The organism is Shewanella sp. P1-14-1 (assembly GCF_001401775.1).
GTDB classification, from domain to species: domain Bacteria; phylum Pseudomonadota; class Gammaproteobacteria; order Enterobacterales; family Shewanellaceae; genus Shewanella; species Shewanella japonica.
This window is the reverse complement of record NZ_LKTL01000032.1, coordinates 1-44,942: the sequence shown is the minus strand read 5'-3', so window position 1 is coordinate 44,942 and position 44,942 is coordinate 1. Positions and strand designations below refer to the sequence as shown.

Sequence of the window (44,942 nt, the reverse complement as noted above, 5' to 3'; positions counted from 1 at the left end):
TTACCAAACATCAAGTTTGTTGATACCCAAGTTGCTGGTCTACCAAACATCAAGTTTGTAGATACACAAGTTGCTGGTTTACCAAACATCAAGTTTGTTGATACCCAAGTTGCTGGTTTACCAAATATCAAGTTTGTTGATACACAAGTTGCTGGTCTACCAAACATCAAGTTTGTAGATACCCAAGTTGCTGGTTTACCAAACATCAAGTTTGTTGATACTCAAGTTGCTGGTCTACCAAACATCAAGTTTGTAGATACACAAGTCGCTGGCCTGCCAAACATCAAGTTTGTTGATACCCAAGTTGCTGGTCTACCAAACATCAAGTTTGTAGACACACAAGTCGCTGGCCTGCCAAACATCAAGTTTGTAGACACACAAGTCGCAGGCCTGCCAAACATCAAGTTTGTAGACACACAAGTCGCAGGCCTACCAAACATCAAGTTTACTGAAACACAAGTCGCTGGTCTGCCAAACATCAAGTTTACAGAGACTCAAGTCGCTGGTCTGCCAAACATCAAGTTTGTAGACACACAAGTCGCAGGCCTACCGAACATCAAGTTTGTAGACACACAAGTCGCAGGCCTACCGAACATCAAGTTTGTAGACACACAAGTCGCAGGCCTACCAAATATCAAGTTTACTGAAACACAAGTCGCTGGCCTGCCAAACATTAAGTTCAGCAACTCAAGCATCGCTTAGGAGATTCATTATGTTTAATTCTTTAAAGAAAGTACTTGGCATTGCGAAACCACAACGTAAAAGAGTTAAGTTGCCAGAAGGGCTAGAGCACTTAGAAGTGATTCCAGCAAAAGCTTGGTGGAGCTAATACTGCATTTAGCCACTTCATACAGACAATAAAAAAGGGAGCTTACGCTCCCTTTTTTTAGATCTACATCTATTTAAAATGAACGTTTATGTTCATTTGGGTTAGATATCTTCTTGGTTAATAAATACTTATGACTATTGAATAATGGATAAGCAAGCGGCCCCATAAGCATTCCAGCTACAGACCATCTTTTAACAGCCATCCCATTGACAAAAGCTTGATTACCCAGAAAATATCCTGATAAACACGAAATCAACAAGAGTAGAAATATCACTGAAACCTCAATAATTTATTCAGTTAACAACATTCCATTTTTTTTAATTCTTTATCAGCTATCTCACCCTGCCAATAACGGCGATATTATAACCAAGAACTAAGCTGTTAGCTATAAGAGTAGCAAATAAGACTATTATACTGGAAAGTAAAAAATAGACATATAGGCTATTTATTAGGCTAAAACATGCCACTTTAGAATGAAAAAGCGGCAATTTGTTGCCGCTTTGTTAATTTTAATCAACCATAAAGTATGACTTACTGCTAATAGAAAGTGCTGCCTGACTCAGCCATGTTGACCAACCTTTCACAAGGTTCGAATCTATCGCCATGTTGTTGTTGATACTGACGTAATTTTGACACTAAGTTAGCGATTCCCATACTGTCCATGTATTTAAATGGACCGCCTAAGAAAGGTGGGAACCCAATCCCGAAGATTGCGCCAATATCACCATCACGAGCACTGGCAATAATACCCTCATCTAAACAGCGAACGGCCTCATTGAGCATTTGGACCACGCAGCGCATGGCAATATCACTACCCGAACCAGTAGATTGATTATTGACACCAAGTACCTGATAAACGGACTCATCAACCAATTTAGCTTTAGACTTCTTATTACCATATTGATAAAAGCCCTTGCCATTTTTACGACCTTTTCGATCGTCTGCTAACAACTTGTCAAACGCATCTGGGGCTTTGAACCTTTCACCTAACTCTTGGGTTAAGATCGGCGCAATTTTAGCTCCAACATCTATTCCGACTTCATCTAATAATGTAATGGGTCCCACAGGGAAACCAAATTTTACGAGGGCTTTATCTAAACTTTCTACTTTTTCGCCAGACAATAAAACTTGAGCGGCTTCATTCATGTATAAAGCAAGAATACGGTTCACATAAAAACCTGCACCGTCTTGAACAACAATCGGGGTTTTGCCTTGCTTACGCGCAAATGCAACCGTAGTTGCAATCGTCTCTGGTGATGTCGTTTTATGGGCAATCACCTCGACCAGCGGCATTTTTTCAACAGGTGAAAAATAATGAAGACCAATCACGTTTTCAGGACGGGAAGCTGCCTCTGCAATCTGTCCAATCGGTAACGAAGACGTATTTGAAGCGAAAATAGTATTTTCATGACATTCACGCTCAACATCTTTTACCATTTGATGCTTAAGAGCTAAATCTTCAAAGACGGCTTCAACGACAATATCGGCATCCTTAACACCTTTATATTCAGTCGTTGTCGTCATCAATGCCATTAAATTATCTCTAACAGCTGGAGTCATATGACGACGCTTAACGCCTTTAGCCAATAATTTATAAGCATAAGCTAACGCGTTACTTAACCCTTTTTCATTAATGTCTTTCACACGTGCAGGGATTTTAGCTTTAGTCGTTGTCACAGAAGCAATACCGCCTCCCATCAAACCACCACCGATAACTAAGGCTTTATTAACCTTACGCGGCTCAGCTCCATCGGCACCTGTTTCTTTTTTCATTTCTGTCGTAGCAAAGAAAATGCTGCGAAGTGCTTCTGACTCTGATGACATGACTAATTCGGCAAAATGACTGGCTTCAACTTCAAGCCCTTTAATCATGCCTTTATTCATGCCTTGTTTAACACAGTCAATAATTTTGGCTGGCGCTGGGTAATTACCTTGGGTCTTTTTAAGGACTTGTTTTGCAGCTTGATCAAAAATGATATCGCGAGTTGCGCTTGTTGATTCAAGCACCTTATTTAATGCGCTTTTCTTAGCGACTTTTGCTGCTGACTTACCTTTTTTGGCCATTGCAATAGCAGTTTCTAATAAAATAGACTCAGGTACTACGTCATCAACCAATGCCATTTTAAGTGCTTGTTTAGGGCGAATTTGTTTGCCTGTTAGCATCATATCAAGTGCAGTGGTAATACCGACTTTTCTCGGTAAACGTTGTGTTCCCCCACCACCAGGCAGTAAACCAAGTTGCACTTCCGGCACACCCATGATGGTTTTTTTGTCATCAGTACAAACACGTAAATGACACGCTAACGCTAATTCTAAGCCGCCACCTAGACATGCACCATTGATAGCTGCTACGACAGGAATCGATAAATTTTCAAGCTCATTGAATACAACATGCCCTTGCTGAGACAGCTCTTTAGCAGCTGCAACGCTAGTGCATGCATCTAACATGCTGATATCTGCACCAGCAACAAATGAGTCAGCTTTACCCGAGATAACCACAAGCCCTTTCACACTGGCATCATGTTTGATTTCAGCTAGTATTTCACTGATTTCTGGACCAAATTCTGCTTTTAAGGTGTTCATGGTTTCACCAGGAACATCCATTGTTAACACTGCTATTCCGTCTTCGCGGCGAGATAAATTAAATGTCTTTTCCATCAGAATTACTCCACTTCTACAATCATTGCTGCGCCAAGACCACCAGCAGCACATGCTGTAGCCAAACCAGTACCACCGCCACGACGTTTAAGTTCACGACATACTTGGGTAATTAAACGTGTTCCAGTTGCTGCAAATGGATGTCCATAAGCAAGAGAACCACCTAATACATTAAACTTGCTCATATCAATCTCACCAATGGCGCGATTTCTACCTAGCTTTTCTTCCGCAAATTTCTTAGAACCAAACATTTGCATATTGGCTAATGTTTGTGCTGCAAATGCTTCATGCATTTCAATTAATGTTAAATCTTCTAACTCCATGCCAGCACGCTTTAGTGCTAATGGTGTTGCGTATGAAGGTCCCATCAACATGTCTTGCCACACATCAATTGCAGTAAATGCATAACTTTTAATATAACCGATAGGCTCGTAACCCAATGCTTTAGCACGGCCTTCGCTCATTAGAATAACGGCAGAAGCGCCGTCGGTTAATGGTGTACTGTTTGCAGCTGTTACAGAGCCGTATTTACGGTCAAAGGCTGGACGTAATTTGGCATAAGACTCTAATACTGAGTTTTCACGAATATTATTATCACGATCAATAAACTGCTTGTAAGGAGGAACATGGGCTGTCATTACCTCATCAGCAAGATTACCTGAATTCCATGTTTCAGTTGCAAGCGTATGAGAACGGTGTGCTAGCGCATCTTGATCAGCTCGGCTAATACCGTATGTTTTTGCCATTTGTTCAGCTGTTTGGCCCATTGATAACCCAGTTGAGTACTCAGCAACCGCCGGAGGTACTGGCATTAAGTCTTTTAAACCGAGTCGACGTGCAATGGCAAACTTTTGTTTAAAGGTACGTGCTTTATTTAAATCAACTAAGGCATGTGCCAGTTTTTTTGAAACGCCAATAGGTAAAACTGACGAGGAGTCTGCACCACCAGCAATACCGATTTCAACATTACCAGTCATAATCGATTCAGCAACATTGACCGCTGATTGAAAACTTGTGGCACAAGCTCTAGTCACACTGTACGCATCTGTTGAGACATCCATACCCGTTCCCAGTACAATCTCACGTGCAATATTTGGCGCTGCAGGCATTTGAACAACCTGACCATATACCAGTTGCTCAATTGTTTTAGGGTCAAGTTCTGAGCGAGACAGCAATTCATTAACCACCATTTTGCCCATATCCAGTGCTGATACACCGTGAAAAGCAGTTGCTTGCTTTGCAAACGGGGTTCGAAGACCCGCCACAATAGCGATACGCTCCCCACGAGCGTTGGTTACTTGTTGTCTATCACTCATTGTTCACCCTCTTTTAATTGTTTAGCCTTATCTGGCTTGTCAGTGAATACTTAAATTATGTCAGACAGATCTGGTCTGACCATAAAAGTGTGATCTGATTCTAACTTTTAATTGCGAAGTTTTAAACATCCGTATGAAAAATAGCAGTAATTATCATCAAAAGCACTGACTGAACCAATAAATAATCATTAATAATCATACGATTAAAATATAGAGCATTAACTTTAAAATATTCCAAAGTTCGCTTTATTTGCTCTTTCCCAATGAATAAATTCACAAAATATCACTCAGAATTAATTAAAAATGAAAATCTGTTAATGCTACTAGCCAAAGGCTAATGAAATTCATTAACATAGGTTTAATTAGATAAATTTCTGAAATTAATTGAGTATCATCATGCCTTTGAGTCGATTTCATTCTTTACGTGCCTATTTAGACAACGTCATTTTGGGACAACCTGTATTAACTGAAAACCTACTGATTGCATTGATTGCAGATGGACACTTATTAGTTGAGGGCCCGCCAGGTCTTGCAAAAACACGTGCAGTGAAAGCATTATGTGATGGCGTTGAAGGTGATTTCCACCGTATTCAGTTTACTCCGGACTTATTACCTGCAGATTTAACCGGTACCGATATTTACCGTGCGCAAACAGCCACATTTGAATTTGAAGCAGGGCCTATATTCCATAACCTCATTTTGGCTGACGAAATTAACCGTGCGCCAGCAAAAGTGCAATCGGCGTTACTTGAGGCAATGGCAGAAGGCCAAGTTACGGTGGGTAAAAACAGTTACCCCCTACCAAATTTGTTTTTAGTCATGGCAACGCAAAACCCACTTGAAAACGAAGGGACTTACCCACTTCCTGAAGCACAACTTGATCGCTTCTTGATGCATTTAAATCTGGATTATCCAAGTGCCGATACTGAGCGTGAAATTTTAAGACAATCGCGCAAAGAAGCGATTACTCAAACATTACCGACTATTGAGCCTGTCGCCCAGTCAGATGTATTTGCCGCACGCGATCAAGCCATGGAGCTTTATCTAGCAGAGCCGCTAGAAAGTTACATTGTTGAGATAATTATGGCGACACGCCAACCTGAGCGCTACAGTCCAGAGTTAGCTAAATGGTTAGAATATGGCGTCAGCCCTCGTGCTTCAATATCATTAGAGCGATGTGCTCGAGCTAGAGCGTGGCTACAAGAACGTGATTATGTCTCACCTGAGGATATCCAAGCAGTTGCTCCGAATGTGCTAAGACACCGTTTATTATTAAGTTATCAAGCACAAGCTGAAGGAATTAATGCAGATCATGTCATTAGCCATATTTTAAGCCAAGTGGCTGTACCTTAAACCCGGACTGCAAAGATGCCATTTGAACAAGCACAAGTTTCCCCGTTACCGTTATTCAGTAATGGGGTCAATTTGACCGAGCAAGAGCTATTCAGCTGTCAAAGCACAGCTCGTGCAATGCCCGATAAACGCAGCCGTGCTAAAGCAAGTCAAGCAGGACACAGAAGTAGCTTGATAAAAGGTCGCGGAATGGAGTTTGCTGAAGTTCGTCATTATCAAAATGGCGATGACGTCAGAACCATTGACTGGCGAGTAACGGCAAGGACAGGAAAAGCGCACACAAAACTTTTTGTAGAAGAACGTGAACGCCCTATTATTCTCTTCATTGACCTTAGTCATAGCTTGTTTTTTGGTTCACGCCTATTAATGCAATCAGTACAAGCTGCACATGTGGCAGCAACACTAGGTTGGAATGCGATTAATCATGGCGATCGACTAGGTGCATTCATAGCAAGTGAAACTGAACATCTCGAGCTCAAGCCTCGAAGCCGTCGACAAGGTATATTGCAGTTAACATCAGCCTTAATGAAGGTACATGGTAATCAGTTAAATCATTTTGATGAGCTACCCCATGATCCTCAACACATACTCCGTGCTTGCCAACGCTTGCAACGTATCGCTAAACCAGGCTCATTAGTATGGATTATTACCGATGGCCAACATTTTACTCAAGAATGTTTAGCCGCATTAACTGAACTCAAACGCCATTGCGATGTCGGAGCATTTGTCATTAGTGATCCATTAAGACAAGGCACGCTAGCACTTCCAAAGCGCTTTTCATTGCCAGTACGTGATGGAAAGCAGCAACTAACATTAACTCGTCATAGTTATGAGACTTGGCTTGAAAACCAACTTAAAAATCAACAACAATTTATTGATTTAATGAAGATGATTAAAGTACCCACACGATTTATTGACGCAGGGAAACGATTAAGTGACCAATTGGAAGTACTACGCTAAATGAATTCAGCTCAAGCAAATCCAGCTTTAATGCAATTAGAAGATATCGTGCTGCCTCAGCAAATTTCTCAATGGCCAATGGCGCCAGGTTATTGGATACTTGCCGCACTCGTCATCGGTATCACCATAGCAATGGTGGTTAAGCTTAAACGAGATAAACAGTACCATGCTCCAAGAAAAGCGGCTTTAGATGTATTAAACCAATTAGATATTGCCAGCCCACAGTATGCAACTGAAGTGAATAGCCTACTTAAACGAACAGCGATGAGTTATTTCCCACGACAAGATTTTGCCAAACTTGACGGCAACCACTGGTTTGCTTGGCTAGAACTACGCTTACCAAAACAGCATCACGGTCAAATTGGATTATTGCTCAATAAACGATACCAATCGCAAGGCTTATCCCAAGCAGAAACGAAGCAATTGCAACAGCTTGCTCATGTTTTTCTTGCCAAATCAGCCCGCTTAACAGCGTTTAACCCTAACGAATTACCGCCATCTATGGTAGCAAAGCAAAATGACAAGGAGGACTCATGTTCTCAATAACATGGCCTTGGTTGTTATTGCTTTTACCATTACCGTTTTTTATTAAATCTAAACAAGTTAGCAAGAATACTGGTGGTCATTTACAACTTCCAGGCATCAGTGAAGCTCAAATATCGGTATCTAGCACGCCTAAAAAACCTAATAGAAAAGCCTATTGGTTCATGTGGTTATGTTTAATTTGCGCATTAATTAGACCACAATGGCTCGGTGAGCCAATCGAGCTACCCTCTGAGGGGCGAGATGTCATGCTGGCAGTGGACTTATCTGGCAGTATGCAAATTGAAGATATGGTGATTAATGGTAAAACAGTCGATCGACTCACCTTAATTAAACATGTTATTGGTGACTTTATTGAACGCCGTAATGGCGATCGACTCGGTCTCATCCTGTTTGCCGATCATGCATACTTACAAGCGCCGCTGACTCAAGATAGACGCTCTGTTGCACAATTTCTCGCTGACAGCGAAATTGGCCTCGTGGGCAAACAAACTGCCATTGGCGAATCAATTGCTTTAGCTGTAAGACGTTTTGATATGGTCAACGATAGTAACCGTGTGTTAATTCTCCTCACCGATGGTTCAAATAATGCTGGCAACATCGAACCTGAAGTCGCAGCAAGAATAGCGGCAAAACGAAACGTTACCATCTATACCGTCGGTGTCGGTGCTGAAGTATTAGAGCGTCGCAGCATTTTTGGTACCGAACGAGTTAATCCTTCACTTGATTTAGATGAAGAACAACTACAAAACTTAGCTGACATGACCAACGGCCACTACTTCCGCGCAAGAAATAGTGAAGAGCTGGCTCAGATTTATCAAAAAATTGATGAACTAGAACCCGTAAGCCGCGATCAACTCACCTATCGCCCTAAAAGTGAATTATTTTATTGGCCATTACTATTCGCTATTTTAATGAGTGTCGTAATAAGTATTCGCAGCCAATTCTCATTTAGCAAAATATCATCACGAGGGGGCAAATAATGGAATTACACTTCATTCGTCCTGAGTGGTTACTATTACTTATCCCATTATTAGTGCTTGGGCTGCTCCTATGGCGTAGCCAAAAACAAAACCTAGCTTGGCAGCAATATATTGCGCCGCATTTGGCCAAAACACTGATTACAGAGGGTGCTCAGGTTAAAAAGCAGCCTAAGTGGGGATTAATTATCTGTTGGATAATTGCAGTCGTAGCACTTTCGGGGCCAGCTGTGAACAAACAGAGTTTACCTGTTTATAGTAATGAACAAGGCCGGGTATTAATCATGGATATGTCTTTATCCATGTATGCCACAGATCAAAAACCTAACCGTTTATCTCAAGCCAAATACCGTGCAACGGACTTTATCGGTAGTTTAACTGAAGGTGAAACAGGCTTAATCGCATTTGCTGGCGACGCATTTACCATTAGCCCGTTAACTCGTGATAATGCAACTTTACTCAATCTGCTTCCAACACTTTCTCCAGATATCATGCCAGTGAGAGGCTCAGATTTATCTTCTGCACTCGCGCTAGCACAGCAATTGCTAGCCCAGGGTGGGCATATCAGTGGCGATATTATTGTAATGACAGATGGGGTGAATCCTAGGCAATATGCCGATGCAGCTAATGCACTAGAAGGCAGTCGATATCGAGTTTCTGTGATGGCATTTGGTACTGCACAAGGTGCGGCTATTCAATTACCTGATGGTCAACTTTTACGAAATAATAGCGGTGACGTGGTTATCGACAAAACTGACTTTTCATTACTGGAAAAACTCGCTAAACCTAGTGGTGGGATTATGATCCCGGCGACTGCAGATGGACGTTCGTTAACTCAGTTGCAAGATTGGTTAGCTAATGACGGCGATGCCAAAGCCACTGAGTTAGAAGGTGAAGCTTGGCAAGATTTAGGACCTTATATTGCATTATTGTTGCTTATCCCTGTGTTATTAAGCTTTAGGTTTACCCTATTACCCATTATGTCGTTTTTCACATTAGGTATGATGCTGCAACCGGCGCCAGCACAAGCTAATACTTGGGATAATTTATGGAAAACCTCTGATCAACAAGCTAGCGAGCAATTTATGCAAGCGCAATCTGCAGAAGATTTTGCCCAAGCCGCTAAAAAGTTTAATCAGCCTCAATGGCAAGCCAGTGCCCAATATAAAGCTGGGGATTATGAAAACGCCCTCGCAGGGTTTGAGCAAGATAGCACAGCACAGGGGCTATATAATCAAGGCAATAGCCTGATGCAACTCAATCAACTAGATGAAGCTATTGCGCGCTATCAAAAAGCATTGACACAACAACCGGACTTCCCACAAGCGCAGAAAAACCTGCAAATTGCTGAGCAAATGAAACAGCAGCAAGAGCAGCAAAATAGTAATAATGAAAATAATGATGACAGCCAGTCTGACAATAAATCAGATGGTTCTGATGCTAATAATCAACAGAATCAATCCAAAGATTCTGAACAAAATCAGAGCGATGATAGTCAATCAAATGACCAATCACAGCAGAACTCAGACGACAGCGCATCAAAAGACCAGTCTTCACAAAAGCAGTCCCAAAATGAGCAAGATGGCCAAGATGCCAATTCATCTGAATCAGATCAGGCTCAATCAGACAACGCCCAAGAACAAGAAGATGCACAAAGCAATGCTACTGAGGATCCCAAACAGTCTGCGAATAATGATGCAAAAATGGAGGCTAAATCGCCATCAGAGCCAGAACCGACTTCAGAAGATGCGTCAAATGAATCCACAAATAACGCTTCACAGCAAACGTCAACCACAACAGAACCTGAGCCTACTGATGATTCACCTAGTCAAGCTCAATCTGTTGCAGCCAGTGAGCTTACAGAAGAACCGTTACCAGCAGATTTAGAGAGAGCATTGCGTGCCGTTAGTGAAGATCCGCAAGTGCTTATCAGAAATAAAATGCTATTAGAATATCAAAAGCGTCGCCAAAGCGGCCAATTGCCTAAGGATACACAACAGTGGTAAACAGAATCGTTTTCGCCCTTCTTACTATTCTTTTTACGGGGCAAGTTTTTGCAGTCAGTCAAATTCAAGCAACAGTTGATAGAAACCCTGTCATGCAGGGTGAATATTTTGTTTTAAATGTCACTGCTGATGCTGATTTAAACGCAGGGTCATTAGATACGTCTGTGTTACTAAAAGACTTTGTTGTCGGCCGAACAAGCGTTGGCCGCAGTACAAAGATGGTTAATTTTGACACAACAAAAGAAACCCGCTGGCAAGTGTTATTGTCGGCTAAAAATGCAGGCACTGTGACCATTCCGCCATTTACAATGGAAGGTGTAAAATCTAATCCCATTACGTTAACCGTCGCCAAAGCGGGCAGCCAACCGCAACAAATGCGTAATTTGTTTATTGAAGGCGAATTAAGTACACAAGAAGCCTATGTTGGTCAACTTGTGACATACCAAGTAAAACTATTTTTAGCCGCTGAACTTCAACGAGGCGTCATCAGCTCACCTGAAATATCTGGCGCTGAAATAAAACAAATCGGTGAAGATAAAGATTCAGTTGAAATTGTTGATGGACGTCGATTTCGAGTTATCGAACGTACTTACTCAATCATTGCTGACACACCTGGTACTTTGGCTATAAAAGGTGCAGGGTTTTCAGGAGATATTTTAGTTGAAGCTCCAAGGCGTGGCGGGATGTTTGGTTTTAATGAAAGCCGCCCAATGCAAGCGAGTGCAGAAAACACTCAAATTGTCATTAACCCTATTCCTCAGCAATATCAAGGTGACTGGTTAGTCAGTGATTTATTAATTGCTAAAGAAGTATGGCCAGAAGAAAATGATAATAATGCGTTTGAAATTGGAACTCCAATCACCAGAACCATTAATATTGTCGCCTCTAATGCTGACAGTAACAGCTTACCAGATATAAAAATTACGATGCCTGAAGGCTTGAAAGCCTACCCAGAAAAACCAGTCAGACAAACCATTGTGCGTGAGAATCAAGTCATAGCTCAATACAGTTTAACCACTGCAATAGTGCCAACCCAACCTGGTACTTTTACCTTGCCTGAAATTTCAGTGCCGTGGTGGAATCCACACTTACGTCAGCAGCAGTATGCCACTATCCCCGCAAGAACTGTCACCATCACAGGTTCAGCCCCTATCAACCCTGTTCAACCTACAGTGGCAGAACAGCCACAAACGACCTCCTCAACAGCAGGATTATGGCCTTGGTTAACCTTGTTATTTGCGACACTATGGCTAATAACCTTGGCGCTTTGGTTAACAGCCAGACGTCAAAAGCCGTCCCAAATAGCCGATATCACCTCAGCACAAAGCGCTGTAAAAGCGGCAATTAGTTTACAAGATATAGAAGATGCTTGTGATAATAATGATGTATCGAAAGTGATTGCTTTACTACAAAAATGGTATGGTTCTCAGTTCAATAAACCGATAAATTTATCTGCTATAGCAAAATTATCGCCTGAGTTATCAGCGGCAATTGAACAATTGCAACAAGCCAAATATAGCCAAAACAGTGTCGTGATAGATAAACAGAAACTGATTAATGCGATAAAGCAAACTCAGTTAAATCAAACACAAAGCGATGTTTCACCTTTAAGTAGCTTGAACCCATAGCAGTAAATAAGCTTGCTATTCACAGCCAACCTTTTAAGCTATCGAACATAATATTTAACAATAAGTCATAAAATGTTCGATAGCTTGCGAAATAAAAAGTCCGAACCCACGGTCTTATCTGACATGCTAACTAAACAGCGACGATACGACAGCCTCGTCAGGGCACTTCATACTGATATCTACCGATATGCCTATTGGTTAATCGGCGATAAACATGTAGCTGAAGACGTCACTCAAGAAACGTTTCTACGCGCTTGGCGTGCTTTAGACTCTTTAAAGGATGATAAGGCGGCTAAAGCTTGGCTCATTACGATTTTACGCCGTGAAAATGCTCGCCGCTTTGAACGCAAGCAGTTTGATTACAGTGACGTAGAACAAGAGTTGCTAGAAGATGAAAAGTCTTCCACAACCGAAGAGCAGACCGAACAATATTGGTTACGCAAGCAAATAGGTCAATTAGAGGTTGAGTATCGAGAGCCACTATTACTGCAACTTATCGGTGGATTTAGTGGTGAAGAGATTGCTGATTTATTAGAGCTCAATAGAAACACTGTTATGACGCGATTATTTCGCGCCCGGAATCAATTAAAAGACGCCTTAGAGTCTCCTGAAGTTAGAGGTCAATCAAATGGATGATCTAAAATTTCGTCGCCATGCCTATGGTGACCCAAATAGCCAAGATGAAGAATTTTTGGCCCAGATTGAAGCGTCTGAGTCTGATGCCAAACTCGTCAACGACTTGAAAGCATTAGACAGTAAGCTTACCAGCGCACTGAACATCGATGTGCCTGATGATCTGGCAGAGAAACTGATTTTACGCCAACAATTGGGTAAACATCAGCAACAGAAAAAGCAAACACGTTATTTAATGGCGATGGCAGCATCCGTTGCGCTCGTCATTGGCTTAAGTGTTAGCATGCTTAGATTTACGCCTGTTGCCTTAGCGGAACATGCATTAGAGCATGTATACCATGAGCCTAAAGCATTATCAGTAGATCAAAATGTCGGCTTTGAAGACGTTAATTTTAAACTGGCAGGTATTAGCGGTTTAGAGAATGCGAAATTTATCCAACAACCAGGTAAAGTGTATTACACCTCTTACTGTGACTTCCAAGGCGTTAAAAGCTTACATTTAGTCATGGAAGGCGAACAAGGTAAGGTGACACTTTTCATTGTCCCCGCTGAAAATCGTATGGTTACGGAAGAATCGTTCGCTGACAAAAACTATCAAGGTTTAGGTTTTCAAACTGCAGACACCTTCATGTTACTCGTTGGTGAACAGGATGCTGACTTGCAATTTGTGAAAAATGAAATCGAGCAAACTTTCATTTAATATTCACTCTTTTAAGTAACAAAACGGCTAGTGAATTTTCACTAGCCGGTCAATAACTCTTCACACTTCCTTTCAAAATTGTGCACTAGGTCAAACATCTGTTAGCATGTCGCACAATAATCAGAACAATACGGAAGTAGCATGGCAATTGAAGCTCCAATCCTCATTACCTTTATTGGTTATCTCGCCCTTATGATGGGCATAGGCTATTGGGCCTACCGCAAAACAGACACCGTTGACGATTATATTCTGGGCGGCCGAAAAATGGGTCCAGCAGTGACAGCATTAAGTGTCGGTGCATCAGATATGTCAGGCTGGTTGTTATTAGGTTTACCTGGAGCTGTTTATTTAGGTGGCTTAGGTGAAGCCTGGATTGGCATTGGTTTAGTTTTCGGTGCTTGGTTAAATTGGCTATTCGTCGCTCGACGTCTTCGTATCTATACTCAAGCAGCTGATAATGCACTTACCCTACCCGACTTTTTTGAAAAACGCTTTGAAGATAAAAAAGGCATTTTGAAATTAGTCTCTGCGTTTACTATCTTAATATTTTTCACCTTCTATACATCTTCAGGCATGGTCGGTGGTGCCATTTTATTTGAACAAATATTTGGCCTTGATTACACCATCGCCTTAATGATTGGTTCGATTATTATCGTGGCCTACACGTTTGTTGGTGGTTTTTTTGCTGTAAGTTGGACTGATTTTTTCCAGGGTTGTTTAATGTTACTTGCATTATTAATTGTCCCTGTCGCCATTTTCAGCAAACCAGATACACAAGTCGCATTAGAAACCTTAGACCCTAAAATGCTGTCGCTGCTACACAGCAACATGACCACTATAGGTTTAGTGTCATTGCTTGCGTGGGGCTTAGGTTACTTTGGTCAGCCACATATTCTGTCACGCTTTATGGCCATTGGTAGCCCTGATGACATTCCTTTGTCACGCCGAATCGCCATGAGTTGGATGCTAGTAGCATTAGTTGGTGCGTTAGCGACTGGTATTGCTGGCACTATCTATTTTGCTGATGCCCCTTTAGCTAATTCAGAAACCGTATTTATCCATTTAGCACAAGTGGCATTCAACCCTTGGATTGGTGGTATTTTAATTGCGGCAATTCTGTCAGCCATTATGAGTACTATCGATTCTCAATTACTTGTATGCTCAAGTGTTATTACAGAAGACTTCTATCGCAAATGGTTACGCCCCGAAGCATCGGATAAGGAGCTCATGTTAGTTGGTCGTTTTGGCGTTCTTGCCATTGCAATAATTGCTATCGTCATCGCCTTAAATCCTGACAGTAAAGTTCTCGATTTAGTCAGTTATGCTTGGGCTGGTTTCGGTGCGGCATTTGGACCGGTCGTATTGCTAGCATTATTCTGGAAAGGCTATAGCCGAAATGGTGCAATTGCGACAATCGTAGTCGGTGCGTTAACTGTTGTGATATGGAAGCAACTGTCAGGCGGATTGTTCGATTTATATGAAATTCTACCTGGATTCTTATTTGCTAGCATCGCTGGCTTTGTATTCAGTAAGTTGTCGCCTCCAACCGACAACATTAAGACTCAATTCGATAATTTCAAAGCTTCTCTTTAATCTTCAATAGACTCAATTATTGTGAGTTTTCAATAATTGGGTCTTTCAGCGTACATCTGTACCATTTTTTTAAAAATAATCTTGCTGCCCACTTGTTGCAAAATTAACCAGCTAGCAACATTTTAATTTATCAATAAAATCATAGAACCCATACAGTTCAGGCGCTATAGAGTATTTACTCAAATTCTATGAAATACTCGACTATGCACAATTAACCTAAAGTTAACAATAACTAGCAACTGGTCGGAGTTGCAGGGATGACAACTGTTACCTAATATGCCCGCATTATTAAAGTTGGTGTTAATTGGGGACTTAAACGGCAGCGTTTAGGAAATTAATAAACTGACGTACAACGATGAGAAAAAATGATGACTAAATTCAACAAGACCTTGCTTGCGATGGCAGTGACATTAGCTAGCACACAAACCATGGCAGCTGGATTCCAACTTAATAGCCAATCAGCTACAGGTATTGGCCGTGCAATGGCTGGTGATGCAATCATTGCAGATAATGCATCAGTTTTAGCACGTAACCCGGCAGCAATGGCATTGTTTGATGAAACAGCAATTTCTGTAGGCATGACCTATGCTGACATCAATGTTGAAGTTAGCGACGTTCAATATGACACTATACTCGGTGGCACGAACCACTTAGGTAGCTTAGATAATGCTGCTGAAAATAAAGTTATCCCTAACTTTTACTACATCAATCCAGTAAATGACAAAATCGCTTTCGGTTTTGCCGCATTCAGCAACTACGGTACAGGCACGGATCTTGGTGAGTTAAATAATAACCAAGACTTCAACACCCCTATTGATTTGTTAGGTAACACCGAAGTTGTCACTATCAACTTAAATGCAAGCATGTCATACCGTATCAACGATTCTTTAAGCTTAGGTTTAGGTTTAGATATCATCCAAGGTTCTGGTACGTTAACCCGTTCAGGTGATTTAACTCTGGCTCCAGGAATGGATCCTATTGCTTTAAACCTTGTTGATGTAGATGCTGATGGCTGGGCTGTAGGTGGCATCATTGGTTTAGCTTACGAAATTAATGAAAACCACAGATTTGGCTTTAGCTACCGTTTCAGCCCTGAGATGAAAGCTTCTGGTGACATCTCTTACAATGCGAACCCACTAACACCTGCTGAAAATTTTGATGAAATTGAAATCCCAATGGCTGACATTGCTCAGTTCGCTGGTTTCCATCAGTTAACTGAAAAATTTGCTGTTCACTATACAGCGCAATGGACTCAATGGAGCACATTCGACCACATCGGTTTAGTCGATGGTGATGCAGGCTCAAGTGAAGCAATCTTAAAAGAATACAATTGGAAAGACTCGTGGTTCTTAAGCTTTGGTGCAACTTACGATATCAATGAGAATTGGACAGTAAGAGCGGGTATCGCAAATGACCAAGGGGTAGTGGGCGAAGTATCATCATTATCAATTCCTGATTCAGATCGTATCTGGTATTCAGCTGGTTTTACTTACAACATCAACCAAAACTCTAGCCTAGACTTTGGTTACACCTTAGTTGACGGTGAGAAAGTTCATGTTCTTGAGCAAAGTGCATTAGTTGGACAGGTCAGTGCTTATACTGAATCAGGTGCTAACTACTTCTCTTTGCAATACAACTACAACTTCTAAATTTAACGATTCAATCGTTCACATGAATGCGATGAAAACGCCTAAGTTTACTTAGGCGTTTTTTTTACGTTTAATTTGTAACATTGATACCTTCCATTAGATTTTTCTCATAAAGTAATTGCCACAGCATAAAAAGTCCATTAGAATTTTCTTATGGATAATTATTAACGGTGTCATCATGCTTTTAAAATGGGTTTTATTTATTGGGCTATTTATAGGTAACGCTTCACTGTCCCCAGCGCAAGCGAGCGACGATATCCGTTCAGAGCGCCATCCTAATCAATCCAGCATGCAGACATTAACAATAAGAACTGTTGAACAGGCTCAGCAGCTCTATTTTGATGGTCAAATTGAAGCGGTAAAAGCCGCAACAGTATCAGCTCAAACGGCGGGACGAATACTTGCGCTTCATTACGATATTAACGATTTAGTGCCTGCGGGTTCACCATTATTAGAAATCACCAGTAAAGAACAAGGCGCGAGTTTTGCTGCTGCTGAAGCTGAATTAGCAAGAGCGGAAGCTAAAAACATTGAAGCACAAGCCCAGTTCACTCGTTATCAGGCCCTTTTCCCCAAAGGAGCCATATCTAAAGGCGCAATGGATGAAGCCACCGCCAATGCTACTGCCAGCTTTCAAGCAGTTTCCGCAGCAAAAGCTCAATTAATTACCGCCAAAGAAACCTTAAATTACACCACTGTGAGCGCGCCATTTAGTGGACGAGTAACACAACGCTTTGTCGAGCAAGGCGAAACCGTTACTGTTGGTCAGCCACTTTATGCAGGCTACGCTATCGACGATATGCGCGCAGTATTTCAGCTTCCGCAGCAATATCAATCATATGTCACAACTGATACTAAGGTTACTATCGAGCTAGCTTCAGGCGTTATCATTCAATCAAGTGATATTATTCCATTCTCATTTTTGCAGTCGCCAAGTCAAACCTACCAGATCAGAGTAAATTTACCTGTTAGAGAAACAGAATACACAGCGGGTGAATGGGTAAAAATCGCGATTTCAGGCAAAAAGCAACCACACATTGTCGTTCCAGAATCGGCCATCTTTAGACGGGGTGACTACACTGCAGTCTTTATAAAGCAAGCTGACAACTTTGTGCAGACTCAAGTCAGGGTCAGAACTATGGCTAATAGTAGCGATAACCCAAGCGTAATTATTGATGCTGGATTGATGGATGGCGATATTATTCTTGCTCAAGCAAGCCAGTTCATACTCCAGTCTACCAACAACGATAAATAAGCCAGGAAGTAGTTATGACCAAATCACAGACTCTTGGTATTTCTGGAAAAATCGCTCAGGCTTTTCAGTCAAGCGCGATGACCCCATTAATTGCATTACTGGCAATATTACTGGGCTTATTCGCTATTGTTGTCACACCAAAAGAAGAAGAACCGCAGATTGATGTGACCTTTGCTGATGTCTACATTCCTTACCAAGGTGCCACTCCAGATGAAGTAGCAAGGCAAGTCACCTTACCGGCTGAAAAAATCATCTCTGAATTAAAAGGCATCGATACCCTTTACTCTTTTTCAATGAATGATGGCGCATTAATTATCGCTGTATTTGATGTCGGAGTACCTAGAGATCACGCTATTGTCAATTTATACAACCAGCTCCAATCAAACCAAGATAAGTTCAATCAAGCGGCAGGAATTGGTTCACCATTGATTAAACCGCGTGGAATCGATGATGTTCCGATTGTCGGATTAACGTTATGGTCGAAAGATGAAAATGTAACACCAGAATCTCTTACCATTGTGGCAACTGAGCTTGAAAATGAATTTAAGCGCATTAAAGGCACACGCGAAATTTACTCAATGGGCCGCCAAGAGCTAGCAGTCAATGTCAGGCTTGATCCCATTAAAATGAATCATTATGGCATTAGTTTTTCCCAGTTAAGGCAAGTTATTACCAGCAATAATTATATTTCATCGCCAAGTGACTTAACCCAAAATAATCAACTTATTAAAGTACAAACGGGGCAGTTTTTACAAAGTGCTGATGATGTTAGAAATTTAGTCATTAAGGTGGCTAATCAAGAAGAGCATCAAAGCCCAGTGTATTTATCTGACATTGCCGAGGTTAACTTAGCAACTGATATTGCAACTCAACATGTCCTGCATCTAGATAAGTCAGGTGTTTACCCTGCAGTAACTATCGCTATCGGTAAACAAACTGGCGAGAATGCCGTCGATATAACCGCTCAAGTTCTTGAACGTTTGAATAAAGTCGACAACCTGCTGATACCAAATAATGTCGAAGTCACGGTTTCAAGAAATTACGGAGAAACTGCAGGTAATAAAGCCAATACTCTGATACTGAAGTTAGTCTTTGCTACCTTAGCGGTTGTCATATTGGTGCTGATAACAATGGGAAGGCGTGAAGCAATGGTTGTCGGCATTGCTATTATTATCACCTTAGCCATGACCTTATTTGCTTCTTGGGCATGGGGGTTCACCCTCAATCGAATCTCGCTTTTTGCTTTAATTTTTTCTATCGGAATATTGGTCGATGACGCCATTGTCGTTGTTGAAAATATTCACCGTCATATGGCGTTAGGCAATAAAGACTTCAAAAACCTTATCCCTTTAGCTGTCGATGAGGTTGGCGGTCCGACGATTCTAGCAACGTTTACCGTAATAGCGGCACTTATGCCAATGGCATTTGTTTCTGGCCTTATGGGGCCTTATATGAGCCCTATTCCGATAAATTCCAGTATGGGGATGCTTATTTCGTTAGTCGTTGCATTTGTTGTAACCCCTTGGCTGAGTTTAAAGCTATTGAGGCATGGAGCAAACCATCGCCAAAATCTGAGTGAAAACCTTAGCCCAAATAACAGTCATTCAGAGCCGAATAACCTTATTTCAGAACAGCCTGTGGCGAACAAGTTTGCAGACCAGCAGCCGTTATCCACTAAAGGTAGTCAATTACAGCGTCTATTTACCTGGCTGATGACACCGTTTTTAATCGGCGAAAAAGCAAGGTTAGCCCGCTTAGGACTCACTGGTGCCATCATCTTTTTAATTGCTATAGCGGTTGCATTACCTGTTGGACAAGCAGTCATTTTGAAAATGCTGCCATTTGATAATAAATCAGAGTTTCAAGTCTTAGTCGATATGCCTGAAGGGACGCCTGTGGAACAAACACAGCGAGTACTAAAAGCATTGGGTGATCACTTGCTCACAGTTGATGAAGTCGACCACCTTCAGCTTTACGCTGGTACGCATGCACCAATTAACTTTAACGGCCTTGTAAGGCATTACTTTATGCGCCAAAGCCAAGAGTTAGGTGATATTCAAGTCAACTTGGTCGATAAAGCTCATCGAACCCGAGATAGCCACCAAATTGCCACAGCCGTTCGCAGCCAATTACAACACATTGGTGCCCCTTACCAAGCCAATATCAAAATTGTTGAAGTCCCTCCAGGTCCACCAGTTTGGTCACCAATACTGGCTGAGGTTTACGCCCCCACAACCGCACTGCGTGAACAAACAGCCAACAAGCTTAAACAGCGATTTGAACAAACTGAGCATGTGGTCGATGTGGATATTTACCTTCCTGCTCAAGCATCTCAATGGCGAGTGTATATTGACAGAAGTAAGGCGCAATTAATGGGATTACAGTATCAAGATATTGTAACCACCCTTACGAGTGCAATAGAAGGTGAACATGTTAGTTACATTCGAAACCAAGACTTTCAGGTGCCCGTTCCCATTAAGCTGCAAGCTTCTGAGCAAGCTAAAATTAATTTACAACAGCTTCTTCAATTAACACTTAACAATAGTCACGGAGAACCTGTTCGCCTTAATGACGTAGTTAAGGTCGAGCACGGTAATATCAATACCCCTATTATCCATAAAAACATGCTGCCAATGATCATGGTCGTGGCTGATATGGCAGGCCCAACAGACAGCCCGCTATATGGCATGTTCTCTATGTATGCCGATATTGAAAAAGACAATCTAAGTGGCGTGAATCCTTTCCCTGTACAGCAACATTTGATCAATCAACCAGATGGATTAGACACCATAGCCATTTTGTGGGATGGCGAGTGGAAGATTACCTATGAAACCTTCAGAGACATGGGAATTGCCTATGCCATTGGCATGATTGCAATCTATTTGCTTGTTGTAGGACATTTTAAATCTTACTTAGTGCCTTTGGTCATCATGGCACCTATTCCACTAACCATCATAGGTGTTATGCCAGGGCATGCGCTGCTTGGTGCTCACTTCACAGCCCCATCGATGATAGGCATGATTGCACTTGCAGGCATTATTGTCCGTAACTCAATCCTATTGGTGGACTTTATCAAACTAGAAACGGCTAAAGGTGTACCACTTGAGCAAGCGGTTATTCAATCTGGTGCGGTCAGAGCAAAACCGATTATGCTCACCGCTTTTGCTGCGATGATTGGGGCTTTATTCATTATTGATGACCCCATTTTTAATGGATTAGCTATTAGCTTAATTTTTGGCATTTTTATATCCAGTTTGCTCACCCTGATTGTTATTCCGATTTTGTATTACAGCGTAATGAAAAATCGACCATCAAACTAAGGAGATAAGCATGTCTTTGGAACGCATAATTATGGCTTTTGCAGGCTTTATGGTATTGCTATCAATGGCGTTAACAGCTTGGGTAAATCATAATTTTATCTGGCTAACGGTATTTGTAGGCGCTAATCTATTACAAAGTGCTTTTACTGGTTTTTGCCCTGCAGCAATATTATTTAAAAAACTCGGCGCTAAGCCTGCTGCAGAGTTGGCAATGACCGACAAACCATAGAGGATTCATTGTGCAACAACACCCTACACGCTTTTTAAATCAAGTCGCTTTACTCCTATTCGCTGGCTTAGCACTGGTGCTGTCGACAGTATCTATTGCTGATGAAATGCCTCCAGCGGTCGCTTGGGATAAAATTAATAATGGCGCCATGATCATTGACGTGCGTACAGAGCAAGAGTTTGCAGCTGGTCATTTAGATGGAGCGATTAACATTCCTTTTGAATTGGTACTAAAGCAATTAACCAAACAAAAGCTTGATAAAGATACGGCGATTGTATTGTATTGCAGAAGTGGAAGAAGAAGCGGTATTGCCAATAACGACCTTGTGGAAGCAGGTTTTACCCAAACCTATAATGGCGGGGGCTTTGAACAGCTTATCGCACATCAGTAAAATAATAATATGGCCACAACAAAAAAGCCTCACTAAGAGGCTTTTTTTGTTTTGGGTTAATGATGAGTATACAGGCTGCTTCATAAGACAGTTTCATCACAGCGCTTCATCACAAGAGCGCTTTCGTCATAGGTAAGCAAGTTAATTCAATGCCTCTAGGCGAGTAAAAAATAGCCTCTCGCTGTCCTTCAAAACCGCAAGCACGATAAAAGTCGACAGCGTTGAGTGACGCATCCAAAGATAATTTTTTGCATTGTGCTTTGCGTGCTTGTAATTCAAGGTACTGAATCATCTGTTTTCCAAACCCTTGACCAATATACTCTGGCCGCACAAACATAGCATCGACCATACCTGTGGTCAGGTTTATCATCCCCACACCCACAATATTGTCATTCATAATGGATACATAGCCATTAGCGGCAAAGTCTGTCACAAAGTGTGCGGGAAGACTGCCTTCGGTCCACTTTTGCAAAGTCTCATCCTCATAGTGGCCTTTACATTGAGCTAAAATCGCAAGATTACGAATTTCAAATGCAACGGCAGCATCATCCTTGGTCGCTTTTCTAATGTGCATAAATCATTTATTTAGAGGGCTTTATAATACGATATTATTTTTGCTCATTAAAAACAATACGTTGCTGATTAACTGGCAAGTTTAACTTTTTCAATGCTATCGAATATTTCCATAAAGCTTGGGTTTTGATTTACATCGATAGGAAGCTTGAGCTTTCTGACAATGTCATTTGCAGAAATAAGCCCTCTAATCACATTCAACTTATTATCAACCACCAAACAATGTTGATGTTGAGAGCGTTTCAGCGTCTCGATCACATCACTGATCCTCGCATTAAGAAGATCTTCATAATGGATAGCTTTAAGCGCACTTTTGGGCAACATAAAGTCAGAAAGTAATAATTGCTCGCGTGGGAAGCCTTGAGCCACATGTTTTTGCATTTCTTGACTGTGGAGCATTTGTAAACTTACTAAGCCCATAAAGTACCCTCTTTCATCGATAACAATTTTAAGCCTCACATGGGACTGCTTCATTAAGTGTTCAACATCTACTGCAGCAGTGTTTAACTTAATAACCAATGGTTTGAGTAATTTAAAATCGGTAAATACAGAGGTTGCTGCGGAAAATAAATTAATATGTTCTGAGACTTCTGGTTGGGCAAGAAGATCGATTTTATCGACCCCATGTAATGATAACGTCTTCATCGTCACTTCCTTAATAGACTGAACTAATACAAATTCCAATTCGTTATCGAGTCTTTTAGGTTGTTTCAATGTAAGTTGCCCTGAATCAGGTGATATAGATATGGTTGCAATATGCCTTTAATCAGTTAGTTAACGCTATCACAGTTATCATTAAACAATCACTTACTTCGATTGGTAGGCCATCGATTAATAATCCGAACTAACCTAGATTAAGATAAATCTAGGTTATTATTAAATCGGTGCTCGTCGTTTTACAAAGACTTGGTAACCTACAAATTATAGTCCAAATTTGCTGCGATATTATTTAAGCCGTTGTGGCAGGATCATCAGACTATTACTGTCATCAGATAGCCAAATTTCGCCATCACTGATACTGACTTGTAACTTCATATTGCGATTGACAAAAACTGCCATCGCTTTAACGGCTTCTTCGTCAATATTAAACACTGACAGATTTTTATAACGTTGTAATGCTTGCTCATTTTGCTGCCACCAAATCGGTACGCTGCGGCCAGCATAAGTAATTAACTGAACCTGTTTTGAGCGGCCACAAGCTTTACGCAGCCACTTTTCATCAGCCTGGCCAAACTCAATCCACAGGTTAATTTCATCAGATAAACTTTTTTCCCATAACTCAGGTTCATCATCAACACACAAACCTTTACTGAATTGAAGCGAGTCCGACGCATTCATAATAAAAGCCAAAATACGTACCATCATTCTGCTTTCAGTTTCAGAAGGGTGTTGTGCAATCGTCAACTGGTGGTCAGCATAATAATGTCTGTCCATATCAGCAATTTGAAGAGCGGCTTTATAAACGGTAGCTTTGGGCGCCATGGGGATTCCAATAAAATAAAAAAACCGAGTTTATACTGTTTAACTTCAGTATGAAACTCGGCTTGAACTTATCTCTGACTCGATCACCTAGCGTATTAACATGGTCAGTTATCATCAGCGCTAAATAATTGGCAAGTTGTGATTAAAGAGCGCCTGGTTGCAGGTGTTTTGCCATAGGAAAATGTGCCTTTAATTTGTTTAACATACTGTCGTCGACCACCAGTAATACTTTATCACCATGATTATACTGTTCAGCTAATTGGCTTAAACTGGGAATGATTTCTCGACTTGCGTCTCGACGAACAAGCTCGTTAATTGTATTTGTCGACTCGTCTCGCTCTGCTTCGGTATAAAAAATGTCAATTTTTTGCAGTAATGGCATGGCCGCTATAGGCAGCAAATTGGCATCATCATGTTTATTGAACAGTAGAATTTCACCTTGATGAGATATTTGAGAAAACGCTTCTTGATAGTGACTTTCGGTGACGGTGTCATACCTGTCATTATTTTGCTGAAAAAAACGTTCCCAAAACAAGCGCCTCTCTTTACCTGATGTAATTCGCTGCTGTACTTCTACCCGCTTTGAGGCAACAAAATCAAATAAAGGGTTCAATGATTGCGGCAACATAGTTTCAAGGCGAGAGCGAATGGTACGAGCAAATACAGGAGCAGCCCCAGCAGTACTAATAGCAACGACTAATCGGCCTCTGTCGACAATCGATGGGGTGATAAAACGGCAATAGCTTGGATTATCAACAACATTTACCCAAATGCCTTTTTCACGGGCAATAACGGCATAATCCATATTCAGCTGCGCATTAGCTGTAGCCATGTAAAGTAAATCATAACCTGTCATATCATCCGTATTGACACTTCGCTGAAATAATGAAATTCGACCTCGCTTTTGATAGGCCTTGACCTCATCAGCAATTTCAGGGGCAATAACGTCAATATGGGCTTCGGTGCGTGAGAGTAAATCTAATTTACGAGTAGCGACTTCACCAGCGCCAACCACTAACACTTTTAATTCTTTTGTATCCACAAACAATGGAAAGTATTGCATTTATCACTCTCAAAGAAATCACAATGACTGAAAACAGTCGTGAACAATATCACTCACTATCCCATTAACTGACTCGGTTGTCCTAGTCAATTTTGCTATCAAGAATAATGATTGATTATAGATTAATTATGAGGAGTACTTTGTGGGGAGCTGCATTGCCAGCATAATTCAAAACTGCCCTCATTCATTTCATGGCATTGTAAGCATTGCCATTGTGGACGTTCCATATCATGGGACTCTAATAAGTTACGGGCTTTTTCAACTTGATGCTGATTCACCCATAAATCGACAGTTTGCATTTCAGTTGGTAACTCACCAACACCACCGACAAGCGCTTCACCCGTGAGTTCAACCATAATGCCATGGGTCTCGAGTAAGCCTTTCCACGTATGGGCTTGAAGTAAGTTTCCACCGGTGAGTAATACTTTTCTATCTTCCATTATTATTCCTACAGCTATTGCTCTGCTGGCAAATTTTTAATCATCCTACTTGTAAATGGTTCTTAATGTCGAGCATTGATTAAACTTTATACTCAATATATGCTCAACAAGGTACTTAAAGGAGTGCACTCAAAGGAGATTGGTATGACACTTCATATATCAGGCATTTTTCAAATAACTAGTTGGGATGAAACCACTGATATTCAGCACCCAGATGGAGCAAAGCAAACATCAGCCAGTATAACCCAAATGTATTCTGGTGATCTTGAGGGCGTCAGTCAGCCCAAGTACATTATGTGTTATACAACCGATGCCCAAGCGGTATTTTGTGGCTATGAAAATGTCGAAGTCACTATCAACGGCAAGTCTGGTAGTTTCGTGTTGCAGCATAACGGTAAGTTTAAGCAAGGCGTCGCAATCAGTAGTTTTATCATCGTGCCGAATTCAGGACAAGGAGAGCTAGCGAATATTGACGGCAAAGGCAGCTTTACCTCTGGTGAAAAGGGGCAAGCTAACTACCAAATGGAAATAACCTCACTGTGATACCTTTCAATATCAGTCGATTGCACACAGTAGCCGGAATTGTGCAATTAAACGGACATTGGGTGCCAAACTCAGATTACGAACAAAAGACTGCCTTACACATAAATCGTTTATCACAACTTTCAACAGACGGTTGGGTAGAACTTGATATCAACCACAACGGCAACATAAAATTCATTCAACAGCTACAGCCGTTTGTCGTGCAGCACTTAGTAGCGCAACAGCAGTGCTAATTGAGCGCTAGTTACAGAACATAATGGCAAACAGCAACACACTTTAGCCATCAAAAACCTTAATTTATATACAAAAAAGCCACTCAATAGAGTGGCTTTTTTAGATTAATACCGTTTACGGCATCATTGAAGGTTGGTCAGCACCTTCTTTTTCAATCTCAACAGGCATCATGTGCTCACGACAGATACCCAGTTTAATTGCAAGGTAACTTGCCACATAGATTGAAGAATATGTACCAACGAAAATACCGCATAATAACGCTGTCGCAAATCCGTGGATCATACTACCGCCCTTTAGGAACAAGGCGATGACAACAACCAGCGTAGTACCTGTTGTGATAATGGTACGGCTCATTGTTTGGGTAATAGACGTATTTACCACTTCATTTGGTCCGCCTTTACGCATCTTAAGGAAGTTCTCACGGATACGGTCATAAACAACAATAGTATCGTTTAATGAGTATCCAACAACGGTCAATAAGCCAGCTAGAACTGTCAAATCAAACTCAAGTTGTAAAATTGAGAAAATACCTAATGTTACGATAACGTCATGGGCAAGTGCGGCTACAGAGCCCATTGCCAAACGCCATTCGAAACGGAAAGATACATAAATAAGAATACAGATTAATGCTACGATAACCGCAAGGCCACCCTGCTCTGCAAGCTCTTTACCCACTTGTGGACCAACAAACTCAACTCGCTTTTGAATAACGCCAGCATCGATAGTTTGTGCGCCATCCATTACAGCTGCAACTTGAACTTCACTTTTCAGATCCTCAAGTACAGGTAAACGGATTAACACATCTCGGCTTGAACCAAAGTTTTGAACCACGGCACCACTTGCGGCATCAGTTTCGTACTGAGCGCGAAGTTCAAGTAGATCAACAGGTTTCGAAAACTCAAGTTCTACGACAGTTCCGCCAGTAAAATCAAGTCCCCAGTTAATCCCTTTTACACCTAAAGAGGTTAAAGAGGCGATAACCAAAAACATTGAAAAAATACTGATGACTTTCGCATGCTTTAGGAAGTCGATCATTTTGGTAACTGAAAATATTTGTAACATGGTCAACTCCTCCCTTAGATAGATAGTTTCTTAACGCGTTTACCACCCCACATGAGATTCACAATTACGCGAGTTCCCACAATAGAAGTAAACATAGACGTTGCGATACCAATCATTAGAGTTACAGCGAAACCTTTTACAGCACCCGTACCCACAGCAAACAAAATCAAGGCTGTCATAAAGGTGGTAATGTTCGCATCAGCAATAGTAGAAAATGCGTTACCGTAACCTTCATGAATCGCTTGTTGCACACTACGGCCTGCCAGTAATTCTTCACGAATACGTTCGAAAATAAGGACGTTACCATCAACCGCCATACCGACAGTCAGTACCATACCAGCAATACCAGGAAGCGTTAGTACCGCTCCAGGAATCATTGACATCACACCAACAACCATCACTAAGTTAGCAGTAAGCGCTAAGTTAGCAATAACACCAAATGCACGGTAATAAACCAGCATGAAGATAAGTACGATTGCCATACCCCAAATCATTGCCATTTTACCGTTTTCGATGTTTTCAGCACCTAGACTTGGACCAATTGTACGTTCTTCAACAATCGTCACAGGCGCAATCAAGGCACCGGCACGTAACAATAATGCCAGGCTTTGTGCTTCGGCATGATCAAGACCATTAATCACAAAGTTACGACCAAGACGCGCCTGAATCGTAGCAACAGAAATGACTTCTTCAATCTTAGTCATTTTTACCGTGCCGTCAGGATTACGTTGCCCGCTATCTTTATATTCAATGAACAACGTTGCCATTGGCTTGCCAATGTTATCTTTGGTCACGTTAGAGAAAATATTACCGCCTTTCGCATCTAAGTTAATAGACACTTGAGGACGACTGTATTCATCAAAAGAAGGTTGTGCACCGGTAATATGATCACCCGTTAACATGACTTCTTTTTTCAATACAGCAATACCGCCAGAGCGACGAGGGTATACTTCAGAAGAGGCTGGTACTCGACCATTTGCAGCTGCTGCTTGATCCGCATTTTCGTCAACCATACGAAATTCAATCGATGCTGTTGCACCAAGAATTTCTTTTGCACGAGCAGTATCTTGAACACCAGGAAGCTGCACAATGATGCGCTCAGCACCTTGACGCTGTACCACGGGCTCAGCTACACCTAGCTCATTAACACGGTTACGGATAGTCGTAATGTTTTGCTGAAGAGCTTCTTCCTTAATTTGCTTAAGGTATACATCACTCATATTTGCGTGAAGCATATAGTTTTCACCAACACTGTTGTCGGTAAATACCATGTCGTTACTTAATGATTTTAAGTAGCGCTCAGCTTTTGCCAAGTTATCAGCATCACGGAACTTAATTTCCAATCCTTTTGCTGTTTTTCTGACACCAGCATAACGAATCTTTTGCTCACGTAATTGACTTCTAAAGTCAGCAATTTTGGCTTCTTCCATCTTGCGGATGGCTTCCCCCATGTCCACTTCCATTAAGAAGTGAACACCGCCACGTAAATCTAGACCTAGCTTCATTGGCGTTCCGCCAACAGCTTCAAGCCACTCTGGAGTAGCAGGCGCTAGATTTAACGCAACGGTATATTTATCACCTAAACTTTCAGCAATGGCTTCTCTTGCTAACAATTGCTGTTCAGCATTTTGAACACGGACAATTAATTGCCCGTCTTCGAGCTCAGCGCGCTTAACCGCAATGCCTTTACTCTCAAGTAATCCATTTACTGACGATAGTGTTGAAGCCGTGACTTCCGCGCCACGAGTCGCTACGACTTGTACCGCATGGTCCTCACCAAAAAGGTTTGGAATTGCATAGAAACCACCAATGGTGATGACAAGCAACACCATGATGTTTTTCCACATTGGGTATTTATTTAACACACCTGAGCCCTCTTGGCTTACAACGACTGGATAGAGCCTTTAGGCAATACCGCTGCAACATAATCCTTTTTAATAGTGATTTGGCTAGTTTCATTAATGCTTAATAAAACGTAATCACTGTCGTCACTGATTTTAGCAATCTTGCCTAAAATGCCGCCGCTTGTTAGCACTTCATCACCCTTACTTAATGCTGACATTAAGTTTTTGTGCTCTTTAACACGCTTAGACTGAGGACGGAAAATCATGAAGTAGAAGATCAAGCCAAAAACTACTAGCATGAAAATCAGTTCCATAGTGCCGCCACCTTGTGGAGTGCCTGCTGCGTTTGCGTATGCATTTGAAATAAACATATTACTCTCTTCTTGTTTTCTAAATTAAAAATCAGTCTTTTAACTCTGGTACAGGTGGAACTTCACGACCTAACTTGGTGTAGAAATCTGTCACGAAGGCGTCTAATGTACCCGTCTGAATAGCACCACGCAAACCTTCCATCAAAATTTGATAGTAACGTAGGTTGTGAATGGTGTTTAAACGAGCACCTAGAATCTCATTGCAGCGATCTAAGTGATACAGGTAAGCACGTGAGTAGTTCTTACAAGTATAACAATCACAGCTTTCATCTAATGGCGATGTATCATCACGATGGCGAGCGTTACGAATTTTAATCACGCCTTCTGATGTAAATAAATGGCCATTACGGGCATTACGTGTAGGCATTACACAATCGAACATATCAACGCCACGACGTACGCCTTCAACTAAATCTTCAGGTTTACCTACGCCCATTAAATAACGAGGTTTATCTTGTGGTAACTGAGGACATACATGCTCAAGGATGCGGTGCATATCTTCTTTAGGCTCACCAACGGCTAACCCACCGACAGCATAACCATCAAAGCCAATGTCAGTTAGCCCTTTAACGCTTTCATCACGTAAATCTTCGTAAACGCCACCTTGAACGATGCCGAACAGCGAATTAGGATTTTCTAAGCGATTAAACTCGTCACGTGAACGTTGCGCCCAGCGCAAAGACATTTGCATCGATTTACGCGCTTCATCATGTGTTGCAGGGTAAGGAGTACATTCATCAAAAATCATCACAACATCACTGCCTAATGAGTTTTGAATTTGCATCGACTTTTCTGGATCTAAAAAAATCTTCTCACCATTAATTGGTGAACGAAAGTGCACGCCTTCTTCGGTGATTTTACGAATATCACCCAAACTGAATACTTGGAACCCACCCGAGTCGGTTAAAATAGGACGTTGCCAATTCATAAAGTCATGTAAATCACCATGCTTACGCATGATTTCTTCACCAGGACGTAGCCACAAATGGAACGTGTTGCCCAATAGAATATCAGCACCCGTTGCACGGACTTCTTCTGGTGTCATACCCTTTACAGTACCGTAAGTACCAACTGGCATAAATGCTGGGGTTTCAACCGTACCACGTTCAAAAACTAAACGACCGCGACGTGCGCGTCCGTCTGTTGTATCAAGTTCAAAATTCATATTTCACCTTGCCAGATAAACAGTCTGACTCGTTGTTGTTGCATAAGACATGAGGGCATTAGCGATAACTTCAAGGTTAAAGCTAAAATTAACCCAAAAAAATACCCACCTCTGTGGGCGGGTATTTTAGATCAAAATCAAACGTTACGGGGCTTTTTTAGTTAAAAACATGGCATCGCCATAGCTAAAAAAGCGGTATTTTTGTTCGATCGCGTGTTGATAGGCATTCATCACATTGTCAAAACCCGAAAATGCACTAATTAACATAATCAACGTCGACTCGGGCAAATGGAAATTGGTCACCATTGCGTCAATCACTTTAAATTCGTAACCAGGGAAAATGAAGATATCCGTATCGCCTCTGAACGCGGCAAGAGGAGCCTCCCCACTTGCTTTAGCTGCGCTTTCAAGTGAACGAACCGAAGTGGTTCCTACGGCAATCACGCGATTACCCGCAGCTTTGGTTTCAGCGATTAAATCGACAACTTCTTGCGAGACTTCAGCCCACTCAGAATGCATCACGTGCTCGTCAATCGTATCAACTCGAACAGGTTGAAAGGTGCCAGCACCGACATGCAAAGTAACAAAAGCAATGTTAACCCCTTTATCTTTTAACGCCGCAAGCATGGCATCATCAAAATGCAAGCCTGCTGTTGGCGCTGCGACTGCACCTGGGGTTTGATTATAAACCGTTTGATAGCGCTCTTTGTCTGCATCTTCATCAGGGCGGTCGATGTATGGCGGAAGCGGCATGTGGCCCACTTCTTCTAACACTTCTAAGATTGTTTTATCAGCGTCTAATTCAAGTTCGAATAATGCGTCATGACGCTTGAGCATTGTCATTTCATAACCGCCATCTAAGATAACGATTGAATCAACTTTTGGGGATTTTGAGCAACGCACATGGGCTAAAATACGCTTATCATCCAACATTCTTTCGACAAGTATTTCTAACTTTCCACCTGACGCTTTTTGGCCAAACAAACGTGCAGGAATAACGCGAGTGTTATTAAACACCATTAAATCGCCACGATTAACCTTTGATAATACGTCAGTAAATTGCTGATCCTCTAATGCACCGCTATTTCCATCAAGCGTTAGTAATCTTGATGCATTACGTTCTGCCATTGGGTAACGAGCAATAAGTTCATCAGGTAAATCAAAAGAAAAGTCAGCAACGCGCATATCTATACTCTATTCAAAGGACAATAAAAACGGGCGCTAGTCTAGGACTACCAGCCGTTAATATCAAGTTTATCGCAATAAATAGTGCTTGAAGATTACACAGTAAATCCGATGCCCGAATATTAATCATCGGCTAGAGTGAAAAGCGAGTAACAGCCAAAGCTGTTAATACAATGAAGTCTACTATCTATGAGTGAATCGTTATTTGGAATTAGGTGATTTAAATTGACTCACATTACTGTCTAAATCAGGGATACCGGAATGGGTTTTAATTGAATCGTTTTCTTCGGCAAGCGCTTGGGGTTCAGGGCGAAAGGATTGCTTTTCAAAGCGGAGATCAATTTCGATTTTTGTGCGTTTACGATTAGGTTGCTGTCCCAATACTGACATTATCCAGTTTTTCATCATCCGTGATCCTTAAACCGATTATTTATTATGTCGCAACGTCCCTTAGAAATAATAGCAATGACATTTGAGTAGAAATCTATATGATTGATTCTAGACTTATAAAAAATGCTAATTGATGGTTAATTTCTGTCTGCGTGGTTTAGCATCATACTGAAAAACTCAAAAATTAAAAGTACAAAATATGAACTTTCTTGCACACCTACATCTAGCCGATATTAGTGATACTCATTTGGCAGCCAATCTCGCTGGTGACTTTGCAAAAGGCGATATAAAACACTTCCCAAAACATCTTCAGCAAGGAATTTGGCTACATAGACAAATTGATAAAATTACCGATAGCCATGAAATAATTGTGGATTTAATTAAATTGTTCCCTAAATCCTCTAAAAGAGTTGCTCCCATCCTTATCGATTTAGCATTTGATCATTACTTGGCTTTTTATTGGGAAGAATACCATCAAGACTCACTTGCCGATTTTACTAAGAAGGCATATCACAGTTTAGACACCACAGAAGAGCTGCCTGAAAAGCTGCAACTTATTGCTCCTAGCATTATCGAACAAGACTGGTTATCCGCCTATAAAACTAAACAAGGGATGAATAAAGCCATCGAAGGGGTTAGCCGACGTATATCAAAGCCAGAACTCTTTAAAACGGCCATTAAAGATGTCGATAAGTTGTATGTTGATATTGAAATCGCATTTAGAACCTTCTACCCGCAGTTAATGGCATACAGCCGTATTTACAGCCGAAAAACACCAGAACAATACCTGCCATAAATACTCACCTCACCTCTAAGTTGCAATTATTACCCACATGCTGTGTGTTTAAGCGTTACTGCACAGCTAAAAGTTTGCTAAAATAGCCGATTATTCTTGTAAACCGATGCCACTTAATGCAAATTTTTGATTACCAACCTCCTAGTATCCCTTGGCTTGATATTCGCTACAAAGACCGCGATATCATTGTGATTAATAAGCCTGCTGGGTTACTTGCTAATCCGGGTAAAGCACTAGCAACCCACGATTGTGCTATCACACGTGTTCAAAAGCTGTTCCCCGAGGCTATTTTAGTACACCGCTTAGACTGCGATACTTCAGGCATTATGGTGTTTGCACGTAATAAAAAAGCTGAATCTCATTTAAAAACCCAATTCCAAGACCGTAAAACCAAGAAGGTCTACATCGCTGAGGTGAAAGGACGAATTGAAAATGATTCAGGTACGGTCGATTTAGCATTAGCTGCAGACAAAAGTAATCCGCCATTTCAGGTTGTTTCAGAAACTGGCAAGGCCGCAATTACCCATTACGAAGTCATTGAAAGGCATCCAGAACATACCCTAGTTAAATTAATACCGGAAACGGGCAGAACACACCAGCTGCGTGTTCATATGCTTGCACTCAACCACGTGATCCTTGGTGATGCGTTTTATGCCGATGAACAGACTATCGCACTAAGGGATAGGTTAAGTTTACATGCGCAAATGCTAACTATAACTCATCCATATACCCAAAAGCAGCGCACCTTTTTCAGTAAGCACCCTTTTAGCGACTAAGTATATTCTTAGATGTACTAACTAAGCTGTAGAAAAACTGTAAACTCAAAAAAAAACCGCTCATACGAGCGGTTTTTTAATGCTTACAATAAGCTTTAGCTGTTTTCTTTTGCTTCAGCAGCTTCACATGCCGCAGCAGTGAATACCACGTCAGTAGAACTATTAAGCGCGGTTTCAGCTGAGTCTTGAACCACACCAATAATGAAGCCCACTGCAACCACTTGCATTGCAACGTCGTTCGAGATACCGAATAAACCACATGCTAATGGGATCAGTAACAATGAACCACCTGCAACACCTGAAGCGCCACATGCAGAAACTGCCGCGACTACACTCAATAACACAGCAGTTAGAAAGTCTACTTGAATACCTAAGGTATTTGCAGCAGCTAACGTCAGCACTGTAATCGTGATTGCCGCACCGCCCATGTTAATGGTTGCACCTAACGGAATTGATACTGAATAAGTGTCTTTATGAAGCTTTAACTCTTCACATAAGGCCATGTTGACAGGAATGTTTGCCGCACTTGAACGAGTAAAGAATGCCGTCACACCACTTTCGCGTAAACACTTTAATACTAATGGGTAAGGATTACGGCGAATTTTCAGGTACACAATAATTGGGTTAACAACTAATGCAATAAACAACATCGCGCCAACGAGTACGGCTAATAACTGTGCGTAACCTGCTAATGCATCAAATCCCGTTTCTGCGATAGTGCCTGAGACTAAACCAAAAATACCAATTGGGGCGAAACGAATAACAAAGCGAACAATCTTAGTCACACCGTCACTTAAATCCGACACGACTTTTTTAGTTGATTCACTAGCATGATGTAACGTGATCCCCAGACCCACTGCCCATGCCAAAATACCAATGTAGTTGCCTGTTAATAATGCATTGACTGGATTATCAACAATTTTAAATAACAATGTATTTAATACTTCGGCAATGCCTTGTGGCGGGTTAGAACCTTCAACACCGCCAGCCAACAGTAACGTTGTTGGAAATGCAAAACTAAATGCCACAGCCGTTAATGCCGCCGCTAAAGTACCGACTAAATATAAGCCAATAATAGGGCGCATATTAGTTTGGGTATTTTTCTTTTGATTTGCTATCGATGAAGCAACGAGAATAAAGACTAAAATAGGTGCAACCGCTTTCAGTGCTTCAACAAACAAACTTCCTAAAAAAGAAACTTGTGTGGCTGCTGAAGTTGAGAAAGTAGCTAAAATAACACCCAGAATAATACCGGCGAGAATTTGTAGCACTAAGCTACCGCTAGCGACCCGCGCTAACAGAGATGGATTTTGATTCATTGCTTGACCTATGATTATTATATTTATGGCTTTTAGTAAGCTCTAATATTTGTGCGGCTTTTAATAAGCTCTGATAGGTATATATCGGATGAATTGGCTAAAGTCTAGTCTAGAGAAGAAATGATGCGCTAATATTACTCGCTATTACCAAACAAACCACATTTAGCCAACATGTGACTAATTATGATGCAGTGGGTTAAATCATTTAAAAATTGTTATTTCGCCCCTCGTAGCATGGCTTCAATTAATTCATGGGCATCAAATTTGGTTAAGGCTTCGTTGGCGCCAACTTGATGTGCCTGACTCACACTTATCTCACTCGATAATGACGTGTGTAAAATGATATAGGCATCAGCCAAATCAGGATTGTTTTTAACTTCAAATGCCAACTCGTATCCATCAAGCCCCGGCATTTCAATGTCACTAACTAAGATATTAATTGGTTTTTGTTGGTTGGCCGCTTCTTGCATAATGGTCAATGCATCATGACCATCAGCGGTAACGTCATAAGCAATGTTGATTGAATCAAGGGCATCAGATAATTGCTTTCTAGCGACTTTTGAGTCATCGACAAGCAAAATCCGCATTGGCTTTAATCGCTCACGCTGAACATCGGTGAGCATTGCGCGACTTGTTGCTGGATCTTGTGGGAATAGTTTTGCCATAAGCAACTCAACATCCAGCAACTGCACTAGCTTATCATCCACTCGAGTTACCCCAGTTAAAAAAGCGGAATGACCTAAATTAGCCGCTGGTGCTTCAATATCACGCCAATTACATTCAATGATCTTATCAATGCCACGAACCAGAAAACCAATCACCATACGCTGACAATCAGTAATAATCACATAACACTTTTCTTGTTCTGATTTAGCGATCGGTTTAAATCCAATTGCACCTGCCATATCAATAATGGCAATGGTTTTACCACGCACAGTTAATGTGCCAAGAATATAAGGATGAGACTGAGGGATTTTCGATAACGCGCTAAAAGGCACTATTTCACGAATTTTTAAAGTACCGAGGGCAAACTGCTGCATTTGGGTTAAATGAAAAAGGAGTAACCCTTGTGACTGGCCTGCTTTGCTCTTCATAAACCATCCAATAACAACTGTGCTAAGTTTACAGCAACACTAACATAATCATTCGCAGGTAGCTGATACAAAAACGGGTGCTCATGAACAAGTATTCTGCTAAAAACAGTAACACTCAGCACCATGTCGAATTGAGTTAATCACAACCTAAATGGCATAGCAAATCACAGCTTAGATTAATGATTGAGAAAAGTTAAAGTTGTGACTCTATTGGCAACAATGATAAAAAATCTGCCATAAACTTACGCCAAAAACCCGCACCAGGCTCAGCATAAATCACTTTATCATTGAGGTTATCAAGCCAGACTAAGTCACCTTCTTCAATACTGAGTTCGTAAGCTTTTTCATCTGCAGTAATGGCTATCCCATTTAATATATCTTGAGCGAATTGCGCGTTCTCGATAACTAAGCCCATTTCTGTATTAATTAAGGCCGAACGAGGGTCGAAATTAAACGAACCGACAAAAATTATCTCTTCATCTATGACAAAGGTTTTAGCATGTAAGCTGGTTTTACTGCTCCCTTTCCAGCTCGATTTTTTCTCAGTTGCATCGCCTCGAACTTCATAAATTTTAACGCCACCTTCTACTAATTTTTGACGATATTGTTGATAACCAGCATGAACAGCAAGGACATCGGTCGCGGCAAGGCTATTGGTGACAATGGTAATTTTTTTACCTTCTTTGACCGCACTAATTAGTCCATTTGTGGCTTCATCACCAGGAACAAAGTAAGGCGATACTATTAACAACTTATGCTGAGTTTGATTAAAAAAGAAAGCTAAATCATCAAGTAAAATGCCATCTTCACGGCCTTGTTCAAGCTTATTTGGCGGATCGAACACCACATGAGCTTCTCCCCAATACCAATCTAACGTTTTATTTTTAAGCCTCTCAATCAAGCTACTGTTTTCAAGGCGTTTGACGTACTCACCTTGGGTTAATGTGGCTTCAAACTCTGCAGCCTTTACCTTTAGCATCTCAAGATCAGAATTAAGCTCATTTGCATCAGCAAGCTGCTGAATGCTTTGTACCTGTTCAGAGTTCCAATAAATATCGAACTGATTTGAGACTTCATCAACAGCTTCGCCTACAGCCAGCACATCTAAGTCACCAAACTCAACATTTTCATTGGCGGAAAAGTATTCACCACCAATATTTCGACCACCAACAATGGTTACGAGGTTATCAATGGTCAATGATTTGTTATGCATTCGATGGTTCATGCGGCCAAAATCACTTAAGAATGCTAAACCACGATACTGACGTTCGTATGAGGGATTAAATAACCTGATAGAAATATTAGGGTGATTTGCAACAGCCAATAACCCATCGTCATGGTTAGCAGTCGTCAGATCATCAAGAAGGATACGAACTCGAACTCCACGCTCAGCTGCATTATATAAAAACAAGGTAAGTATTTTCCCTGTTTCATCATTTCGATAAATGTAATATTGCAGATCAATACTCTTTTGCGCGCTATCTATCATCGCCAGCCTGGCGATAAAGGCATCAATACCATCTGATAAAGCTTTTATGCCTGTTAAGTTTGGCTTTTTCTGAGAGTTTATATAGTTAGCGAGGGATGTATCGGTAGGCGGGTTAAACTTATACTGCTTTTCAAGTGGGGCAAAATCGACCTTGGAGGCACAGCCGGACACAATAAAAGCAAACACATAGCAAAGCAGTAATATGTATTTATTTTTAAGCATCAAGTTTCCCTTTCTCGATTATTTTATATTCGATTTATAACACTTCGAATAACAGCAGTTTATTGTTGAGAGCTATATTAACGTCAACTAGCCCTCACTTAATTTAATCTTGCAGCGCGTATAGCACATCAAACACCAGTTGGTCCCAGCCTTCAGCGCTAAATGCAATATCACGAACACTGCGAACTTGGCTGACGGCATGAACTGGCGCTGCGCCATTATCCATTAAATAATATGCCATCATTATCCCAGTTCTGTCTTTACCTGAGCGACAATGGATCATCACGGCGACATTGTCAGCTTCACATTGCCTGATAAACGCTAGCGCTTTTCTCGCTTGGCTAACACAAATAGCCACATCTCCCTCTTGTGGAGGGATGTTGCGTGAAAAAGGAGTGCACAAATAGCGTAAACCTTGTTTCTCAATCTCATCAGTATCAACATTATCCCCGTTATTGACCGATAAAACTGCGCCCACTCCGGCGGCTTTTAATTCTGCTAAATCCCATTCATCCTTATTAGGGCCACTACGACCGGCAATCACGCCGTCAACTAACCAAAATAACTGCTTCATATTTAATGGTTGCTCTTATTACATAGGTAGGATGTAAAACCCTGACAGCCTCATTGAACAGATGCATCACGCATTCTGCCCATTAAGTCGCCAGTATTATTGTTTATCTTTTGCAGCTGAATGCCAAATATCAACATTCACTGGTGCTTTGTTTTTTTTCTTCTTTTTGCCTGTTCCTGCAGGTTTTGCCATAGGCTTAGTAACGTCTTCATCTTCAGGCGCCTCTTCGTCAGGTTCAAATCCAACAAAGGTTTCACGTTCTAAACGAATTTTGTTTTTCTTTTCAATCACACTAAAGTGATGGAAGTCAGCGTGTGCAATTAACGAAATGGCCAAGCCGACTTCACCAGCACGACCACTTCGGCCAATGCGATGCATGTAATCAGCAGGGCTTCGAGGTAAATCAAAATTAATGACCACTGGAAGTTTTTCGATATCGAGTCCACGAGCGGCAATATCGGTAGCAATTAACACTTCAATATCGCCCGCTTTAAACCCATCAAGAACTCGATTACGTGCACCTTGGCCTTTATCCCCGTGGAACACTTCTGCAGTAATCCCCCGCTTAGAGAGTTTTTCAGCTAAGTGTTTACAACTGTTTTTAGCATTAACGAAAATCAGTGCTTGGCGCCATTGATTTTGTTTAATCAATTCGGCCAGTAATGCGGTTTTCTTTTCACGGTTTACGGCAAAAACACGCTGAACTAACGTGCTTGCGTCGGCGCTTTGTAATTGAATTTCTACTGGCGTGGTGAGCAAGCTATCTGTAAGGGTGCGCACTTCTTCAGGGAACGTTGCCGAAAACAATAACGTTTGTTTTTTATGAGGCATTAAGGCTAACAGAGCGGCTAACTCTTCAGTAAAGCCTAGACTCAGCATTCTATCTGCTTCATCAAGCACTAAGGTATCAACTTTATCGAGCTTGATAGCATTACTAGAAATCAAATCTAGCAATCGCCCAGGTGTTGCAACTAATACATCAGTGCCGCCACGCAATGACAGCATTTGAGTATTGGCTGATACGCCACCAAAAACTGCGGTTGATTTAATAGCACCATTAAAATACACAGCATAAGATTTAACGCTATCAGCGACTTGCTTAGCAAGCTCACGAGTAGGAACTAGTACTAATGCAGAAACAAAGTTGCCTTTGTCTTTTTTCGCCGTTTGTTGTGCTTGATGAATTTTTTGCAGAATGGGTAATACAAATGTGGCCGTTTTACCTGAGCCAGTGTTGGCACCCGCTAATAAATCTTTTCCTGCAATCACACTTGGAATAGCTTGCGCCTGGATCGGTGTTGGCGTTTTATATTCCATTTCCTTTAGACGATTGGTAATGGGTGCAATTAGGCCAAGTTCGGCAAAGTTGGCTGCACTGTTGTGTGAAGCTTCAGGAGAATGATTAGCTGATGTCATTAAATTAGGGTGCTCAAATATAAATATAAATCGAATAAAACAGTAAGGTTTATTTTAGCTTATTTGAGCCGGTTAAGTTAGCGATATTGCGCAACCTATGAGTAATTAATAACCTTAATCGGTATTAGAGAAAGGTATTTCCCATCAAAAAGCCAAACACCCAATTTAAACTCATATGCAAACAGTCTTGAGCGATAACAGTGTACCAGTATCATCGGTGGTCAATTAAGCGGTTAAACGGCCACCAGTTCATCATTCGAAAAGTTTGACTGAATACCAATAGTTTAGCCCTAATTGAGAGCTAACGACTTTCAAGATTTAATAAAAATTGCTTCATCTCAAGTCCATAAGCATAACCAGTTAAGGTACCATTCTTACCGATAACTCGATGACAGGGCACGATAATAGCTATTGGGTTTGCCCCATTTGCAGCGCCAACAGCACGCACCGCTCTAGGGCGCTCAATTTTATTGGCAATATCACCATAACTGCAGACTTTGCCAAATGGTAAATCAACTAGCGCTTGCCAAACCTGTTGTTGAAACTCTGTCCCCTTGGCAGCAAGTGGCACATCAAAGTGAACTCTTTGGCCTGAAAAATACTCTTCGAGCTCGTGAATAGCTTGTTCAATCCATTGTTTAGCTTGGCTAATGTCTGCGCCAGTCGCTGCTTTTATTTCAGAGGATAATGAATAATTTGCGGCAGGTGAGTCTTTACCAATCACTTGCAAATGCGTTAAACCTGCCACTGAAGCTTGTAGCTTTAAATCGCCAACAGGACTTTTAAAAATAGATTGATGCAAGGGGGGTAACATATTAATTTTCATTTTGGCTCCACAATTGAAACGTGAGATAACTGCCCCATGGGCTAACTTGCTTAGCGAGGTTGTTAACGAATCTTTGATACAACTTAGGGGTAAACTCAGCCTTATTTGCTATCGCAAACGGCTTGTTATCAGGCAAGTCATTTAAGGCAAGCAAGAGGGCTTTAATTCGATTTTTAATCACTAAGTCTCCGCCCAGAAACACATCAGGGTTACTCTCTCCTCGCATTTGAGCATAAGCAATAGTCCAAGGACCTATGCCTTTTATATCTATCCATTTACTAGGGCAAGCAAATGGATTTTTAGCAACAAAGTCACCAAGGCCATTTAGCGCACGTTTTCGAGATTCAGGCATTTTAAATTCATCTAAACTCGCTGCAGCGATGGACTCAGCGGTAGGAAAAAACTGCACTTCCCTACCTCCAACTCGCTTAACGGCACCATAATTTTTAACGAGTATATTGAGAAGTTTACTGGCTTGAATCACACTAACTTGCTGCCCAAGTACCGCGCGACACCCCGCCTCAAATACTGAAGCAGTACCTGGAATTCTCAAGCCTTGTTTCACCTTCATCCCTAAGTTCTGCAGCGGCTCAAATGATTGTTCAATCACGTCCATATCCGCGTCTAAATCTAGTCGCTGCCTGATAAATCGCACGGTTTGATGTAAATACCGGATATGTTCAGTCTGTTCAAATTCAACTGTTAACGCTAATTGATTCTTGCCTTTGACAGGAACAACTTCATAGACACCTGTCACTGTTTGCTCATTGAATGAAAAAGCAAAACTTCTCCCATAAGCATAAGTTGTTTCATTCAGCCACTCCATACTATCTACTGCACGCAATTGATAAAACGACCAAATATCCTGCCATGAATACGGTGGCCGATAATCCAACAATAACTTAATACCTTGCGAGTTAGTTTCAGCAGACTTGTTTACTTTTTGAGTTTTGCGCAGCTGTGTTGGCGTCAGTAGTAGTTGAGATTTAAACACCTCATTAAAGCGTCTTATGCTGTTGAAACCTGCCGCCATTGCGACGTCCGTTATCGATAAACTGGTTTGATGTAGTAATTGTTTCGCAAACATCAATTGCCTGTATAAGGCATATTTTTTAGGTGAAGTCCCGAGTTGTTGATTAAATAAACGTGACAAATAACGGGAGCTTATCCCTAATCTTGCTGATAATTCCGTTAAAGACTGCGCATTCTCACCAGAAAGGCTGCCACCTTCGATTAACGAAATAGCTCGCTGCAAACTAGTGCTTGTACCCTGCCATGCATTAGATTCTGGAGCACTGTCAGGTCGGCAGCGTAAACAAGGCCTCAGCCCAGCTTGAGAAGCCTTTATCGCCGAATCGAAATACACCACATTTTGCTCTTTAGGAGGAGAAGCAGGACAAATCGAACGGCAATAAATTCCTGTCGTTTTTACGCCAATGAAAAAGCGACCATCAAAGCGTGCGTCACGACTTAACCTCGCCTGTCTGCAAACATCATTCGGCAAATAACATGCAGTTGAAGGTTCTAGAACCGGTTCGAGCTCGTTATCTGGATGTGGCAGGTTGTGTGTACTAGTCATCATATATCGATAAGTCAGTGATAAAGATAACGTCACTTTACCCAATGTTTACCTTCACAACTAGCGGAAAACGGAACTGAATGCTGATTAACTTCGCACAAGGATTGTCACAATCTATTCAACACTTGCATCATAAGTTACGGTATCCTAGCAATAACTAATATTCATTCGAGTTGTTGATGTTTAAATTTTTTGAATCTTTAACGAACCCTTTGCCTCAAGAAGAGCCCACCAAAGCACCTAAAGGCGTGTACGCGTTTTGTCGCCATTACACCCGAGGGTTTGAAAAACACCTGATTATTATGTCGATGTTGACTGCCACACTCGCCATTTTAGAAGTCTCACTATTCGGGTTTATGGGTAAGTTAGTCGACTGGTTAGTCACTAAAAACCCTGAAACCCTATGGCAAGATGAAGGTAACACGTTAATTGGCATGTCTATCATTGTGCTGGTAGTGATCCCGCTACTCGTATGGTTACACGCCTCTATCGTGCATCAAACTTTATTAGGCAATTATCCGATGGCAATACGCTGGCAAGCACATCGATATCTGCTTAAGCAAAGTATTTCATTTTACCAAGATGACTTTGCAGGTCGTATTGCCACTAAAGTCATGCAAACTTCTCTCGCAGTTCGTGAAACAGTGATGAAATTACTTGATGTATTGATGTACATCTTGATTTATTTCACCTCTATGCTGGTTATGATAGCCAGTGCTGATGTCCGTTTAATGCTGCCTATGCTTGTATGGTTATTTGCTTACATCGCCATCCAATGGAAGTTAGTACCAAAATTAAAAGCAATTTCAGCCAAGCAAGCTGATGCTCGCTCGACAATGACTGGCCGTATTGTTGACAGCTATACCAACATTTCGACTGTAAAATTATTCTCTCATACGAAACAAGAAGCCGATTATGCTCAAGACAGTATGATGGGCTTTTTGCACACCGTTTATGGTCAAATGCGCCTTGTCACGATTATTAATGTGCTTGTGCAAGGGATTAATTACTTACTGGCGTTTACCATTGCTGCTGTTTCAATTTGGCTTTGGGCTGATGATGCTATTACCGTTGGTGCTATCGCTATTGCGGTAAGTTTAGCATTACGTTTAAACGGGATGTCACAGTGGATCATGTGGGAAATCAGCTCACTTTTTGAAAACATCGGTACTGTCACTGACGGAATGAACACCTTATCTAAGCCTATTGAAATTGAAGATAAGCCTGATGCCAAAGATATTTGTGTCGACAACGGCAAAATTGATTTCAATGATGTTAGCTTTAACTATGGTGAAGACTCTGGGGTGATTAACGATTTAAATCTCAATATCAAAGCGGGTGAAAAAGTCGGCTTAGTTGGCCGTTCTGGTGCCGGTAAGTCAACATTAGTTAACTTACTCATGCGATTTCATGATGTCGAAAAAGGCCATGTTGCCATCGATGACCAAAAAATTACTGATGTTACCCAAGACTCATTACGTTCAATGATAGGGATGGTCACTCAAGACACCTCTTTACTCCATCGTTCGATTAGGGAAAATATACTCTACGGCGATCCAACTGCAACTGAAGCACAGCTAGAAGCTGCGATTTCGCAAGCACAGGCTACTGACTTTATTAAGGATTTATCAGATCCATTTGGTAATACCGGCTTAGATGCACAAGTGGGTGAGCGTGGTGTGAAATTGTCTGGTGGTCAGCGTCAACGTATCGCTATAGCCCGTGTTCTACTTAAAAATGCGCCGATCCTTTTACTTGATGAAGCGACATCGGCATTAGATTCAGAGGTTGAAGCTGCGATTCAAGAAAGTTTGTATGAGTTGATGCAAGGTAAAACGGTAATTGCTATTGCTCATCGCTTATCAACTATCGCTGCAATGGACAGATTGATCGTATTAGACAAAGGCAAAATAGTTGAGCAAGGTACGCATCAAGAATTAATTAAATCGGGTGGGATCTACGCACAGCTTTGGGCACATCAAACAGGTGGGTTCTTAGGGATCGATTAAGCTTAAATTGAGTTTATAAAGTACAAAGCCGTTCAATGTAATCACTGAGCGGCTTTTTATGGCTCAACAATATGCAGAGTGGATATAGACTAGCTTTCTCGTTAAATACTCTGGTTTATTAAGATTTGCACATGCTTTGCAAAAAACGAGTAATAGGCTTTGAAAACAAAAAGTGTGAACACAATTAAATTGAATAGAACATCAAACAGAAAACAATGAACTGTTGGTGTTTAGATCAAACTTGAGAATTTAATGAGGTAAAGCAGAAGAAATGGTGGTCGATACTGGGCTCGAACCAGTGACCCCCTCCTTGTAAGGGAGGTGCTCTCCCAGCTGAGCTAATCGACCTGGGATTTCATAATGTTTTAATTCTTTACAAAAAGAATGGTGGTCGATACTGGGCTCGAACCAGTGACCCCCTCCTTGTAAGGGAGGTGCTCTCCCAGC

General features: G+C 41.4%; 40 protein-coding genes and 1 tRNA gene. 20 read left to right on the top strand and 21 right to left on the bottom strand.

Annotated elements, in window-relative coordinates; translation table 11 throughout:
• The coding region (locus AN944_RS21650; RefSeq protein WP_055026201.1) for a hypothetical protein at positions 1-702 on the top strand (702 nt) is incomplete at its 5' end.
• A 664-nt stretch (positions 703-1,366) separates the two neighbouring features.
• Here the strand turns inward: AN944_RS21650 and fadJ are convergent.
• A complete protein-coding gene (fadJ, locus tag AN944_RS18900) occupies positions 1,367-3,487 on the bottom strand; it encodes a fatty acid oxidation complex subunit alpha FadJ (RefSeq protein ID WP_055026200.1) in 2,121 nt (706 codons plus the stop codon).
• Between the two features lie 5 nt (positions 3,488-3,492).
• Positions 3,493-4,803: an acetyl-CoA C-acyltransferase FadI gene (fadI, locus tag AN944_RS18895; RefSeq protein ID WP_055026199.1), complete on the bottom strand. Its 1,311-nt coding sequence runs from the start codon at positions 4,801-4,803 to the stop codon at positions 3,493-3,495.
• Between the two features lie 396 nt (positions 4,804-5,199).
• On the opposite strand from fadI, the gene AN944_RS18890 reads away from it, so the two are divergent.
• From AN944_RS18890 to AN944_RS18825, 14 genes are all read left to right on the top strand, one after another.
• Positions 5,200-6,156, top strand: a complete 957-nt coding sequence (locus AN944_RS18890) for a MoxR family ATPase (RefSeq protein ID WP_055026198.1) — start codon at positions 5,200-5,202, stop codon at positions 6,154-6,156.
• Between the two features lie 15 nt (positions 6,157-6,171).
• On the top strand, positions 6,172-7,116 hold the full coding sequence (locus AN944_RS18885; protein WP_055026197.1) for a DUF58 domain-containing protein: 945 nt from the start codon (positions 6,172-6,174) through the stop codon (positions 7,114-7,116).
• Positions 7,117-7,662 carry a DUF4381 domain-containing protein gene (locus AN944_RS18880; RefSeq protein WP_082420061.1) on the top strand — a complete coding sequence of 182 codons (546 nt, stop codon included), beginning with the start codon at positions 7,117-7,119 and terminating at the stop codon, positions 7,660-7,662.
• Complete coding sequence (locus AN944_RS18875) at positions 7,650-8,642, top strand: VWA domain-containing protein (RefSeq protein ID WP_055026196.1); 993 nt, start codon at positions 7,650-7,652, stop codon at positions 8,640-8,642. The genes AN944_RS18880 and AN944_RS18875 overlap by 13 nt, the downstream gene beginning before the upstream one ends.
• Positions 8,642-10,645: a VWA domain-containing protein gene (locus AN944_RS18870; RefSeq protein ID WP_055026195.1), complete on the top strand. Its 2,004-nt coding sequence runs from the start codon at positions 8,642-8,644 to the stop codon at positions 10,643-10,645. Before AN944_RS18875 ends, AN944_RS18870 begins: the two co-directional genes overlap by 1 nt.
• Positions 10,639-12,273: a BatD family protein gene (locus AN944_RS18865; protein ID WP_055026194.1), complete on the top strand. Its 1,635-nt coding sequence runs from the start codon at positions 10,639-10,641 to the stop codon at positions 12,271-12,273. The genes AN944_RS18870 and AN944_RS18865 overlap by 7 nt, the downstream gene beginning before the upstream one ends.
• Positions 12,274-12,345: 72 nt before the next feature.
• Positions 12,346-12,909: a sigma-70 family RNA polymerase sigma factor gene (locus AN944_RS18860; RefSeq protein WP_055026193.1), complete on the top strand. Its 564-nt coding sequence runs from the start codon at positions 12,346-12,348 to the stop codon at positions 12,907-12,909.
• On the top strand, positions 12,902-13,606 hold the full coding sequence (locus AN944_RS18855) for a DUF3379 domain-containing protein (protein WP_055026192.1): 705 nt from the start codon (positions 12,902-12,904) through the stop codon (positions 13,604-13,606). The genes AN944_RS18860 and AN944_RS18855 overlap by 8 nt, the downstream gene beginning before the upstream one ends.
• Positions 13,607-13,747: 141 nt before the next feature.
• Positions 13,748-15,199, top strand: a complete 1,452-nt coding sequence (gene putP, locus AN944_RS18850; RefSeq protein WP_055026191.1) for a sodium/proline symporter PutP — start codon at positions 13,748-13,750, stop codon at positions 15,197-15,199.
• A 368-nt stretch (positions 15,200-15,567) separates the two neighbouring features.
• Complete coding sequence (locus AN944_RS18845) at positions 15,568-16,848, top strand: OmpP1/FadL family transporter (RefSeq protein ID WP_055026206.1); 1,281 nt, start codon at positions 15,568-15,570, stop codon at positions 16,846-16,848.
• Between the two features lie 178 nt (positions 16,849-17,026).
• Positions 17,027-18,103, top strand: a complete 1,077-nt coding sequence (locus tag AN944_RS18840; protein WP_055026190.1) for an efflux RND transporter periplasmic adaptor subunit — start codon at positions 17,027-17,029, stop codon at positions 18,101-18,103.
• Between the two features lie 14 nt (positions 18,104-18,117).
• The gene (locus AN944_RS18835) at positions 18,118-21,423 is read left to right on the top strand and encodes an efflux RND transporter permease subunit (protein WP_055026189.1); all 3,306 of its coding nucleotides are present in this window, start codon (positions 18,118-18,120) and stop codon (positions 21,421-21,423) included.
• A 10-nt stretch (positions 21,424-21,433) separates the two neighbouring features.
• On the top strand, positions 21,434-21,652 hold the full coding sequence (locus AN944_RS18830; protein ID WP_055026188.1) for a DUF2892 domain-containing protein: 219 nt from the start codon (positions 21,434-21,436) through the stop codon (positions 21,650-21,652).
• A gap of 10 nt (positions 21,653-21,662) precedes the next feature.
• Positions 21,663-22,043, top strand: coding sequence for a rhodanese-like domain-containing protein (locus AN944_RS18825; RefSeq protein ID WP_225442080.1), 381 nt, complete (start codon positions 21,663-21,665; stop codon positions 22,041-22,043).
• Positions 22,044-22,152: 109 nt separating this feature from the next.
• Here the strand turns inward: AN944_RS18825 and AN944_RS18820 are convergent, their stop codons facing one another.
• From AN944_RS18820 to AN944_RS18800, 5 genes are all read right to left on the bottom strand, one after another.
• Positions 22,153-22,617, bottom strand: a complete 465-nt coding sequence (locus AN944_RS18820; RefSeq protein ID WP_055026186.1) for a GNAT family N-acetyltransferase — start codon at positions 22,615-22,617, stop codon at positions 22,153-22,155.
• A gap of 68 nt (positions 22,618-22,685) precedes the next feature.
• Positions 22,686-23,261: a CBS domain-containing protein gene (locus AN944_RS18815; protein WP_144430227.1), complete on the bottom strand. Its 576-nt coding sequence runs from the start codon at positions 23,259-23,261 to the stop codon at positions 22,686-22,688.
• A gap of 300 nt (positions 23,262-23,561) precedes the next feature.
• On the bottom strand, positions 23,562-24,098 hold the full coding sequence (locus AN944_RS18810; protein ID WP_055026185.1) for a YaeQ family protein: 537 nt from the start codon (positions 24,096-24,098) through the stop codon (positions 23,562-23,564).
• 142 nt (positions 24,099-24,240) lie between these two features.
• Positions 24,241-25,161 carry a bifunctional precorrin-2 dehydrogenase/sirohydrochlorin ferrochelatase gene (locus AN944_RS18805; protein WP_055026184.1) on the bottom strand — a complete coding sequence of 307 codons (921 nt, stop codon included), beginning with the start codon at positions 25,159-25,161 and terminating at the stop codon, positions 24,241-24,243.
• Between the two features lie 122 nt (positions 25,162-25,283).
• Positions 25,284-25,601: a DUF2007 domain-containing protein gene (locus tag AN944_RS18800; protein ID WP_055026183.1), complete on the bottom strand. Its 318-nt coding sequence runs from the start codon at positions 25,599-25,601 to the stop codon at positions 25,284-25,286.
• 144 nt (positions 25,602-25,745) lie between these two features.
• On the opposite strand from AN944_RS18800, the gene AN944_RS18795 reads away from it, so the two are divergent.
• Complete coding sequence (locus AN944_RS18795; protein ID WP_055026182.1) at positions 25,746-26,144, top strand: DUF3224 domain-containing protein; 399 nt, start codon at positions 25,746-25,748, stop codon at positions 26,142-26,144.
• Positions 26,141-26,377 carry a hypothetical protein gene (locus AN944_RS18790; RefSeq protein WP_055026181.1) on the top strand — a complete coding sequence of 79 codons (237 nt, stop codon included), beginning with the start codon at positions 26,141-26,143 and terminating at the stop codon, positions 26,375-26,377. The genes AN944_RS18795 and AN944_RS18790 overlap by 4 nt, the downstream gene beginning before the upstream one ends.
• A 115-nt stretch (positions 26,378-26,492) precedes the next feature.
• On the opposite strand, the gene secF is transcribed toward AN944_RS18790, so the two are convergent.
• The 6 genes from secF to AN944_RS18760 form a co-directional block, all read right to left on the bottom strand.
• Entirely contained in the window at positions 26,493-27,440 is a 948-nt protein-coding gene (secF, locus tag AN944_RS18785) for a protein translocase subunit SecF (RefSeq protein ID WP_055026180.1), read from the bottom strand.
• A gap of 14 nt (positions 27,441-27,454) precedes the next feature.
• Positions 27,455-29,305, bottom strand: a complete 1,851-nt coding sequence (gene secD, locus AN944_RS18780; protein ID WP_055026179.1) for a protein translocase subunit SecD — start codon at positions 29,303-29,305, stop codon at positions 27,455-27,457.
• Positions 29,306-29,322: 17 nt separating this feature from the next.
• A complete protein-coding gene (yajC, locus tag AN944_RS18775) occupies positions 29,323-29,655 on the bottom strand; it encodes a preprotein translocase subunit YajC (RefSeq protein WP_055026178.1) in 333 nt (110 codons plus the stop codon).
• Positions 29,656-29,686: 31 nt separating this feature from the next.
• Positions 29,687-30,820 carry a tRNA guanosine(34) transglycosylase Tgt gene (gene tgt, locus AN944_RS18770; protein ID WP_055026177.1) on the bottom strand — a complete coding sequence of 378 codons (1,134 nt, stop codon included), beginning with the start codon at positions 30,818-30,820 and terminating at the stop codon, positions 29,687-29,689.
• Positions 30,821-30,964: 144 nt separating this feature from the next.
• Positions 30,965-32,005: a tRNA preQ1(34) S-adenosylmethionine ribosyltransferase-isomerase QueA gene (gene queA / locus AN944_RS18765; protein ID WP_055026176.1), complete on the bottom strand. Its 1,041-nt coding sequence runs from the start codon at positions 32,003-32,005 to the stop codon at positions 30,965-30,967.
• Positions 32,006-32,206: 201 nt separating this feature from the next.
• A complete protein-coding gene (locus AN944_RS18760; protein ID WP_144430226.1) occupies positions 32,207-32,410 on the bottom strand; it encodes a hypothetical protein in 204 nt (67 codons plus the stop codon).
• 184 nt (positions 32,411-32,594) lie between these two features.
• On the opposite strand from AN944_RS18760, the gene AN944_RS18755 reads away from it, so the two are divergent.
• Positions 32,595-33,191 carry an ACP phosphodiesterase gene (locus AN944_RS18755; RefSeq protein WP_055026174.1) on the top strand — a complete coding sequence of 199 codons (597 nt, stop codon included), beginning with the start codon at positions 32,595-32,597 and terminating at the stop codon, positions 33,189-33,191.
• 116 nt (positions 33,192-33,307) lie between these two features.
• Positions 33,308-33,967, top strand: coding sequence for an RluA family pseudouridine synthase (locus tag AN944_RS18750; RefSeq protein ID WP_055026173.1), 660 nt, complete (start codon positions 33,308-33,310; stop codon positions 33,965-33,967).
• Between the two features lie 95 nt (positions 33,968-34,062).
• Here AN944_RS18750 and sstT read toward each other — a convergent pair whose 3' ends face one another.
• From sstT to AN944_RS18715, 7 genes are all read right to left on the bottom strand, one after another.
• Positions 34,063-35,286: a serine/threonine transporter SstT gene (sstT, locus tag AN944_RS18745; RefSeq protein ID WP_055026172.1), complete on the bottom strand. Its 1,224-nt coding sequence runs from the start codon at positions 35,284-35,286 to the stop codon at positions 34,063-34,065.
• 215 nt (positions 35,287-35,501) lie between these two features.
• The gene (locus tag AN944_RS18740; RefSeq protein ID WP_055026171.1) at positions 35,502-36,380 is read right to left on the bottom strand and encodes a chemotaxis protein CheV; all 879 of its coding nucleotides are present in this window, start codon (positions 36,378-36,380) and stop codon (positions 35,502-35,504) included.
• A gap of 193 nt (positions 36,381-36,573) precedes the next feature.
• On the bottom strand, positions 36,574-38,091 hold the full coding sequence (locus AN944_RS18735; protein WP_082420060.1) for a phospholipase D family protein: 1,518 nt from the start codon (positions 38,089-38,091) through the stop codon (positions 36,574-36,576).
• Between the two features lie 103 nt (positions 38,092-38,194).
• Entirely contained in the window at positions 38,195-38,665 is a 471-nt protein-coding gene (locus AN944_RS18730; RefSeq protein ID WP_055026170.1) for a dual specificity protein phosphatase family protein, read from the bottom strand.
• 96 nt (positions 38,666-38,761) lie between these two features.
• A complete protein-coding gene (locus AN944_RS18725; protein WP_055026169.1) occupies positions 38,762-40,081 on the bottom strand; it encodes a DEAD/DEAH box helicase in 1,320 nt (439 codons plus the stop codon).
• 301 nt (positions 40,082-40,382) lie between these two features.
• Positions 40,383-40,907: a methylated-DNA--[protein]-cysteine S-methyltransferase gene (locus AN944_RS18720; RefSeq protein ID WP_082420059.1), complete on the bottom strand. Its 525-nt coding sequence runs from the start codon at positions 40,905-40,907 to the stop codon at positions 40,383-40,385.
• Positions 40,897-42,486, bottom strand: a complete 1,590-nt coding sequence (locus AN944_RS18715) for a DNA-3-methyladenine glycosylase 2 family protein (RefSeq protein ID WP_200913384.1) — start codon at positions 42,484-42,486, stop codon at positions 40,897-40,899. The genes AN944_RS18720 and AN944_RS18715 overlap by 11 nt, the downstream gene beginning before the upstream one ends.
• 179 nt (positions 42,487-42,665) lie before the next feature.
• Here AN944_RS18715 and AN944_RS18710 point away from each other — a divergent pair, with 179 nt between their 5' ends.
• Positions 42,666-44,495 carry an ABC transporter ATP-binding protein gene (locus tag AN944_RS18710; protein WP_055026168.1) on the top strand — a complete coding sequence of 610 codons (1,830 nt, stop codon included), beginning with the start codon at positions 42,666-42,668 and terminating at the stop codon, positions 44,493-44,495.
• 272 nt (positions 44,496-44,767) lie between these two features.
• Here AN944_RS18710 and AN944_RS18705 read toward each other — a convergent pair.
• A tRNA-Val gene (locus AN944_RS18705) sits at positions 44,768-44,843 on the bottom strand.
• Between the last annotated feature and the right edge of the window lie 99 nt (positions 44,844-44,942).

Excerpts from the sequence above, each read along its gene's own strand:
- fadJ (WP_055026200.1), bottom strand. The coding sequence starts at position 3,487 with ATGGAAAAGACATTTAATTTATCTCGCCGCGAAGACGGAATAGCAGTG.
- AN944_RS18860 (WP_055026193.1), top strand. The coding sequence starts at position 12,346 with ATGTTCGATAGCTTGCGAAATAAAAAGTCCGAACCCACGGTCTTATCT.
- AN944_RS18855 (WP_055026192.1), top strand. The coding sequence starts at position 12,902 with ATGGATGATCTAAAATTTCGTCGCCATGCCTATGGTGACCCAAATAGC.
- AN944_RS18750 (WP_055026173.1), top strand. The coding sequence starts at position 33,308 with ATGCAAATTTTTGATTACCAACCTCCTAGTATCCCTTGGCTTGATATT.
- AN944_RS18875 (WP_055026196.1), top strand. The coding sequence starts at position 7,650 with ATGTTCTCAATAACATGGCCTTGGTTGTTATTGCTTTTACCATTACCG.
- AN944_RS18720 (WP_082420059.1), bottom strand. The coding sequence starts at position 40,907 with ATGAAAATTAATATGTTACCCCCCTTGCATCAATCTATTTTTAAAAGT.
- tgt (WP_055026177.1), bottom strand. The coding sequence starts at position 30,820 with ATGAATTTTGAACTTGATACAACAGACGGACGCGCACGTCGCGGTCGT.
- AN944_RS18805 (WP_055026184.1), bottom strand. The coding sequence starts at position 25,161 with ATGCAATACTTTCCATTGTTTGTGGATACAAAAGAATTAAAAGTGTTA.
- fadI (WP_055026199.1), bottom strand. The coding sequence starts at position 4,803 with ATGAGTGATAGACAACAAGTAACCAACGCTCGTGGGGAGCGTATCGCT.
- AN944_RS18835 (WP_055026189.1), top strand. The coding sequence starts at position 18,118 with ATGACCAAATCACAGACTCTTGGTATTTCTGGAAAAATCGCTCAGGCT.
- AN944_RS18800 (WP_055026183.1), bottom strand. The coding sequence starts at position 25,601 with ATGGAAGATAGAAAAGTATTACTCACCGGTGGAAACTTACTTCAAGCC.
- AN944_RS18795 (WP_055026182.1), top strand. The coding sequence starts at position 25,746 with ATGACACTTCATATATCAGGCATTTTTCAAATAACTAGTTGGGATGAA.
- AN944_RS18880 (WP_082420061.1), top strand. The coding sequence starts at position 7,117 with ATGAATTCAGCTCAAGCAAATCCAGCTTTAATGCAATTAGAAGATATC.
- putP (WP_055026191.1), top strand. The coding sequence starts at position 13,748 with ATGGCAATTGAAGCTCCAATCCTCATTACCTTTATTGGTTATCTCGCC.
- sstT (WP_055026172.1), bottom strand. The coding sequence starts at position 35,286 with ATGAATCAAAATCCATCTCTGTTAGCGCGGGTCGCTAGCGGTAGCTTA.
- AN944_RS18740 (WP_055026171.1), bottom strand. The coding sequence starts at position 36,380 with ATGAAGAGCAAAGCAGGCCAGTCACAAGGGTTACTCCTTTTTCATTTA.
- yajC (WP_055026178.1), bottom strand. The coding sequence starts at position 29,655 with ATGTTTATTTCAAATGCATACGCAAACGCAGCAGGCACTCCACAAGGT.
- AN944_RS18730 (WP_055026170.1), bottom strand. The coding sequence starts at position 38,665 with ATGAAGCAGTTATTTTGGTTAGTTGACGGCGTGATTGCCGGTCGTAGT.
- AN944_RS18845 (WP_055026206.1), top strand. The coding sequence starts at position 15,568 with ATGACTAAATTCAACAAGACCTTGCTTGCGATGGCAGTGACATTAGCT.
- AN944_RS18725 (WP_055026169.1), bottom strand. The coding sequence starts at position 40,081 with ATGACATCAGCTAATCATTCTCCTGAAGCTTCACACAACAGTGCAGCC.
- AN944_RS18840 (WP_055026190.1), top strand. The coding sequence starts at position 17,027 with ATGCTTTTAAAATGGGTTTTATTTATTGGGCTATTTATAGGTAACGCT.
- AN944_RS18890 (WP_055026198.1), top strand. The coding sequence starts at position 5,200 with ATGCCTTTGAGTCGATTTCATTCTTTACGTGCCTATTTAGACAACGTC.
- AN944_RS18815 (WP_144430227.1), bottom strand. The coding sequence starts at position 23,261 with ATGAAGACGTTATCATTACATGGGGTCGATAAAATCGATCTTCTTGCC.
- secF (WP_055026180.1), bottom strand. The coding sequence starts at position 27,440 with ATGTTACAAATATTTTCAGTTACCAAAATGATCGACTTCCTAAAGCAT.
- AN944_RS18710 (WP_055026168.1), top strand. The coding sequence starts at position 42,666 with ATGTTTAAATTTTTTGAATCTTTAACGAACCCTTTGCCTCAAGAAGAG.
- queA (WP_055026176.1), bottom strand. The coding sequence starts at position 32,005 with ATGCGCGTTGCTGACTTTTCTTTTGATTTACCTGATGAACTTATTGCT.
- AN944_RS18735 (WP_082420060.1), bottom strand. The coding sequence starts at position 38,091 with ATGCTTAAAAATAAATACATATTACTGCTTTGCTATGTGTTTGCTTTT.
- AN944_RS18810 (WP_055026185.1), bottom strand. The coding sequence starts at position 24,098 with ATGGCGCCCAAAGCTACCGTTTATAAAGCCGCTCTTCAAATTGCTGAT.
- AN944_RS18885 (WP_055026197.1), top strand. The coding sequence starts at position 6,172 with ATGCCATTTGAACAAGCACAAGTTTCCCCGTTACCGTTATTCAGTAAT.
- AN944_RS18820 (WP_055026186.1), bottom strand. The coding sequence starts at position 22,617 with ATGCACATTAGAAAAGCGACCAAGGATGATGCTGCCGTTGCATTTGAA.
- AN944_RS18755 (WP_055026174.1), top strand. The coding sequence starts at position 32,595 with ATGAACTTTCTTGCACACCTACATCTAGCCGATATTAGTGATACTCAT.
- AN944_RS18830 (WP_055026188.1), top strand. The coding sequence starts at position 21,434 with ATGTCTTTGGAACGCATAATTATGGCTTTTGCAGGCTTTATGGTATTG.
- AN944_RS18870 (WP_055026195.1), top strand. The coding sequence starts at position 8,642 with ATGGAATTACACTTCATTCGTCCTGAGTGGTTACTATTACTTATCCCA.
- AN944_RS18715 (WP_200913384.1), bottom strand. The coding sequence starts at position 42,486 with ATGACTAGTACACACAACCTGCCACATCCAGATAACGAGCTCGAACCG.
- AN944_RS18760 (WP_144430226.1), bottom strand. The coding sequence starts at position 32,410 with ATGAAAAACTGGATAATGTCAGTATTGGGACAGCAACCTAATCGTAAA.